Here is a 56,510-nt window from a genome sequence, read left to right as displayed (position 1 = left end):
TCCGGTGCCGGCGGGAAGTACTGATACAACCAGGTTTCACTCAAGGTGCGGTCCTGCGTGCGGATAAACAGGCGCAGTTCCACTGGCTCCACGCTGTCGCTGGTCGGATACCAGTCGAAGAGGATGCGATAGCCCTTGATGCTGTCGAGCACCAGCACGCTGAAGTCTTTCACCTCGCCGTGGGAACAGGTCACCACCGGCTCGATCCCGGTGCCGGCTGCCAGGCGATCCAGGCCGCCGCCCTTGAAGTCCACGGCAAACCGCCGCGCCCAGACTGGCGGGTAATGTTCGCCCGGTGCCCAGCCTTCGGTGAAGCCGCCCATGCCTGAACGCGTGGCGTCGACTTGCGCCAACGGCGTGCTCACCGGTGGCAGGGCGCTCCAGTACAACTTGTAGCCATAGTTGAGCGAGTCACCGGCGGCCACGGGTTTTTTCGGGGTCCAGAAGGCCACGATATTGTCCAGGGTCTCGCCGGTGGTCGGGATCTCCAGCAGGTCGATCGAGCCTTCGCCCCACGCGGTGGTCGGTTCGACCCACAGGCTTGGGCGCTTGCTGTACCAGTCGACGGTGTCCTGGTAGCTGGCGAACTCATGGTCGGTCTGCACCAGGCCGAAGCCTTTCGGGTCGGTGTCGGCGAATGCATTGAATTGCAGCTTGGCCGGGTTGTTCAGCGGGCGGCAGATCCACTCGCCGTTGCCGCGCCACATCGCCAGGCGGTCCGAGTCGTGGATCTGCGGGTGGATGGTGTCGCACATGCGCCGCTCGTGGGTGCCGCAGCTGAACATGCTGGTCATCGGCGCGATGCCCAGTTGTTCGATGGCGGTGCGCGCATTGATATGGGCGTCGATTGCCATGACCACCTGGTTGGCCTGGCAGTCGATATCGAAACGGTAGGCGCCGGTGGCGCTCGGCGAGTCGAGCAGGGCGTAGACCACAAAGCGCGTGGCATTTTTATCCGGGGTTTCGAACCAGAACTGCGTGAAGTCGGGGAATTCCTCGCGCTTTTTCGCGTAGGTATCGATCGCCAGGCCGCGTGCGGAAAGGCCATATTGCCCCGTGGAATCCACCGCGCGGAAGTAACTGGCGCCGAGAAACGACAGCACGTCATGGCGATCCAGTTCCGGCGCCTTGAACAGCTTGAAGCCGGAGAAACCCAGGTCGCCGGTCAGTTGTTGGGTGTCGACCGTGGTTTTTTCATAGTTGAACAGCGAAGGGCGGAAATGCACTTCGCGGGCCTCACGGGTCGTGGGGTCGACGGCGTGCATGCGAACGGGCGTCTTGAAGCCCATGCCGACGTGGAAAAACTGCACGTCCAACTGGCCGTTCACTTCCTTCCACAGCGAGTGTTTGCCGTCGTAGCCGATGGCGTTGAAATTTTGCGGGGTCATGGTCGCCAGGGTGGGCGGCAGCACCTGTTTGGTGTCTTTATACGCGGTCCCGGCGAGTTGCCTGGCCTGGGTCTTCAGCGTTTCGAAATCGAACGCCACGGCCTTGCCGTCGGCGGCGCGGTTCCCGGCCCAGGCTTGCGCAGCCAACAGGCCGCTGGCCGATAAGCCGGTGTAAGCCGCAATGGCCATGGACGCTTTAAGCAAATTCCTGCGGTGCATAGAGACAACCTGTCGTGAGCAAATCCCGCGCCGGCCCTGGCGCGTGCTGGATCAAAGATAACGGTTCGGACATGCCTTCGGCCAAACGCAACGGACATTAAACAGACGCCGCATAGCTTAAGCGGTTCGATGGCGTAGGAAAAATGATTGATGGCGGGATGATGGCTTGGCAAATGAGACAAGACATTTCCGGGCTTTAAGTGAGCACATTACCCAGGAATTATGAAGATCCAATGTGGGCGGGGGCTTGCTCGCGACAGGTGCCAGGACACCGCGTTTAATCGGATGCCCCGCATTATCGTTGGCGTTCTTCGCGAGCAAGCTTGCTCCTACAGTCAAGGCATCAGGGCGAGGTTCAGTGCTTGAACATCACATGGCGCACGGTGGTGTAGTCCTCCAGCCCGTACATGGACATGTCCTTGCCATACCCCGACAGTTTCTGACCGCCGTGAGGCATTTCGCTGACGAGCATGAAGTGGGTGTTCACCCAGGTGCAGCCATACTGCAAGCGCGCAGCCAAGCGATGGGCGCGTCCCACGTCGGCGGTCCATACGGATGACGCCAGACCGTAGTCCGAATCGTTGGCCCAGCCCAGCACCTGTGCTTCATCGGCGAACTTGGTCACCGACACCACCGGCCCGAACACCTCGCGACGCACGATCTCGTCGTCCTGCTGCGCATCGGCCAAAACCGTCGGCTCAAAGAAGAAGCCGTTGCCTTCCACCGCCTTGCCGCCGGTGACCAGGCGGATATGCGGCTGCGCCACGGCACGTTCGACGAAACCGGCCACGCGGTCGCGGTGTTGCGCGGTGATCAGCGGGCCCAGTTCGGTGGTCGGGTCGTCCTGCAAGCCGTACTTGATACTGGCGACTGCCGCGCCGAGCTTCTCGACGAACGCGTCGTAGATTTCCGCCTGGGCATAGATGCGGCACGCCGCAGTGCAATCCTGGCCGGCGTTGTAGAAACCGAAGGTGCGGATGCCTTCCACCGCCGCGTCGATGTCCGCGTCGTTGAAGATGATCACTGGCGCCTTGCCGCCCAGTTCCATGTGCATGCGCTTCACGCGGTCGGCGGTGTTGGAAATGATGTTGGCGCCCGTGGCGATGGAGCCGGTCAGCGACACCATGCGTACTTTCGGGTGGTTCACCAACGGGCTGCCCACGGTGGGCCCACGGCCGAAGACCAGGTTGAGCACGCCGGCCGGGAAGATCTCCGACGCCAGTTCGACCATGCGCAACGCGGTCAGCGGGGTTTGTTCCGACGGCTTGAGCACCACGGTATTACCGGCGGCCAGGGCTGGGGCGATTTTCCAGGCGACCATCATCAGCGGGTAGTTCCACGGGGCGATGGAGGCGATCACGCCCACCGGATCGCGGCGGATCATCGAGGTGTGGCCCGGCAGGTATTCACCGCCGGCCGAGCCGCTCATGCAGCGGCTGGCACCGGCAAAAAAGCGGAACACGTCGGCAATCGCCGGGATCTCGTCGTTCAGTGCCGCACTGTAGGGTTTGCCGCAGTTGTCCGATTCCAGCTTGGCCAGTTCTTCGCCGTGGGCTTCGATCACGTCCGCCAGTTTCAGCAGCAACAGCGAGCGATCCTTGGGCGTGGTCTGTGACCAGCTTTCAAACGCTGCATCGGCGGCCCGCACGGCGGCGTCGACCTGGGCTTCGCTGGCTTCGTTGATTTCCACCAGCACACGGCCCAACGCCGGGTTGAATACGGCCTGCGCCGGGCCTTCGCCTTTGACCAGTTGGCCGTTGATCAAGAGTTTGGTTTGCATGGTTCACTCCTCCAAAAAACTGTTGTTATTGCCCTGAAGAAACCGGCTCTGAGTGTGGGGGGGCACTTCTCCAATACCCACATTATTTACCGCCACTGCCTGCCACGCTTTCACCGCCGCGGGTCAGGTAATAGGCGCCCAGAATCGGGAACATCGTCACGATCATCACCAGCATCGCCACCACGTTGGTCACCGGCACATCCCGTGGGCGACTCAACTGGTTGAGCAGCCACAGCGGCAAGGTGCGCTCATGCCCGGCGGTGAAGGTGGTGACGATGATTTCGTCGAATGACAGCGCAAACGCCAGCATGCCGCCGGCCAGCAGCGCCGAGCCGAGGTTGGGCATGATGATGTAGCGGAAGGTCTGCCAGCCGTCGGCGCCCAGGTCCATCGAGGCTTCGATCAGGCTGTGGGAGGTGCGGCGCAAGCGGGCGATGACGTTGTTGTAGACGATCACCACGCAGAAGGTCGCGTGGCCGACGATGATGGTGAACATCCCCGGCTCGATGCCCAGCGTCTTGAACGTCGCCAGCAGGGCGATACCGGTGATGATCCCCGGCAGCGCGATCGGCAGGATCAGCATCAGCGACACGCCTTGCTTGCCGAAGAACTCGCGGCGATACAGCGCGGCTGAAGCGAGGGTACCGAGGACCATGGCGATCAGGGTAGCGATCGCCGCGATCTGCAGCGACAGCTTGATCGCTTCGAGTACATCGGGGCGGGCGAAGGCCACGCTGAACCACCTCAGGGTGAAGCCCTGGGGTGGAAAGCTGAATGCCGCCTCTTCGGTGTTGAAGGCGTAAAGGAAGATGATCAGGATCGGGAAGTGCAGAAACACCAAGCCGCCCCAGGCCGCGATCTTCAGGCCGATGGATGATTTCTCAGAGTGCATCGAAGGCCCCCAGACGTTTGACGATGGACAGGTAAACCGCGATCAGCACGATTGGCACTAGGGTGAACGCCGCGGCCATGGGCATGTTGCCGATGGCGCCTTGCTGGGCGTACACCATGCCGCCGACGAAGTAACCCGGCGGCCCGACCAACTGCGGCACGATGAAGTCGCCCAGGGTCAGCGAAAACGTGAAGATCGAACCGGCGGCAATCCCCGGCACCGACAGCGGCAGGATCACCTGCATGAAGGTCTGGCGCGGCTTGGCGCCCAGGTCGGCCGAGGCTTGCAGCAACGACGGCGGCAAACGCTCCAGCGACGCCTGGATCGGTAGGATCATGAATGGCAGCCAGATGTAGACGAACACCATGAACCGCCCCAGGTGCGAGGTGCTCAAGGTGCTGCCGCCCACGCCGGGGATCCCCAGCACGAACTGCAACAGCGGCCCCAGGCCCAGGTGTTGCACAAACCATTGCGCCACGCCGCCCTTGGCCAGCAGCAGGGTCCAGGCATATGCCTTGACGATATAGCTGGCCCACATCGGCATCATCACCGCGATATAGAAGAACGCCTTGGTCTTGCCCGTGGTGTAGCGCGCCATGTAATAGGCGATGGGGAAGGCGACGATGGCGCTGGCGAGCGACACCACGATCGCCATGCTCAGGGTGCGCAGGATGATGTCGAAGTTCGATGGCTGGAACAGTGCGGCAAAGTTGGCCAGGGTCAGGTCCGGCGTGACCGCCATGGTGAAGTCATCGAACGTGTAGAAGCCTTGCCACAGCAAGGTCAGCAACGAGCCCAGGTAGATCGCGCCGAACCAGATCAGCGGCGGTATCAGCAGCATTGCCAGGTAGAGGTTGGGTCTGCGATACAGCAGGTTGGAAAACCTGCGCATCGGCGCTTGGGTCAGGCTCATGTCACACCTCGCCTGCGTGGTCGGTCAGGGTGGTCATGGCGGCCCGCGCCCAGCGTGCGGTGATGGGCTGGCCGACCTGATAGCCGTTGCTGATGTCCAGCCACTGGTTATTCGCCTGGCTGATGTTCAACGCCTGGCCGTTCGCCAGTTTCAGTTCGTAGCGGGTGGCGCTGCCCTGGTACTGGATGTCATGCAACAGGCCGCTGATTTCCACTTCGTCGGCCGCCAGCGGGCCTTCGGCAAAGCGCACGTGCTCCGGGCGGATCGAGAACGGCTGCGGGCTGCCGCTGAGGCGCTGGGCCAAATCGCCGCGAATCACATTGGAGGTGCCGACGAATTCGGCGACGAACGCGGTGGCCGGTTTCATATAGAGGTTGCGCGGAGTGTCGACCTGTTCGATGCGGCCCTTGTTGAACACGGCCACGCGGTCGGACATCGACAGCGCTTCGGTCTGGTCGTGGGTCACGAAGATAAACGTGATGCCGAGCTGGCGTTGCAGCTTTTTCAGCTCGCTTTGCATCTGTTCGCGCAGCTTGAGGTCGAGGGCACCCAGCGGTTCATCCAGCAGCAACACGCGCGGGCGATTGACTAGCGCGCGGGCCAGGGCGACCCGTTGGCGCTGGCCGCCGGAGAGCTGCACCGGCTTGCGCTCGCCGTAGCCGCCGAGGGCGACCATGGTCAGGGCTTCTTCGGCGCGGTCGAGGCGTTCGGTCTTGCCCACGCCTTTGACTTTCAGGCCGTAGGCCACGTTGTCGCGCACATTCATGTGGGGGAACAGCGCGTAATCCTGGAATACCGTGTTGACGTCACGCTGATACGGCGGCAAGCCGGCGGCTTCCTCGCCATGAATCCGGATCGAGCCTGCGCTCGGTTGCTCGAACCCGGCGATCAGGCGCAGGCAGGTGGTCTTGCCCGAGCCGGAAGGGCCGAGCATGGAAAAGAACTCGCCGTCCTGGATATCGATGGAAACCCGGTCAACGGCTTTCACTTCGCCGAACTGACGGGAAACGTGGGTGAATTGGACTGCAAGCGTCATGGTGCGGTGCTCCCAAAAGGCGCGGGTCGTCGCAGCGGCCCGGCCTGGACTTCTGAAAAAACAGAACATCGGTGAATGTGCTCAATGTGGGAGGGAGCAAGCCCCCTCCCACAGGGGGGATTAGCGCCCGCCCATGATCGCAATGTAATCCTGGGTCCAGCGGCTGTACGGCACGAACTTGCCGCCCTCAGCCTGCGGGGTTTTCCAGAAGGCGATCTTGTCGAACTGGTCGAAGCCGTTGGTCTTGCAGCCCTCGGCGCCGAGCAATTCGCTGCCGGTGCAGGCCGCCGGCACCGCCGGCAGGGAGCCGAACCAGGCGGCGACATCGCCCTGGACCTTCGGCTGCAGCGACCAGTCCATCCATTTATAGGCGCAGTTCGGGTGCTTGGCCTCGCTGTGCAGCATGGTGGTGTCGGCCCAGCCGGTGGCGCCTTCCTTGGGAATGGTCGAGGCAATCGGCTGCTTCTCGTTGATCAGGCCGTTGACCTGATACGGCCAGGCGCTGGAGGCGACCACGCCTTCGTTCTTGAAGTCACTCATCTGTACGGTGGTGTCGTGCCAGTAGCGGTGGATCAACGGTTGCTGTGCGCGCAACAGGTCGAGCACGGCTTTGTACTGGGTTTCGGTCAGTTCGTAGGGGCTCTGGATACCCAGCTCCGGCTTGGTCGACTTGAGGTACAGCGCCGCATCGGCGATGTAGATCGGGCCGTCGTAGGCTTGCACGCGGCCTTTGTTCGGCTTGCCGTCCGGCAGGTTTTGCGCCTCGAACAACACATTCCAGCTGGTGGGCGCGGTCTTGAACACGTTGGTGTTGTACATCAGCACGTTCGGCCCCCACTGGTACGGAGTACCGTAGGTTTGCTGGCCGACCACGTACCATGGCGCGTCTTTCAGGCGCGGGTCGATAGTCTTCCAGTTGGGAATCAACGCGGTATTGATCGGCTGCACCCGCTTGCCGACGATCAACCGCAGCGACGCATCGCCTGACGCGGTGACCAGGTCGTAACCGCCCTTGGCCATCAAGCTGACCATTTCGTCAGAGGTAGCGGCGGTTTTCACATTGACCTTGCAGCCGGTTTCCTTCTCGAAACCTGTGACCCAGTCGTAAGCCTTGTCGCTTTCGCCCCGTTCGATATAGCCGGGCCAGGCGACGATATCCAGCTGGCCTTCGCCGGCGTCTACCGCTTTGAGCGGTTCGGCGGCCTGCAGGCTGGCGCTGGCCAGCAGCGCGGTGGTCAGGGCACTGAGCAGTGCGGTCTTATGCGCGGACATGGGGAATCCCTCTTCTTTAATTATGGTCGGGGCAGTTTTTTGCAGCCGGTGACGCTTGAGCTTAGTTGTTGTTTTAAAGGTGCTGGCCGTGGCGGGCCATGATGTGCCGCACCACGCTGTAGTCCTGTAGCGAATCGCTGGACAGATCTTTGCCGTACCCGGAGCGCTTCAAGCCGCCGTGGGGCATTTCGCTGACCAGCATGAAATGACTGTTGATCCAGGTGCAGCCGTATTGCAGGCGCGCCGCGACCTGCATGGCCTTGTCCAGGTTCTGCGTCCATACCGACGAGGCCAGACCGTATTCGGAGTCGTTGGCCCAGTCCACCGCTTGTTCCAGTTCGTCGAAGCGGGTCACGGTGACCACCGGGCCGAACACTTCGCGCTGGACGATTTCATCACTTTGTTTACAGCCGGCGAGCAAGGTCGGCTGATAAAAGAAGCCCGCGCCGGAATGCACGGCGGCGCCGGTGACGCGTTCGATATGCGGCTGGCCGAGGGCGCGTTCGACAAAGCTGGCGACGCGGTCGCGCTGGCGCGTGCTGATCAGCGGGCCGAGTTCGTTGTCGGCATCGCGCTTGCCGGCAAAGCGCAGGCTGCTGACCGCCGCGCCCAGGTCGGCGACCAATTTGTCGTGAATCCCCGCCTGGGCGTAGATGCGGCACGCGGCGGTGCAGTCCTGGCCGGCGTTGTAGTAACCGTAGGCGCGCACGCCTTCGACCACGGCTTGCAGGTCGGCGTCGTTGCACACAATCACTGGCGCCTTGCCGCCCAGTTCCAGGTGCGTGCGTTTAAGGGTTTTCGACGCGGCTTGCAGGATCTTTTGTCCGGTGACGATATCGCCGGTCAACGACACCATCCGCACCTTCGGGTGGCTGACCAGATGGCTGCCGACGCCTTCGCCGCCGCCGCACACAATGTTGATCACCCCGCGCGGCAACAACTGGTTGAGCGCTGGAGCGAGGGCGAGGATCGACAGCGGCGTGTGTTCCGACGGCTTGAACACCAGGGTATTACCGGCGGCCAGGGCGGGGGCGATCTTCCACGCGGCCATCATCAGCGGGTAATTCCACGGCGCAATCGAGGCCACCACGCCAATCGGGTCACGCCGCACCATGCTGGTGTAGCCCGGCAGGTATTCGCCGCTGAGCTGGCCGGTCTGGCAGCGCACGGCGCCGGCAAAGAAGCGGAACACATCGACGGTGGCGCTCAAGTCATCCTGGCGGGCCAGGTGCAACGGTTTGCCGCAGTTCAGGGATTCGAGGCGGGCCAGGTAGTCGGCTTGGTGCTCGATGGCATCGGCGATGCCCAGCAGAATGTTCGAACGTTGCTGCGGCGTGGTGCGGGACCAGCCGGCAAATGCGCGGTGGGCGGCGAGGATCGCGGCTTCGACCTGTTCGATGCTGGCTTCGGCGATCTGGGTCAGCACTTCGCCCGTGGCTGGGTTGAGAATCGGTTCGACAAAGCCCTGGCCCTGGACCAGTTCGCCGTCGATCAGCAACGCAGTGAGCAGCGGGGTGGGCGCAGCGGACATTTTTCGCGATCTCTTTTCTTGTGTGGCCATGGGCGTTCTCTTACAAGGCGCCCGACTTTCTCTTATGGATGCACAGAGACTAGAGGTCAGGCGCGAGGTCAACAAATACTAAATACTGAATGCAGCATTCGATTAAATAGATGGCTTACGTGGGTGCGGCTGTTCCCGCGCCACGGTCAGGAACGGGTCGACCAGCGCCGGGCGCGCGGTGCCACGGCGCCAGGCGAGGCCGACGTCGAGGGTCTGGCTGAGGTCGGCGATGGGGCGCGCTTCGATAATGTCGCCCTCCAGGGACCAGGGGCGGTAGGTCATGTCCGGCTGGATCGACACGCCCAGGCCGGCGGCCACCAGGCTGCGCACGGCTTCGGTGGAGGCGGTGCGCAAAGTGACGTGTGGTTGCAGGCAGGCAGAGGCCCACATGCGTTGAGCGTTGTGGCCCATTTCGTCGACGTTCAGCTGAATCAACGGCTCACGCGCCACATCGGCCAGGTTGATGCTGTCGTGCTCCAGCAGCGGATGTTGCGCCGGCAGCCACAGGCGGTGGGGCGAGTGGGTGAGTACTTCGGTCTGCAGGGCGTGGCGGTCTTCGAGGTTGGAGAGGATCAACACGCCCACATCGATCTCGCCGCTGACCAGCAAATGCTCGATGTACGGGCGCTCATCCTCCATCACGCGGATTTCCACATTGGGGTAGGCGCGTTGGAAGCGGGTGAGCAGGTCGGCCAGGTAATAACCGGCCACCAGGCTGGTCACGCCGACGATCAATTGCCCGGCCACCTGGTCGGTGCTCTGCTGCAGGCTGCGCTTGGCGTTGTCGACGGTGGCCAGGATCAAGTGCGCCTGGCGCAGGAACTGATGGCCCTGGTGGGTCAGGGTCATGCCCTTGGCGTGGCGGTTGAACAGGTTGACGCCGATTTCCTGCTCCAGTTGCTGGATCGCCAGGGTCAGGGTCGACTGCGAAATAAACGCGGTTTGCGCAGCGGCGGAGATCGAACCGGTCTCGGCCACGGCGATGAAGTGGCGGATCTGACGCAAGGTCATCATGCTGGAGTTACCAGTGGGGTGTTTTTATCGATTTGTTCGAGTGTATATCGATTTAACCGAAGGATAGCCGCGTTACATCTGGAAGCACTCTAGATCGGGGTTTTTTGGCGCTTAGTTTTACGCTGGGAGTCTATTGGTCTTATGAACCCTGGTGTCTGGAGGCTACGCATGAATACCCGTGGATTACTCGAACAACTGCTCAAGTCTGGTCAGGACATGTTGCAGAACAAGGCCGGCGGCCAGCGCAAATCCGACGACAAAGGCGCGCTCGGCGGCCTGCTCGGCAGTGGCGGGCTCGGCAGTTTGCTCGGCGGCGCTGGTGGCGGGGCCCTGGCCGCTGGGGCCATGGGCCTGCTGCTGGGCAATAAAAAAGCGCGCAAATTCGGCGGCAAGGCCCTGACCTATGGTGGGTTGGCGGCATTGGGCGTGATCGCCTACAAAGCCTATGGCAACTGGCAGGCGCAACAGGCCAGCGCGCCCCAAGGCGAACCGCAGACCATCGACCGCTTGCCACCGGCTCAGGTCGAGCAACACAGCCAGGGCATCCTCAAGGCATTGGTGGCGGCGGCCAAGGCCGACGGGCATGTGGATGAGCGCGAGCGCGCGCTGATCGAAGGTGAATTCAACAAGCTGGATAACGACCGTGAATTGCAAAGCTGGCTACACGGCGAGCTGAACAAACCCCTCGACCCGGCCGACGTGGCGCAGGCCGCCGGCACCCCGGAAATGGCCGCCGAAATGTACATCGCCAGTGTGATGCTGGTGGATGAGGAGAACTTTATGGAGAAGGCGTACCTGGATGAGCTGGCGCGACAGCTCAAGTTGGAGCCCGGTTTGAAGGTTGAATTGGAGAAACAGGTGCGCCAGGCGACGCTTTAGGGATCGTTCCTCCTCATAAATGTTCTGGCGCGACCGCAAGCAGGTCTCAAGCAACCCCAACCCCCGGTCCTTACCTTCAAGGGCGATGTCCACTTGAGTGATGCAAAAGCCCCTCAAACCGCCGCCGACGGTCCCGCCAGCGGTGGTCTTGGCCTCTCAGGTAATGAAATAGCGGCGCATGCCAGCGGTGTCCTTTTGTTAGCTGGGACCAGCACGCTAGGCTCGGCGAGAAAAGCCTGGTAGTCGGACGTTGTAGGTTGGTTCTGGGAAAAGGGTGCCTCAGGCCACCCTCTAGGCATGCCCGCGCACGATGAAGATCGTTCTCACGTTCTGTGGAAACGATTTAACAAATCTATTTATGGCAGCCCCCACGGCCTGGATAATTCCAGTGTAATGAGGTACCGCTCTTCTGTGGGATGCCGATAGTCCTTGAAGCGCCCAACTACCAACATGACTTGGTATTTGTTTTCTGCCCGCCAGTAAGACTTGCCACCCCGGTTCACATTTCGCAATCGAGCACGCCATTCAGGTGTGTCGGCGAATGGAGGGTTGGAGGCGACTCGGATGGGCAGCCAGCCGGCATTGCTCCATTGTTTTTGCAAATACAGCACGACGTTGAGGGTGTCATCGAGCAATAGCGGTTCGATTTGGGGGGACATGCGGATACTACCAACGCGCTCCTTGTCGAAACTTACCGCGAGGAAGCGGGCAGGCGGGGTAACGAATCCATATTGAGGGTCTATAAAGCGTAGGCGCGCATCGGACTTTGGTAGCCTCCCCCATATTTCTCCGGGAATAGCAGGGGCGATTGCTGCACTGGAGCGCTGACGCATGTCTTCCCAAGGCTCCCCAAGCATCAGTGCGATTTCTGGCGTACTGGTGAAGAAACGTATCATCCCTACCAGTAGTGCGGCAGCGAACAATACAAGTGCGGCATGTCGCCAGTTTACTTGTGAGGGCAGGTTCATCGCATGCCCCGACCTGCAGCGACGTCATCCAGCGCTTGTTCGATTCGATGCCGCTCACCGCTATTTAACAGCTTGTCAAATTGCGCGGCGGCCTTGAGCACGAAGGTCATGCGTTGATCGATGTAAGGGTCTGAAACCGCTCGAACTGGTCGGCCAGCAGGCGCGGGGGCGGGTCGCATTGGCAGCGGCAGAGATCGTCCGAGAGCGCCACCCGTCGCCCTCGTGCCCACTGCTCCAGGCGCGGGCCAACACAGACTATGACTCCGGTGGTTTTGCACACCGGGCAAAGCACCTCATGACCTTCAAGGGCGATGTCCACTTGGGTGATGCAAAAGCCCGTCAAACCGCCGACGACGGTCCCGCCAGCGGTGGTTTTGGCTCCTCGGGTAATGAAATAGCGGCGCATGCCAGCCGTGTCCTTTTGTTAGCAGGGACCAGCACGCTAGGCTCGGCGAGAAAAGCCCGGTAGTCGGACGCTTCGCGGGTTTTTGTAGGTTGGTTCTGTAATTACCTTCAGGGATGTTTTTGCATTCTGTGGGCACCACGTCGAAACCCATTGATAAATGAAGGCTTGTGCTCAGCTATACTCCCCCCCATTTGAATGGCTCTTCGAGGAAACACTGTGAAGAATTGGACCTTGCGCCAGCGGATTTTGGCGAGCTTTGCGGTCATTGTCGCGATCATGCTGCTGATGGTTGTGGTGTCCTACTCGCGGTTGCTGAAGATCGAAGTCAGCCAGGAATCGGTCCGGGACGATGCGGTACCGGGGGTTTACCTCAGTTCGATGATCCGCAGCGCATGGGTCGACAGCTATCTGCTGACCATCGATATCATCGGCCTGCGCGCAGATAAAACCCTCACCAGTGCCGATAAGACGGACTTCAAGTCTTTCGAAGCGCGTATTGAACAGCAGATCGCCAATTACGAAAAAACCGTCAACAGCCAGGCTGATCGCATGGAGTTCGATAACTTCAAGGCGGCGCATATCAACTATAACAAGGCCCTCGCCGAGGTGCTGGCGCGCATTGAAGCCAATGATTTGCCGGGCGCGAGCGTCCTGGTCGAAGAGCAATTGACGCCGATCTGGATCGAAGGGCGCATGAAGCTCAATGACATCATCACCGAAAACAAGAGCATGTCTGACCGCGCCACTTCGGCCATCGACGAGTCGGTGCTGTCGGCCAAGCTCAGCATGGCGGTTTCGCTGATTATCGCCATCTTCGCCGCCGGCCTGTGCGGTCTGCTGTTGATGCGCGCAATCATGGCGCCGATGCAGCGTATCGTCGAGATCCTCGACGTCATGCGTACCGGTGACCTGAGCAAGCGCTTGAACCTGGAGCGCAAGGACGAATTCGGCGCGGTCGAAACCGGCTTCAACGACATGATGACCGAACTGACCGCCCTGGTGTCCCAGGCTCAGCGTTCGTCGGTGCAGGTGACTACCTCGGTCACCGAGATTGCCGCCACCTCCAAGCAACAACAGGCCACGGCCACGGAAACCGCGGCGACCACCACCGAGATCGGCGCTACTTCGCGGGAGATCGCCGCCACTTCCAAGGACCTGGTCCGCACCATGACCGAAGTTTCCACCGCCGCCGACCAGGCCTCGGTCGCCGCCGGTTCCGGCCAGCAAGGCCTGGCGCGCATGGAAGAAACCATGCACTCGGTGATGGGCGCGGCTGAGCTGGTCAACGCCAAGCTGGCGATCCTTAACGAGAAGGCCGGCAACATCAACCAGGTGGTGGTGACCATCGTCAAGGTTGCCGACCAGACCAACCTGTTGTCCCTCAATGCTGCCATCGAGGCCGAGAAGGCCGGTGAGTACGGCCGCGGTTTTGCCGTGGTGGCCACTGAAGTGCGCCGCCTGGCCGACCAGACCGCCGTAGCCACCTACGACATCGAGCAGATGGTGCGCGAGATCCAGTCGGCGGTGTCCGCCGGGGTGATGGGCATGGACAAGTTCTCCGAAGAAGTGCGCCGGGGCATGTTCGAAGTGCAGCAAGTGGGCGAGCAACTGTCGCAGATCATCCACCAGGTCCAGGCCCTGGCGCCGCGGGTGTTGATGGTCAACGAAGGCATGCAGGCCCAGGCCACCGGGGCCGAGCAGATCAACCACGCGCTGGTGCAATTGGGCGATGCCAGCAGCCAGACCGTGGAGTCCCTGCGCCAGGCCAGCTTTGCCATTGATGAACTGAGCCAGGTTGCGGTCGGTCTGCGCAGCGGCGTGTCGCGTTTCAAAGTCTGATGAGCGACCTCGCGGCTAAACTCGGCGTCGTCCCGGCAGTGAAAAAGGCGTTGTTCCTGGTGTTCCACATCGGCCACGAACGGTATGCCCTCAAGGCCACCGAAGTGGCCGAAGTGCTGCCGCGCCTGCCGCTCAAACCCATCGCCCATGCACCGCTGTGGGTGGCGGGTATCTTTGCCCACCGCGGCGCGATGGTGCCGGTCATCGACCTCAGTGCCTTGACCTTCGGCGAGCCGGCCCAGGCGCGGACCAGCACGCGGCTGGTGCTGGTCAACTATAAACCTGAGCCCTGGCTCGAGGCGCGTTGGCTGGGACTGATTCTGGAGCAGGCCACCGAAACCCTGCGTTGCGACCCGGCGGAGTTCAAGCCCTACGGCCTGGACAATCCCCAGGCGCCCTACCTGGGACCGGTGCGCGAAGATGCCTTGGGCTTGATGCAATGGATCGGCGTCGCAGATATGCTCACCGATGACGTGCGCGCCTTGCTGTTTTCTGCCGAGCCGAGCCTATGAGCAACGATCCGCGCTTCTTTGCCTTCTTGAAGGAACGCATTGGCCTGGACGTGGCCTCGGTGGGCGAAGCCATCATCGAACGCGCCGTGCGCCAGCGCAGCCAGGCCGTCGCGGCCCACACGGCGGATGAGTACTGGCAGCACCTGCAGCACTCCCAGGACGAACAGCAAGCGCTGATCGAAGCGGTGATCGTGCCCGAGACCTGGTTTTTCCGTTACCCCGAATCCTTCGCGACCCTGGCCCGTCTGGCCAAGGCGCGCCTGGCCGAGATCAACCAGTTGCGCGCGCTGCGCATCCTCAGCCTGCCCTGTTCCACCGGCGAAGAACCCTATTCGATCGCCATGGCCTTGCTCGATGCCGGCCTGGCGCCGCACCAGTTCAAGGTGCAGGGCATGGACGTCAGCCCGCTGTCGGTGGAGCGTGCCCAGCGCGGCGTGTATGGCCGCAACTCGTTTCGCGGCGGCGACCTTGAGTTTCGCGACCGCCACTTCACCGAGCAGGCCGATGGTTATCGCATTGAAGACCGCGTGCGCGAACAGGTGCGCCTGCAAGTCGGCAACCTGCTGGACCCGGGGTTGCTCGCCAATGAACCGAGCTACGACTTTGTGTTTTGCCGCAACCTGCTGATCTATTTCGACCAACCCACGCAAAAACAAGTGTTCGACGTGCTCAAGAACCTGACCCACGTGGACGGCGTGCTGTTTATCGGCCCGGCCGAAGGCAGCCTGTTGGGGCGTCATGGCATGCGTTCGATCGGCGTGCCGCAGTCGTTTGCATTCAGCCGGCACACCGAGCCGGTCAAGCCTGAGCCGGTATTCGTGCCGATACCCGCGCCCGCGCCTCGGCGCAGCATCGCAGCGATCCCGCCCAAGCCACGACCGTTCAGCACGCTCAACGCCCAGGTGGTGCCGATCAAGGCGCCGGCGTCGGAGGCCGGCGACCTGCTCAGCCAGATCGCGACCCTGGCCAACGAAGGCAAAAGCGCCGAGGCCCGTGCCGCCTGCGAGCGTTATTTAAGTCAACACCCGCCGGCCGCCCAGGTGTTTTACTGGTTGGGGCTGCTCAGCGATGTGGCCGGCAACGCCCTGGACGCCCAGGGGTTTTATCGAAAAGCCTTGTACCTGGAACCGCAGCACCCGCAGGCCCTGATGCAACTGGCCGCGTTGCTCGAAGCCCAGGGCGACATTGCGGCGGCGCGTCGGTTGCAGGCGCGGGCCGCGCGTAGCGAGCTGACAGTGAGCAAAAACCATGAGTAGCCCCAACGCGCTCGACACTGCGGGCCTGGCCCTGACGATGGACGACACCCAGGCCATCGACGATTGCTGGAACCGGATCGGCATTCACGGCGACAAGTCCTGCCCGTTGCTGGCGGACCATATCCACTGCCGCAACTGCTCGGTGTACTCCGCCGCCGCTACCCGCTTGCTGGATCGCTATGCGTTGCAGCAGGACGATCATCGCCCGGTCGCCGATACCCAGGCGAACGAAGACATCGTCACCCGGTCCCTGCTGATATTCCGCCTCGGCGAAGAATGGCTGGGGATCGCCACCCGATGCCTGGTGGAAGTGGCAACCCTGCACCCGATCCATTCCCTGCCGCACCAACGTTCCCGCGCATTGCTTGGCGTGGCGAACGTGCGCGGCGCGCTGGTGGCGTGCCTGTCGCTGGTCGAGCTGTTGGGCCTGGACGCCATCAGCCACGGCACGCCGGGCGGGCGCATCATGCCGCGCATGTTGATCATCGCCGCGCAGGATGGCCCGGTGGTGGTGCCGGTGGATGAAGTCGACGGTATCCATGCCATCGACGAGCGTACTTTGACGGCGGCATCAGCCTCCGGCACCCAGGCCAGCGGCCGCTTCACTCAGGGCGTGTTGCAGTGGAAGGGCCGTAGCCTGCGTTGGCTGGACGAGGCTCAGTTGCTGTCTGCCGTGACCCGGAGCCTCACATGACCCCCGACCAGATGCGCGATGCCTCGCTGCTGGAATTGTTCAGCCTGGAAGCCGATGCCCAGACCCAGATACTGAGCGCGGGCCTGCTGGCCCTGGAGCGCAACCCGACCCAGGCCGACCAGCTCGAAGCCTGCATGCGCGCCGCGCACTCGCTCAAAGGCGCGGCGCGGATTGTCGGGGTGGACGCCGGGGTCAGCGTGTCCCATGTCATGGAAGATTGCCTGGTCAGCGCCCAGGAAAGTCGCCTGTATCTGCAGCCGGAACACATCGACGCGCTGTTGCAAGGTACCGACCTGCTGATGCGTATCGCCACGCCGGGCAATACCGTGGGGCCGGCGGATGTCGAGGCGTATGTGGCCTTGATGGAGCGCCTGCTCGACCCGTCGCAGCCCACCGCCAAGGTGGCGCCGCCGCCAACTGCGCCTGCTCCAGCGCCCACTCCGCTGATTGAAGCACTGCCCGCCGAACCCGAGCCTGCGCCGTCCCTCGGCAGCGAACCGCTGCGTCAGAACAAGCGCATGACCGAAGGCGGCGAGCGCGTACTGCGTGTGACCGCCGAGCGTTTGAACAGCCTGCTGGACCTGTCGAGCAAATCCCTGGTCGAAACCCAGCGACTCAAGCCATACCTGGCCAGCCTGCAACGCCTCAAGCGTGTGCAGGGTAACGGTGTGCGTGCGCTGGACCACCTCGATGGTCACCTCAAGACCCTCGACTTGAGCCTGGAAGCCCAGGAGTCCCTGGCCGATGCCCGCCGCTTGCTGAGCGAAGCCCAAGCCCTGCTGGCAGAAAAAACCGCTGAGCTCGATGAGTTCGGCTGGCAGGCCGGGCAACGCGCCCAGGTGCTTTACGACACCGCGCTGGCCTGCCGCATGCGCCCGTTTGCCGATGTGCTCGCCGGCCAGGTCCGCATGGTGCGCGACCTCGGCCGCAGCCTGGGCAAGCAGGTGCGCCTGGAGATCGAGGGCGAAAAGACCCAGGTCGACCGTGATGTGCTGGAGAAGCTCGAAGCGCCGCTCACCCACTTATTGCGCAATGCCGTCGACCACGGCATCGAAACGCCGGAACAACGCCTGCTGGCGGGCAAGCCGGCCGAAGGCTTGATCCGCTTGCGGGCCTCCCACCAGGCCGGCTTGCTGGTGCTGGAGCTGAGCGACGACGGGAATGGCGTCGACCTCGAACGCCTGCGTGGCACGATCGTTGATCGGCATCTGTCGACGGTGGAAACCGCCTTGAACCTCAGCGAGGAGGAGTTGCTGACGTTCCTGTTCCTGCCGGGCTTCAGCCTGCGCGACAAGGTCACCGAAGTCTCCGGGCGCGGCGTCGGCCTGGATGCGGTGCAGCATATGGTCCGCCAACTGCGCGGCGCGGTGGTGCTGGAGCAAGCGGCGGGGCAGGGCAGTCGTTTCCATCTGGAAGTGCCGTTGACCCTGTCGGTGGTGCGCAGCCTGGTGGTGGAAGTCGGCGAAGAAGCCTATGCGTTCCCGCTGGCGCATATCGAGCGCATGTGCGACCTGGCGCCCGACGACATTGTGCAGCTCGAAGGCCGCCAGCATTTCTGGCACGAAGGCCGGCATGTCGGCCTGGTCGCCGCCAGCCAACTGTTGCAGCGCCCGCCGGGGCAAGGTAATGACGAGACGTTGAAGGTGGTGGTGATCCGCGAGCGCGATGCGGTGTATGGCATTGCCGTGGAGCGTTTTATCGGCGAACGCACGTTGGTGGTGCTGCCGCTGGATGATCGGTTGGGCAAGGTCCAGGATATTTCCGCCGGGGCGTTGCTGGACGATGGCTCGGTGGTGTTGATCGTCGACGTCGAAGATATGCTGCGTTCGGTGGACAAGCTGCTCAATACCGGCCGCCTGGAGCGTATCGCCCGGCGTAGCCAGCAGGCCGCCGAAGCCCCGCGCAAACGCGTGCTGGTGGTGGACGATTCGCTCACCGTGCGTGAGTTGCAACGTAAATTGCTGCTTAACCGCGGTTATGAAGTGGCCGTCGCCGTCGATGGCATGGACGGCTGGAACGCCTTGCGTTCCGAGGACTTCGACCTGCTCATCACTGACATTGATATGCCTCGTATGGACGGGATCGAATTGGTCACACTCTTGCGCCGGGATGCTCGCCTGCAATCGTTGCCGGTGATGGTGGTGTCCTACAAGGACCGCGAAGAAGACCGACGCCGTGGACTCGACGCCGGCGCCGATTACTATCTGGCCAAAGCCAGTTTCCACGATGACGCCCTCCTTGATGCCGTGGTGGAACTGATCGGAGGCGCGCGGGCATGAGGATTGCAATCGTCAATGACATGCCCATGGCTGTGGAGGCGTTACGCCGCGCCGTGAGCTTCGAGCCCGCGCACCAAGTGGTGTGGGTAGCCAGTAATGGCCTGGAAGCGGTGCAACGTTGCGCCGAATTGACCCCGGACCTGATCCTGATGGACCTGATTATGCCGGTGATGGACGGCGTGGAAGCCACCCGGCGGATCATGGCTGAGAGCCCGTGCGCGATTGTGATCGTCACCGTCGACCGCCAGGCCAATGTCAGCCGGGTGTTCGAAGCCATGGGCCATGGCGCCCTGGATGTGGTGGATACGCCGGCCCTGGGCGTCGGTAATCCCAAGGATGCCGCCGCGCCGTTGTTGCGCAAGATCCTCAATATTGGCTGGCTGATCGGCCAGCGCGGCAGCCGTGTGCGCGCCGAAACCGCGCCGCCGCGCAGCACCGGCAAACGCCAGAGCCTGGTGGCGATCGGTTCTTCGGCTGGCGGCCCGGCGGCCCTGGAAGTCCTGCTCAAGGGCCTGCCCCGGGACTTTCCCGCCGCCATCGTGCTGGTGCAGCATGTGGACCAGGTGTTCGCCGCCGGCATGGCCGAGTGGCTGAGCAGCGCCTCCGGCCTGCCGGTGCGCCTGGCCCGCGAGGGGGAGCCGCCACAAAGCGGGGTCGTGCTGCTGGCTGGCACCAATCACCACATTCGTCTGTTGAAAAATGGCACGCTAGCCTATACAGCCGAGCCGGTGAACGAGATTTACCGGCCATCCATCGATGTGTTTTTCGAAAGTGTGGCCAGCCACTGGAATGGTGATGCCGTCGGCGTGCTGCTGACCGGCATGGGTCGCGACGGAGCCCAGGGGCTCAAATTAATGCGGGACCAAGGATATCTGACCATCGCCCAGGACCAGCAGAGTTCGGCGGTGTATGGCATGCCCAAAGCGGCGGCGGCGATTGACGCTGCTGTTGAAATTCGCCCACTGGACAGAATTGCGCCCCGACTGCTGGAGGTATTTGCAAAATGATCAATATCCCCGGCGGTGCTGGTTTGCGGGCAGTAATTCAGGTGATTGCAGATGAATGATTTACAGATCGACGGCATCAAGACCGACGAAAATGCCGCCATGGTGTTGCTGGTCGACGACCAGGCCATGATCGGCGAAGCCGTGCGTCGTGGCCTGGCCCATGAAGAAAACATCGACTTCCACTTTTGCGCCGACCCGCACCAGGCCATCGCCCAGGCGATCCGCATCAAACCCACGGTGATTCTGCAGGACCTGGTGATGCCCGGCCTGGATGGTCTGACGCTGGTGCGCGAATACCGCAACCACCCGGCCACGCAGAACATCCCGATCATCGTGCTCTCCACCAAGGAAGACCCTCTGATCAAAAGCGCGGCGTTCTCGGCCGGCGCCAATGATTATCTGGTCAAGCTGCCGGACAACATCGAACTGGTGGCGCGTATCCGCTATCACTCGCGCTCCTACATGACCCTGTTGCAGCGTGACGCGGCCTATCGCGCGCTGCGCGTCAGCCAGCAGCAACTGTTGGACACCAACCTGGTACTGCAACGGCTGATGAACTCCGACGGCCTCACCGGGCTGTCCAACCGCCGGCATTTCGACGAATACCTGGAACTGGAATGGCGCCGCGCCATGCGGGACCAGACCCAATTGTCGCTGCTGATGATCGACGTGGACTTCTTCAAGACCTACAACGACAGCTTCGGCCACGTTGAAGGCGACGAAGCCCTGCGCAAGGTTGCCGCCAGCATCCGCGAAGCCAGCAGCCGGCCTTCGGACCTGCCGGCGCGCTACGGCGGCGAAGAGTTCGCCCTGGTGCTGCCGAACACTTCGCCGGGTGGCGCACGGCTGGTCGCCGAAAAACTGCGCATGGCCGTCGCCGCCCTGAAAATCCCGCACATCGCCCCGGCCGAGGGTGCGAGCCTGACCATCAGCATCGGCCTGTCGACCATGACGCCGGTGCAAGGCACCGATTGCCGCCAGTTGATCATGGCGGCGGACAAGGGGCTGTATACGGCCAAGAACAACGGGCGCAATCAAGTCGGTATCGAGTGATCCGAGGCCAGTGCAGGTCCACATGTGCGAGGGGCGGCGCGACGACTCGACTTGCCCCCCCGATGGCGGTGTGACAGTCACCGGGTGTAGGGCTGACACACCGCCATCGGGGGCAAGCCCCCTCTCACAGTGGATTTTCATGGTTCTTGGGCCTGCCTTTTCGCCAAGCGGGCTGCCGTTTGCGCCTGTTTGTCGTTATACTCGTCGGCTTTCAAAAGTTCGCCAACGAGTGCTGCCCGCCATGGAAATCAACCCGATCCTTAACACCATCAAGGACCTGTCCGAGCGCTCCGAAACTATTCGGGGGTATCTTTGACTACGATCAAAAGCATGAGCGTCTGACCGAAGTCAATCGCGAGCTTGAAGATCCGAGTGTCTGGAACAAACCCGAATACGCCCAGGAACTGGGCCGCGAGCGCGCAGCGCTGGCGCAGATCGTCGACACCCTCGACGAACTGAACACCGGTCTGGCCGATTGCCGCGACCTGCTGGACATGGCTGTCGAAGAAAACGACGAAGGCGCGGTAGGCGATGTCGTCGCCGAGCTGGCCCGTCTCGAGGAAAACCTCGCCAAGCTTGAATTCCGCCGCATGTTCAGCCACGAAATGGACCCGAACAACGCCTACCTGGACATCCAGGCCGGTTCCGGCGGCACCGAAGCCCAGGACTGGGCCAACATCCTGCTGCGCATGTACCTGCGCTGGGCCGACAAACGCGGTTTCGACGCGACCATCATGGAGCTGTCGGCCGGTGAAGTCGCCGGCATCAAAGGCGCCACCGTTCACATCAAGGGTGAATACGCCTTCGGCTGGCTGCGTACCGAGATCGGCGTGCATCGCCTGGTGCGCAAGAGCCCGTTCGACTCCGGCAATCGCCGCCACACCTCGTTCTGCGCGGTGTTCGTCTCGCCCGAGATCGACGACAAGGTGGAAATCGAGATCAACCCGGCCGACCTGCGGATCGACACCTATCGCTCCTCCGGTGCCGGTGGCCAACACGTAAACACCACCGACTCGGCGGTACGTATCACCCACGTGCCGACCAACACCGTGGTCAGTTGCCAGAACGAACGTTCCCAGCACGCGAACAAGGACACCGCCATGAAAATGCTGCGGGCCAAGTTGTACGAGCAGGAAATGCAGAAGCGCAACGCCGCTTCCCAGGCGTTGGAAGACACCAAGTCGGATATCGGCTGGGGTCACCAGATCCGTTCCTATGTTCTGGACGCGTCGCGGATCAAGGATCTGCGCACTAACATCGAACGCAGCGACTGCGACAAGGTGCTCGACGGCGACATCGACGAATACCTGGAAGCCAGCCTGAAATCGGGGCTGTAAACCGCCAGCCCGACCTCAAGTCCCCCGTCAGTGGCGGGGGCAACGAACCTGTGATGGAAAATTTAAAGACATGAGCGACCAACAACTCGACCCGCAAGCCCTGCAACAGGAAGAAAACTCCCTGATCGCCCTGCGCAAGGAAAAGCTTGCTGCCGAGCGCGCCAAGGGCAATGCCTTCCCCAACGACTTCCGCCGCGATGCCTACTGCGAAGACTTGCAGAAACAGTACGCGGACAAGACCAAGGAAGAGCTGGCAGAGGCTGCGATCCCGGTCAAGGTGGCAGGTCGCATCATGCTCAACCGTGGCTCGTTCATGGTGATCCAGGACATGTCCGGGCGCATCCAGGTCTACGTCAACCGCAAGACCCTGCCGGAAGAAACCCTGGCCGCCGTGAAAACCTGGGACCTGGGCGACATCATCGCCGCCGAAGGCACCCTGGCCCGTTCCGGCAAGGGCGACCTGTACGTTGAAATGACCAGCGTGCGCCTGCTGACCAAATCCCTGCGCCCGCTGCCGGACAAGCACCACGGCCTGTCCGACACCGAGCAGCGTTATCGCCAGCGCTACGTTGACCTGATCGTCAACGAAGACGTGCGCCACACCTTCCGCGTGCGTTCGCAAGTGATTGCCCACACCCGCGCCTTCCTGATGAAGCGTGACTTCCTGGAAGTGGAAACGCCGATGCTGCAGACCATCCCCGGGGGTGCCGCAGCCAAGCCGTTCGAAACCCACCACAACGCGCTGGACATGGGCATGTACCTGCGTATCGCGCCGGAGCTGTACCTCAAGCGCCTCGTGGTCGGCGGCTTCGAAAAAGTCTTCGAGATCAACCGCAACTTCCGCAACGAAGGCGTCTCGACCCGGCACAACCCTGAATTCACCATGTTGGAGTTCTACCAGGCCTACGCCGACTACGAAGACAACATGGACCTGACCGAAGAACTGTTCCGCGAACTCGCGCAGCTTGTTCTGGGGACTACCGACGTGCCGTATGGCGACAAGGTATTCCACTTCGGCGAGCCGTTCGTGCGGCTGTCGGTCTTCGACTCGATCCTCAAGTACAACCCCGAGTTGACTGCCGACGACCTGACCGACATCGACAAGGCCCGCGCCATCGCCAAGAAAGCCGGCGCCAAGGTGCTGGGCTTCGAAGGCCTGGGCAAGCTGCAGGTGATGATTTTCGAAGAGCTGGTGGAACACAAACTGGAACAGCCGCACTTCATTACCCAGTACCCGTTCGAAGTGTCGCCGCTGGCCCGTCGCAACGATGACAACCCGAACGTCACCGACCGTTTCGAACTGTTCATCGGCGGCCGCGAAATCGCCAATGCCTACTCCGAGCTCAACGACGCGGAAGACCAGGCCGAGCGCTTCATGGCCCAGGTGGCCGACAAGGACGCCGGCGACGACGAAGCTATGCACTACGACGCCGACTTCGTGCGCGCCCTGGAGTACGGCATGCCGCCGACTGCGGGCGAAGGCATCGGCATCGACCGCCTGGTGATGTTGCTGACCAACTCGCCGTCGATCCGCGACGTGATCTTGTTCCCGCATATGCGGCCACAAGCGTAACCGTAGCGAAATCCGAAGCCGCCTTTTATAAGGCGGCTTTTTTATGTGGCGTAAATAAGCGTCAAGCAAACAGCGCCAGGTTTTGATCTTTTCAAGGATGTGTGTCGTGAACCGCGTAATCGCTCAGGAAGGAGCCGCTGGCATTGCCGCTGCCGTGGCTGAAAGTGTCCAGTACCAGGGCCGCAAGGCCAGTCGTCGGGGCAGCGAGCAACGCAGGCAAGATATTCTCGATGCCGCCATGCGGATCGTGGTGCGTGATGGCGTGCGAGCCGTGCGTCACCGTGCCGTGGCGGCGGAAGCTGGGGTGCCCCTGTCGGCGACCACCTATTACTTCAAGGACATCGATGACCTGCTCACCGATACCTTCGCCCAATACGTCGAGCGCAGCGCCGCATTCATGGGCAAGCTGTGGGTGCGTAACGAAGGCTTGTTGCGCGAGATGGTCGCGTATGGCGATGGCAGCCCGGAGTCGCGTTCGCAACTGGCCGATGACATTGCGCGGTTGACCGCCGATTACGTGCAGCGCCAATTGAGCAATCGTCGCGAGTACTTGATGGCCGAGCAGGCCTTTCGCCAGGAAGCCTTGCTCAACCCGCGCCTGGCCGAGCTGGTGCGTTCTCACCAGCAGATCCTGTTGCAGGGCACCGGGCAGTTTTTCCAGGTATTGGGCTCGCGCGAGCCGCAACAGGATGCCAAAGTGTTGACGGCGATTATCGGTCGGATGGAATATCAGGGCCTGCTGGACGGCGCGGAACCGCTGAGCGCTGACGACATGCTTGAGATCCTCAAGCGTTACATGCATTTGGTGTTGGCCTCGGTCTGACACCGGGAGTGTCCAATGAAAGCCTGGCGTGTCGCGGTCGTCGCCTTGTCGTTCCTCTTCCTCAGCGGTTGCCTGGTGACCTTCAAGGAACCGCTGCCGGCCAGCGAGGCGGCGCCCGCTGCGCTGGTGGGCCAATGGACGAGCAAGAATGCCTGGGGCGAGCCGCTCAACCTGCAGATCAGTCGCGCCGACAAACACCGCTACAAAGCCGTGAGCTACCCTCAGGCCAAGCCCGGCCAGCGTGATGAGTACGTGTTCAGCGTCTCGCGCCATGGCAATCGCTGGTATCTGTCGGCGCCGTTGCCGGGCAAACTCGGTGGGCATTACGTCCTGGCGGGGTTCGAACTCGACGAAACGCACGAATTGGTGGTCTATAACCTCGACTTCGAGCAAATTCACCAGGCCATCGGGCAGCGGTCGTTGCACGGCAGCACCGTGGACACCGTGGAAGGCCCCGGCGTACTGGTCGACAGCCCGATGGACCAGGTGTTTGCCTACCTGGATGACCCGGCCAATGCCGATGTGTTCGTTGAAGCTGCGCGCTACCGGCGTGCGGATAAATAACGTTTAAAGAGGAAGTACCGGGTGGACGATTACCAGCAGACGATACGCAGTTTGTCCGATCGCATTGTGCTGGCGCAAACACCGATCCGCGTCCTCGACGCAGTGAAATGGGACGACAACATTCGCCAAGGCTTCCTCAAGGCCAAGGGCAAGGCAATGCCCGCGGTAGACCGCGATTACTACCTGAACCGGCCGCTGTCGTTCGATTCGAGCGCGGTGAAGCTGGAGTTCCAGAACATCGAGCGCGACATCACCCGCCGCCTCGGCCAGTTCAGCCCCGTAGGGCAGATCATGCGCCGCATGTGCCGGGAGTACCGCATGGTGGTGCGTATGCTCGAAGCGCGCGGCACCGAGGATTTCGGCCTGATTTCCCAGGAACTCTACGGCGCCGCCTCCGATGCCTTCCATGCCGGCGACCCGACCCTGGCCGACCTCGGCCTGATGCTCTCCGACTACCTGAACAATATCGACGTGCGTGGCGACCTGAAGGACGAGGCCAAGACCCTCACCGCCAAGGACGCGGTCAGCCTGCTGCAAACCCGTCTGAACAAGGTGTTTGGCGAGGCCGAGGAAACCATCCGCGTGTTCGAGTCCGACGGCATCGTCGCCGACGCAGCGGCGGGGGCCGACTACATCAAGATCCGCGCCGATGCGATGTTCAACGAGCGCGACGTGCGCGCCCTCGAAGTGCATGAAGGCCTGGTGCATGTGGGCACCACCCTCAACGGCCTGAACCAGCCGATCTGCACCTTCCTGTCCAAGGGCCCGCCATCGTCGACCGTGACCCAGGAAGGCCTGGCGATCCTGATGGAAATCATCACCTTCGCCTCCTACCCGAGTCGCTTGCGCAAGCTGACCAACCGCACCCGTGCCATCCACATGGTGGAAGAGGGCGCCGATTTCCTGCAGGTGTTCGAGTTTTTCCGCGAGCAAGGTTTTGAAATGGCCGAGAGCTACGGCAACGCCAGCCGGGTGTTTCGCGGTTCGGTGCCGAATGGTCTGCCGTTTACCAAGGATTTGTCCTACCTCAAGGGCTTTATCATGGTCTACAACTACATCCAGCTGGCCGTGCGCAAAGGCAAGCTGGAACAAGTGCCGTTGCTGTTCTGCGGCAAGACCACCCTGGAAGACATGCGTACCCTGCGCCAACTGATCGACGAAGGCCTGGTGGTGCCGCCCAAATACCTGCCGGAGCAGTTCCGCGACATGAACGCCCTGGCGGCGTGGATGTGTTTCTCCAACTTCCTCAACCATTTGAGCCTGGATCGGATCGAGGCGGATTACTCCAACATCCTGTAAAGGCTGAACTGACCCAACCGGTTCAACAAGGTGGGACGGGGCGTGCTCCCACCTTGTTGGACCTGCACACGCCTGAACATTTCGACTATCAGCGAGGCTTCAACGGATGAGAATCCTCGGCATTCTTTGCCTGTTACTCACACTGAACGGCTGCAGCTCCCTGCTGTTCTACCCGGAGCCCGGCTTGCCGTTCACGCCGCAAAAGGCGCACCTGGCGTATCGCGACGTCACGCTCACCACCGCCGATGGCGTCAAGCTGCATGCCTGGTGGCTGCCGGCCAAACCGGGAGTGCCGCTCAAGGGCACGGTGCTGCACCTGCACGGCAACGGCGGCAACCTGGCCTGGCACCTGGGCGGCAGTTGGTGGTTGCCGGAGCAGGGCTATCAAGTGCTGTTGCTGGACTATCGCGGCTATGGGCTGTCGCAAGGCAAGCCGTCGCTGCCGGCGATCTATCAGGACGTCGACGCGGCTTTCAGCTGGATCGACAAGGCGCCCGAAACCCAGGGCCAGCCGTTGATCGTCCTCGGCCAAAGCCTGGGCGGCGCGCTGGCCGTGCATTACCTGGCGGCCCACCCCGAGCGGCAGGCCCACCTCAAGGCCCTGGTGCTGGACGGCGTGCCCGCCAGTTATCGTGATGTAGGACAATTCGCCCTGAGCACCTCCTGGTTAACATGGCCGTTTCAGGTGCCCTTGTCTTGGCTGGTGCCCGACGCCGACAGTGCGATCAATGGCATGCCCCAGTTGAGCGGAGTCCCGAAACTGCTGTTCCACAGCCTCGATGACCCGATCGTGCCGCTGTCCAATGGCATCCGCTTGTATCAGGCCGCGCCTGCACCCAGGGTGTTGCAACTGACCCGCGGCGGCCATGTGCAGACCTTTGCCGACAAGACCTGGCAAACTGTGATGCTGCGTTATCTGGACGACCCGCAACACTTCAACGGCCTGCGTCGCCTGGGCGAGATTCCGAATTACCCTATTCCTAAAGTTGACTCATCAGAGAGCCCGCAATGAGCGAAGAACGCAACATGATCCCGCTGATCCTCACCGGTATCGGCACCATCATCGGCACCGTCGGCTGCCTGTGGTTTTATGGCTACCTGCATTTCGCCAAACCGGAAGACGCGTTGCTGCTCAGCGACTTCACCATGCTCAAGACCGTGCCCGGCGAGGACTACAAGATCTCCCTGACCCCGGCGGCGCAAGTGGCGCAATGCGTCGATGGCGTGCTGGTGATGTTCGATACCGAGCAAAAAGGCCTCAGCGGTGTGCTGGTGAACAACAAAAAGCAGGCCGTGCGTTGCGTCGGTCAGGAAACCCCACAGTTGCAGCAATAAACCGCTGCGCGCAGTACCGCCCGGCCTGAAATTTCTGGAACCGTTTTGCGTAAGACGCCACTGATTGGCTTGTCAGCGTTGCTGATAACAATCCTTACGAAAAAATCCGGGAGAGCGGTATGGCTATCAGTGCACTCGATAGAGCAATGGGCATGGTCAATGGGCAGAACAGCCTTGATCAGGGGGGCTTGCAAGAGGTTGGGCAGCAGCCGGGTAAGATGGGGGCCGAGCTGATCAAGAAGCTTCTGGAGAAACTGGAAGGCAGCAACGGTGCTCAGGGCGGTGGCGGTGCTCAAGGCGGTGGCGGTGCTCAGGGCAGTGGCGGTGCTCAGGGCGGTGGCGATTCCTCGGGCTCTGGCGGTTCCGGCGATCAACTGGATATGGAGAAACTGAAGAAGATGATGGCCGGGCGCCAAGGCATGGAAGCGATGATGCCGGACAGCGACAACGGTCGTAAGATCGGCGGCTGACAGGCAAAAAAACCCACCGTTCAGGTGGGTTTTTTTCCAGCATCGATCAGTAAGCGACGGACGAACGTGGCTTGACCGGCTGGTTGTCGTTGGAGATGGTCACTTCAACGCGGCGGTTCATGGCGCGCCCGGAAACGCTGCCGTTATCGGCCACCGGGTATTCCTTGCCATAGCCCTGGGTCACGATGCGCGAAATGTCCACGCCTTGCTGGGCCAGTGCGCGCTGCACGGAGGCCGCACGGCGCTCGGACAGGCTCTGGTTGTACGAATCGGAACCGGTGCTGTCGGTGTAGCCTTCGACGATCACTTTACGGTCCGGGTTATCGCGCAGGAACTGCGCCAGCTTGGTGATGTTGACCAGGCCGTTGGACTTCAGGTCGGACTTGTTGGTGGCAAACAGCACGTCACCAAAGGTCACCAGGGTGCCACGCTCGGTCTGCTTGGCGTTCAGGCTGTCTTGCAGTTGCTTGATCTGCGCATCGCGGGCATCGAGCAGGGCGCGGGCGCGCTCGTCACCGGCGTTTTTCAGTTTGGCTTCGGATTCGCGCAGCGCGATGGTGTCTTTGGCCACTTCAACGCGCTGGTTGGTCAGGTAGGCCAATTGGTCGACTTTCTTCTGGTCTTCCTTGTCGCGGTAAGCCTTGTCAGCCTTGTCCAGCCATTCGCTGGCGTCCTTGGTTTCCAGGGCCGCCACTTTGGTGGCTTGCGGGTTGGACTGCAGGGCCGAGAAGTTGGTCCGTGCATTTTCCAGGTTCGCGTTCGGCGGAGTGGAGCATGCTGCCAGAGCAACGCTCATCGCCAGCAGGGCAGGGATCATCAATTGTTTGCGCATAGTCGTGTCGTCCTTTCAATTCGATATCAGGTGCGATGCAGCCAAGGGGCGGCGGCTTATTTCTGTTGGATAGCAGCCGGGCGCATGCCTTCCTTGCGCAGTTCATCAACCGCTTTCTGCGAGTCCTTCACCGCCTGCTCGGCCTTGGCGGCCTGGGCTTTACGCTCAGCGACGCGGGCGTCCCATTCGGCTTGCTCGGCCAGGCGACGGGCTTCGTCATAGTTTTTGTCGTGCATGGCAATTTCGGCTTGCTTGAGCTTGTCCTGGGCCGACTTCATTTCCACGGCGGCGAACTCGGTGCCGCCGGCGCTGACTGCGCTGTTGACCGCAGACTGAGTCACCGCGTATTGCTCGGTCGGTGGGTTGCCCGCGCAGCCCGCCAGGACGAAGCTAGTGCCGATGGCCAACGCGGCCAGTTTGAGCCCGCGCAGGTGGTTAAACGTGGATTTGGCAGTGCTGGTCTTCATCGTCTTCAACTCCATTGGATAACGCCTCAAAAACATCAAAATCCATCGCACTGGTCAGCGGCTGCGGGCCCGGCGGTAAAGCACGAAACGCCTATTCAAACGGCCGTTCCAAGTGATGGCTTACTGGTTGTGACCTGCGGCTTTTTTCAAAAGTTCAGAGAAGATGGCTATTGGCCTGAAAAAATACCTGACTGATCGGTCAGCGCTTTTTGGCTTGAACTTTTGCCGCGCGCAGAGGTATGCCGGGCCCTTGTGAGGCCCGGAAATACGCGGGATGGAGGGTGTTTAAGAACGGCTGATCAGTGCTTCGGTTCGTCGGCGCCGGCCGACATGTCGTGCAGATAGCGGCGCGACAATGTCAGGAACCGCGGGGTGGGGCCAACGTCTTCATACAACGGATCACCCTCTTCGTCGGTGGCAATCACATGCTGGCCCTTGATGTACGGAAAGCTGGTTTCCAGCTCTTCGAGGGCGGCGCCGATCAGCTCGCCGAGCAATTCTTCGGGGTGGCGCTTGGGGTACATCTCCGCGATGGCCGCCAGGCGGGCGGCGGATTCCACGTCCAGATGGATCGCGTACTCCGTCTTGGTCAGGCGACCCTTGGCGTTTTCTTCCCAATGTTGGGCCAGTTCTCGAATTTTCATGGCAACCTCAATAAAACCCTGGGTAACGGGCGGTGATGAGTGACCAGCCGCCAGCGTGGATAAACACGGCGACTCACTCATGAGACTAGCTGTAAGCCACAAGGTTTAAAGTGGTTTGTGCTTGGCCTTGTCAGAAAGTGACGCGGGCGGCACTCTGGAAGGCCTGCGCGTCCCGGATTTCTGGCTGGAGATTGGCTGATGAGTGATATCGATGCACGCTTGCGTGAGGATGTTCACCTGCTGGGTGAACTGTTGGGCAACACCATTCGAGAGCAGTACGGCGATGATTTTCTCGACAAGATCGAGCAGATCCGCAAAGGCGCCAAGGCTGACCGGCGTGGCGCGGTGGCCGATCAGGCGGCGGGCGAGGAACTCAGCGCCAGTCTGAACCAACTGCAGGAAAACGAACTGTTGCCGGTCGCCCGGGCCTTCAACCAGTTCCTCAACCTGGCCAACATCGCCGAGCAGTATCAGTTGATTCATCGGCGCGATGAGTCGCAACCGGCGCCTTTCGAATCGCGGGTGTTGCCGGAGTTGTTGGCGCGCCTGCAACGCGAAGGCCACAGCAATGAATCCCTGGCCCGTCAATTGGGGCGCCTGGAGATCGAACTGGTCCTCACCGCGCACCCCACCGAAGTGGCCCGTCGCACCCTGATCCAGAAATACGACGCGATTGCTGCGCAACTGGCGCTGAAGGATCACCGTGACCTCACCACCGCCGAGCGCGAACAGATCCGCGAGCGCCTGCAACGGCTGATCGCCGAGGCCTGGCACACCGAGGAAATCCGCCGTACCCGGCCCACGCCCGTGGATGAAGCCAAATGGGGCTTCGCGGTGATCGAACACTCGTTATGGCAGGCAATCCCGAATTACCTGCGCAAGGCCGACCATGCGTTGCAGGCCGCCACCGGCCTGCGCCTGCCTTTGGAAGCGGCGCCGATTCGCTTCGCCTCGTGGATGGGCGGCGACCGTGACGGCAACCCGAATGTCACCGCGCCGGTCACCCGCGAAGTCTTGCTGCTGGCGCGCTGGATGGCGGCCGATCTGTACTTGCGCGATATCGATCAGTTGGCCTCGGAGCTGTCGATGCAGCAGGCCAGCCCGGCGTTGCAGGCCAAGGTCGGCGACAGCGTCGAGCCGTATCGCGTGCTGCTCAAGCAACTGCGTGATCGCCTGCGGGCGACCCGCCAATGGGCCCAAGCCGCATTGAGCGCGGCCATCCCGGCACCGGCGGATGTGCTGCAACACAACCGCGACCTGCTGGACCCGCTGGAGCTGTGCTACCAGTCGCTGCATGAGTGCGGCATGGGCGTGATCGCCGATGGTCCGTTGCTCGATTGCCTGCGCCGCGCCGTCACCTTTGGCCTGTTCCTGGTGCGCCTGGATGTGCGCCAGGACGCCAGCCGCCACACCGCGGCGATGACCGAAATCACCGATTACCTCGGTCTGGGGCGTTACGAAGACTGGAACGAAGAGATGCGTATCGGCTTCCTGATGAAGGAACTGGTCAATCGTCGACCGCTGCTACCGGGCTATTTCAAGCCGTCGGCGGATACCGCCGAGGTGTTGAACACCTGCCGCGAAATCGCCGCCGCCCCGGCCGCGTCCCTGGGCTCGTATGTCATTTCCATGGCCGGCGCCGCGTCGGATGTGCTGGCGGTGCAACTGTTGCTCAAAGAGTCGGGCGTGCAACGGCCGATGCGCGTGGCGCCGCTGTTCGAAACCCTGGCCGACCTGGACAACGCCGGCCCGGTGATCGAAAAACTGTTGCTGCTGCCGGGTTACCGCGCACGGCTGCAAGGCCCGCAGGAAGTGATGATCGGCTACTCGGACTCGGCCAAGGACGCCGGCACCACCGCCGCCGCCTGGGCGCAGTATCGGGCGCAGGAACGTCTGGTGGATATCTGTCGCGAGCAACAGGTGGAACTGCTGTTGTTCCATGGTCGCGGCGGCACCGTCGGACGAGGCGGCGGCCCGGCCCACGCGGCGATTCTGTCGCAACCGCCGGGCTCGGTGGCGGGGCGGTTCCGCACCACTGAACAAGGCGAAATGATCCGCTTCAAATTCGGCCTGCCGGACATCGCCGAGCAGAACCTCAATCTGTACCTGGCGGCGGTGTTGGAAGCGACGTTGTTGCCGCCGCCACCACCGCAGCCGGACTGGCGCCATTTGATGGATGAATTGGCAGCGGACGGCGTCAGCGCCTACCGCGCGGTGGTGCGGGAAAATCCGCAATTCGTCGAGTATTTCCGCCAGTCCACCCCGGAGCAGGAGCTGGGGCGCCTGCCCTTGGGCAGTCGCCCGGCCAAACGCCGTGCCGGTGGTATTGAAAGCCTGCGGGCGATCCCGTGGATCTTCGGCTGGACCCAGACCCGCCTGATGCTGCCCGCCTGGCTCGGCTGGGAAGCGGCGTTGAGCAAGGCGCTGGAGCGCGGGGAAGGCGAGTTGCTGGGGCAGATGCGCGAGCAATGGCCGTTCTTCCGTACCCGCATCGATATGCTGGAAATGGTGCTGGCCAAGGCCGATGCCGATATCGCGCGGCTCTATGACGAGCGCCTGGTGCAGCCCGAGCTGTTGCCGTTGGGCGCGCATTTACGCGACCTATTGTCGCAGGCCTGCCAGGTGGTGCTTGGCCTGACTGGCCAGTCTCAACTGCTGGCCCATAGCCCGGACACCCTGGAGTTCATCCGCCTGCGCAACACCTACCTCGACCCCTTGCACCTGTTGCAGGCCGAATTGCTGGCGCGCTCGCGTCGCCAGGAAGCGGCACAAGACAGCCCTCTGGAACAGGCGTTGCTGGTGTCCGTGGCCGGTATCGCCGCCGGCTTGCGCAATACAGGCTGAGGTTTTTTGCGTGTGCTCAACGGCTTGCAGATAACCCACGACGGCCGCCCTTAACAGGGCGGTCGGCGTTTAGGGGGGCGGGTTGCACTCAGGCACACCTCTCCTATGACGCATGCGTGGTGCGGGTTTTTCCTACTTTTGGCGGCTTGTGTGGTTAAGGCCTGCTGTGTATCTTGATCAGCCTTTGGCCGTTTGGGCGGCCTGGACCCACATTTTTACGAGATTGGCCCCCGCGGCGAATCCGAGCGTCATCTCTATAAAAAATTGAGGAGCACATCGATGCGCGTCATTCTGCTGGGAGCTCCCGGGGCCGGTAAAGGTACTCAGGCAAAGTTCATCACTGAAAAATTTGGCATTCCACAAATCTCCACCGGTGACATGCTGCGCGCTGCGGTAAAAGCAGGCACCGAGCTGGGCATTAAAGCCAAAAGCATCATGGATGCTGGCGGTCTGGTTTCCGATGACCTGATCATCGCGCTGGTCAAGGACCGTATCGCGCAACCCGATTGCGCCAATGGTTTCCTGTTCGACGGCTTCCCACGCACCATTCCCCAGGCAGAAGCCCTGGTGACGGCGGGTGTCGAGTTGGACGCCGTGGTCGAAATCGCGGTTGAAGACGAAGAGATCGTGCAGCGTATCGCCGGTCGCCGCGTTCACGAGGCCTCGGGTCGCGTGTACCACACCATCTACAACCCGCCGAAAGTAGAAGGCAAGGACGATGTCACCGGTGAAGACCTGGTGCAGCGTAAAGACGACACCGAAGAAACCGTGCGTCATCGCCTGTCGGTCTACCATTCCCAGACCAAGCCGCTGGTGGATTTCTACCAGAAGCTGTCGGCTGCCCAAGGCAAGCCGAAGTACAGCCACATCCCTGGCGTCGGCTCGGTGGAAGCGATCACCGGCAAGGTGCTGCAAGCACTGAGCTGATCGAACGATCGGCTTTACGCACAACGGCCCGCTTGCGGGCCGTTGTTGTTTATACTGGCGCACTTTTTTTCGACTTGGACACCGACACCGATGAGCACCCTGCTGGCCCTGGACACTGCGACTGAAGCTTGCTCGGTTGCCTTGCTGCACGATGGCAAGGTCACCAGCCACTACGAGGTGATCCCGCGCCTGCACGCGCAGAAGCTGTTGCCGATGATCAAGCAACTGCTGGAGGACGCCGGCACGAGCCTGTCGGCCGTGGACGCCATCGCCTTCGGCCGTGGCCCAGGCGCCTTTACCGGTGTGCGTATCGCCATCGGCGTGGTCCAGGGCCTGGCCTTTGCGTTGGAGCGCCCGGTGTTGCCGGTGTCCAACCTCGCCGTGCTGGCCCAGCGTGCGTTGCGTGAACACGGCGCACGGCAAGTGGCGGCGGCGATCGATGCGCGGATGGATGAAGTCTATTGGGGCTGCTACCGCGAAACCGACGGCGAGATGCGCCTGGCCGGCGTTGAGGCCGTGCTGCCCCCCGAAGCGGCGGAGTTGCCGAGCGATGCCAGCGGTGATTGGTTTGGTGCCGGTACGGGCTGGGGTTATGGCGAGCGCATCGGTGTGCCGCTGGTTGGCCAGGACGCCACACTGTTGCCGCATGCCGAAGACCTGCTGACCCTGGCGCGCTTTGCGTTCGAGCGCGGCGAAGCGATTGCTGCGGACCAGGCGGCGCCGGTGTATCTGCGCGATAAAGTGGCGCAGACCAAGGCCGAACGCGGGATAATTTGACGTCAAAAGTACGGGTGTTTTTGGCCAAAGCGCGCCAATCGTCAGAATTTGCCCCGGCGTTTAAACCTTTTTCCATTTATGTGTTCTAGTTATCACCAGAGCATTTGCGCGCTACGGATTGCGCCACTAAAATGCCATTACTGATACCGAGTTCGCATCGATGCGTATAGACGGCTTTTCCTCACAGTCCTACCCCCTCAAGCGTAAGCCGCGCAAGGCAAACGTCACGGTAGACGAGTCCGTCGAGGATTCGCCGGACTTCATCGAGGTCCAGTCCGAAGCGTCCAGCCCCCAAGGCGCTGCAAACGCGCGTACCAGTGGTCTTCCTGCCCGCCAGCAAGACATGGTCTTCCCGCGCTCCATGAGCAAAAGCGTCGCCACCGCCCTGGCCAGCTACCTGACCACCGCCGGCTTTGTCGAATGGGATATGGAAGTGCTGGGTCTCGACATCCACATCTGATGCGCCTGCCTTATTTCATCGGTTGCCCGTCCTGGAGTGAAAACGCCTGGCGCGAGTACCTGTACCCTGTCGATGCCCGTTCCAGCGATTACCTCGCCCTCTACTCGCAAGTCTTCAACGCGGTGGAAGGCAACACCACGTTTTATGCGCGCCCGTCAGCCGCCACAGTGCAGCGCTGGGCCGAGATCATGCCCGCGGATTTTCGCTTCACTGCCAAGTTCCCCGGTGACATCAGTCACGGTGGCGACCTGCGTGAGCAACTGCCGGCGGCACACAGTTTCGTCGGCTTGATGAGCCCGTTGGGTGAGCGCGTTTCGCCGCTGTGGCTGCAATTGTCGGCCAGCTTTTCGCCGCAGCGCCTCGCTGAACTGGCCGGGTTTATCGACGGGCTGGAACGCCCCCTGGCCGTGGAAGTGCGCCACCCGCAATTCTTCGCCAAGGGCGATGCCGAGCGCATGCTCAACCGCCTGCTGCGCGACCGTGGCGTCGAACGGATCTGCCTCGACCCTCGCGCCCTGTTCAGTTGCACATCCACCTCGGCCGCGGTGCTGCATGCCCAGGCGAAAAAGCCCAAGGTACCGCCGCGTCCGGCGGCGTTGACCCTGTTTCCCCAGGTGCGCTTCATCGGCCACCCCGAGCTTGAGGCCAACGACCCCTTCCTGATCCCGTGGGTGGAAAAGATCGCCGGTTGGATCGAAGAGGGACGCACCCCCTACGTGTTCCTGCACACCTCGGATAACCGCCTCGCCGCGCAACTGGCGCTGCGTTTTCACGCCAAGCTGATGGCCCGTTTGCCCGGCTTGCCCGCGTTGCCGACCTTGCACCGCGAACCCGCAGCGCAGCAACTGGGGTTACTCTAAGGCTCCTTTTCCCGCCAGGAGTCAGTCATGGATGCCCAAACCCTTCGCGCCGAAACCTTCAAGGCCCTGCATGCACGCGATCGTGCGTTTGTGATGCCCAACCCGTGGGACGCAGGCTCGGCGATCATGCTCGCCAGCCTCGGCTTCGAAGCCCTGGCCACCACCAGCGCGGGCTACGCGTTCAGCCTGGGGCGCCCGGATGCCGAAGGGGCGCTGTCCCTGGAAGACACCCTGGTCAACGCCACGATGATCGCCAAGGCCACCGCGTTGCCGGTGGCCGCCGACCTGGAAAACGGCTTCAGCGACACCCCCGACGGTTGCGCCCGGACCATTTTGCGCGCGGCGGCCAGCGGTATCGTCGGTGGCTCCATCGAAGATGCCACGGGTATCGCCGTCGACCCGATCTATTCCTTTGACCTTTCCGTCGAGCGTGTGGAAGCTGCGGTCGTTGCTGCGCGCAGCCTGCCATTCCCGTTCATGCTGACGGCCCGTGCAGAAAACCTCCTGCATGGTCGCCTGGATTTGCCTGACACTATTCGCCGCCTGCAGGCCTACGCCGAAGCCGGTGCGGACGTGCTCTATGCGCCGGGGCTGCGCAGTGCCGAGGAGGTGCTGGCGGTGGTCAAGGCCGTGGCCCCAAAACCGGTGAATGTGTTGATGTCCGGCGGCCTGAAACTCAGTGTGGCGCAGTTGAGCGCGATGGGCGTCAAGCGCATCAGCGTGGGCTCGGCCATGGCGCTGGCGGCGTATGGCGAGTTTTACCGCGCGGCGCAGGAGGTGTACCAGTCCGGCACGTTTACTTTCACCGAGCGCTCGATGCCCTACAGCCAGGCCAGCCAATTCTTCAAGGATTAAGCGGCGTGTGTTCGCACTGCATGGGGCGCGGCGTTGAGGCTTATGCCGCCAGGCGCAGGTTGTTGACGATCAGCGGACGCGCCCAGTGGTAGTCGAAGTCCAGGGCCTTTTGTTGGGCGACCAGCTCTTCTTGCGGGAACGGCGTGGCGGCCGGTGGCAGCAGGTCCAGTTCGAACTCGGCGATCGGCAAATGTAATGGGCGCGGTTCCGGCGCAGCGCCGGGTTCCGGTAACGGTTGGCCGGCGCTCAGCACGATCGGGCGCACCCAAGTGCTTTCGAAATTCTGCTGGCGCTGCTGGGCGACGATCTCTTCTTGCGGGAATGGCGTGGCGGCCGGTGGCAACAACTCGGTTTCGAACTCGGCAATCGGCAGGAACAGCGGTTCAGGCGGGGCGATCTCGGTGTCTTTCACGTCGCACTCACGCTGGGTGAGGATCTGCGACAGCAGGTCAGCGCCAGCGCTGGGTTCCACCGCCGGGTCCAGCGGCGCTGGCGCCTTGGCCGCGAGCGCGTCCGGCGTTTCGCCGAGCTGCTCGGCCAACGCGCGGGCGAAGAAGTCCTGCCACACATGACTGACGCCGGCCAGCGCTTGAGTATTGCGCAGGCCGTAGTGGTTGTGGGTCGGCAGTACACCGATGGTTAGCGGAAGAATGTCTGACATTTTTCTCGGTCGACGCTCAGCTCTGGCAAAATACCTGATCCTTGTTTCTATCGGCCGTTGTTGGCCGATCCTTAATATTTTTGAGCGTAGCGATTCATGAGCGAACAACCAGCGGCCAGCCGCATCCAGGTCGAGGCCTTGGCCGACGGCTTCCAGGCCCGCGCCGAACAGTGGGCTGCGTTGCTGAGCTTGCCGCTACAGCTGGCGGATGCGGAGTTTTCCCTGCAAGTCGGGGAGCAGGGCCTGCAGTTGCAACAGCTCGGGCCTGACGCGCCAGGGCCGGTGCGCGTGGATTTCGTCGAAGGCGGCGCGGCGCATCGGCGGTTGTACGGCGGCGGCAGCGGGCAGATGATCGCCAAGGCCGTGGGCATCGCCCAGGGCGTGCGCCCACGGGTGCTGGACGCCACGGCCGGGTTGGGCAAGGACGCATTCGTGCTGGCCAGCCTGGGCTGCGAGATGAGCCTGATCGAACGTCAGCCGCTGATCGGCGCATTGCTCGAGGATGGCCTGGCACGCGCGGCGGAGGATTTTGAGGTGGCGCCGATCGTGGCGCGGATGACGCTGCTCAAGGGCAACTCCATCGAGGTGATGCTCAATTGGCAAGGCGAGCCGCCCCAGGTGATCTACCTCGATCCGATGTTCCCGCACCGTGAGAAAACCGCCCTGGTGAAGAAGGAAATGCGCCTGTTCCGCCCCTTGGTCGGCGACGATCCAGACGCACCGGCCCTGCTGGCGGCGGCGCTGGCCCTGGCCAGTCACCGCGTGGTGGTCAAGCGCCCGCGCAAGGCGCCGTGCATCGAGGGGCCCAAGCCGAGCCATGCGCTGGATGGTAAATCCAGCCGCTACGACATCTATCCGAAAAAGGCACTCAAGTCCTGAGCCTCGCGCTGCAAGCGATCACCCGTTGCCGCTTGCAGCGGGTTCTCGGCGATAGGCCCGCATAAACAATCCCACCACATCCTGCACGTGGGCTTCGGCCGCTTCCTCGCTCAATTGCCCGCCGCAGCCATACAACAAGCAGAAGTTCGCCGTGCCCTTGAGCAGGCAGAAGAAGTGTTCGGCTGCGGTAAGGGGCTTGTCGATACTCAGCGCGCCGCTCTGGTCGATGTGCCCGAGCAGACGCTCCATGCCTTGCAACATCCGCATCGGCCCGGCTTCGAAGAAGATCTGCGAGAGTTTCACGTCCTGATTGCCCGTGGTCATCATCAGGCGGTGCAGGTTCACCGATTCCTTGCTGTTGACCAGGCGATGGAAGCGGCGCCCGATATTCAGTAGCACCGTCTCCACAGGCACACCCTCGGGCAGCTCAAAGTACATCACCGGCAACTGTTCTTCGCACTTGGCCATCACGGCGGCGGTGAACAAGGTCTCTTTGTCGGTGAAGTGGCTGTAGACGGTCAGTTTTGATACGCCGGCCTCAAGGGCCACGGCATCCATGCTGGTATTTGCGTAACCGTTGCTCAAAAACAGGATTTTCGCTGCTTCGAGGATTGCCTGGCGTTTTGCCATGTCCTTGGGACGCCCGGGGCTACTGGTATTGACAAGATTGTCGGACATTTCCACCTTTAATACTGGACTGGTGAGTTTGGTATTAATAACATACTGCCCAGTATAATTATTCCTAGCACCATTTGCGAAAGGTCCTTCAGCATGCGCAGCATTCTCCTGCCCCTTGCGTTGCCTGCCAGCCTGGTCTTTCTACTCGCCGCCTGCGGCCATGAAGAATCGCCCCAGACTACCCTCCGCCCGGCCATGGTGGTGCAACCACAGCCTGCAGCGCAGATGATGGACAGTTATCCAGGCGAGGTGCGTGCCCGGTACGAGCCGGACCTGGCCTTTCGCATCGGCGGCAAGGTCAGCAAACGGCTGGTGGAGGAGGGCGAGCGGGTCAAGGCCAATCAACCGCTGGCGGAACTCGACCCTCAGGATGTGCGCCTGCAACTGGAAGCCACCCGCGCCCAGGTGGCCGCCGCCGAGGCCAACCTGCGGCTGGTGCGTGCCGAGCGTGACCGCTACAAGACCCTGATGGATCGTCAGTTGGTCAGCCGTTCCCAGTACGACAATGCTGAAAATCTGTACCGATCAGGTGAGGCGCGCCTCAAGCAGATCAAGGCCGAGTTCGATGTGTCCAGTAACCAGGCCGGTTATGCCGTACTCCGCGCTCCGCAGGACGGCGTGGTTGCCAAGCGCGCGGTGGAAGTCGGCCAGGTGGTGTCCGCCGGCCAGACCGTGTTCACCCTGGCCACCGATGGCGAGCGTGAAGTGCTGATCAGCCTGCCCGAGCAAGGTTTCGGCCGGTTCAAGATCGGCCAGCCGGTGTCGGTCGAGTTATGGAGCCAGCCGGGCCAGCGATTTGCCGGACGTATTCGCGAACTGTCGCCCGCAGCCGATCCGAAATCGCGCACCTTCGCTGCGCGCATCGCCTTCACCGGCGGCAAGGTTCCGGCCGAGCTGGGCCAGAGCGCCCGCGTTTTCATACAGGCAGACGGTGTTATTCCTCTGTCGGTGCCGCTGTCAGCCTTGAGCGCGGAGAACGGCGTGTCCTACGTCTGGCGCGTGCAGCCGGATGACACCCTTGTGCGTACCCCGGTGCGTATCGGCGCCTTTGGCGAAAAAACCGTACCCGTGCTCGAAGGCTTGAGCCCTACCGACTGGGTGATTGCCGCCGGCGTTCATGTGCTCCATGAGGGGCAGCAAGTGCGCCCGGTGGATCGCTCCAACCGGGTGGTGAATCTGGCGGTCAAGGAGTAGTCCCCGATGGGTTTCAATCTTTCCGAATGGGCGTTGCGTAATCGCCAGATCGTACTGTTCCTGATGATCCTGCTGGCGGTGGTCGGCACTTTGTCCTACACCAAGCTTGGGCAAAGCGAAGACCCGCCGTTCACCTTCAAGGCCATGGTGATCAAGACCAATTGGCCCGGTGCCACGGCCCAGGACGTGTCGCGCCAGGTCACCGAACGCATCGAGAAAAAGCTCATGGAGACCGGTGAGTACGAGCGCATTGTGTCTTTCTCGCGCCCCGGCGAATCCCAGGTCACCTTCATCGCCCGCGATGCCATGCGCTCGGCGCAGATTCCCGAGCTGTGGTACCAGGTGCGCAAGAAGATCAGCGATATTCGCCAGACCTTGCCGCCGGATATCCAGGGACCGTTTTTCAACGATGAATTCGGCACCACCTTCGGTAATATCTACGCCCTGACCGGCGACGGCTTTGACTATGCCGTGCTCAAGGACTACGCCGACCGCATCCAGATTCAACTGCAGCGCGTGCCGGATGTGGGCAAGGTCGAACTGCTCGGCCTGCAGGATGAGAAGATCTGGATCGAGCTGTCCAACCTCAAACTCGCCACGCTCGGCTTACCGCTGGCCGCTGTTCAACAAGCGCTGCAGGAGCAGAACGCGGTCTCCACTGCCGGCTTCTTTGAAACCCCGACTGAGCGCGTGCAACTGCGGGTGTCGGGTAACTTCAAGAGTGTGGAAGAGATTCGCAGCTTCCCGATTCGTGTAGGCGACCGAACCTTCCGTATTGGCGATGTGGCCGACATCCACCGTGGCTTCAATGATCCGCCGGCGCCGCGCATGCGCTTTATGGGCGAAGACGCGATCGGTCTGGCCGTCGCCATGCACGAGGGCGGCGACATTCTGGTGTTGGGCAAAGCCCTCGAAGGCGAGTTCGCACGCCTGCAGAAGAACCTTCCGGCGGGCATGCAACTGCGCAAGGTGTCGGACCAACCGGCGGCGGTGAAAACCGGTGTCGGAGAATTCGTCCGGGTGTTGGCCGAGGCGCTGGGCATTGTCTTGCTGGTGAGTTTTTTCTCCCTCGGTATACGCACTGGCATGGTCGTGGCCCTGGCGATTCCTCTGGTGCTGGCGATGACCTTTGCCTGCATGTACTACCTCGGCATCGGCTTGCATAAGATCTCCCTCGGCGCGCTGGTGCTGGCCCTGGGCTTGCTGGTGGATGACGCGATCATCGCCGTGGAAATGATGGCGATCAAAATGGAGCAGGGGTACGACCGCCTTAAAGCGGCCAGTTTTGCCTGGACCAGTACCGCGTTCCCGATGCTGACCGGTACGCTGATCACGGCGGCCGGCTTCCTGCCGATTGCCACCGCGCAGTCGAGTACCGGTGAATACACCCGTTCGATCTTCCAGGTAGTGACCATCGCGTTGCTCGCCTCGTGGGTTGCGGCCGTGGTGTTCGTGCCGTACCTGGGCGAAAAACTCCTGCCGGACTTGGCGAAAATTCATGCGGCTAAACACGGCGCTGACGGTCCCGATCCCTACGGCACACCGTTCTACCGGCGTGTCAGACGTTTGCTGGAGTGGTGTGTCAGTCGGCGCAAGACCGTGATCGTGCTGACGCTGCTGCTGTTTGTCGGCTCGGTCGCACTGTTTCGTTTTGTGCCGCAACAGTTCTTCCCGGCTTCCGGCCGCCTGGAGTTGATGGTCGACCTGAAACTCGCCGAGGGCGCGTCCCTTAGCAACACCGCTGGCCAGGTCAAGCGCCTGGAAGCCCTGCTCAAGGAACACGCTGGCATCGACAACTACGTGGCCTATGTCGGCACCGGTTCGCCGCGCTTCTATCTGCCCCTCGACCAGCAACTGCCGGCCGCCAGCTTTGCGCAGTTCGTGGTGTTGGCCAAGTCCATCGAAGAGCGCGAAAGCCTGCGCATCTGGTTGATCGAAACCCTCAACGAGCAGTTCCCCGACCTGCGTTCACGGGTCACACGCCTGGAAAACGGCCCGCCCGTGGGTTACCCGGTGCAGTTTCGCGTGACCGGCGAGCATATCGACGAAGTCCGTGCCCTGGCGCGCAAAGTGGCGGCCAAGGTGCGCGAAAATACCCACGTAGCTAACGTGCATCTGGACTGGGAGGAACCGAGCAAGATCGTCTACCTCAATATCGACCAGGACCGTGCGCGCGCCCTCGGTGTGAGTACCGCCAACCTGTCGAAATTCCTGCAGAGTTCTCTGACCGGCGCCAGCGTCAGCCAGTACCGGGAAGACAACGAGTTGATCGAAATCCTCCTGCGCGGCACTGTCCATGAGCGCACTGAACTGTCGCTGCTGCCGAGCCTGGCCGTGCCGACCGACAACGGCAAAAGCGTCGCGCTGTCGCAGATCGCCACCCTCGAATACGGTTTCGAGGAAGGCATCATCTGGCACCGTAACCGCCTGCCCACCGTAACCGTGCGCGCCGACATCTACGGCAAGGAACAACCGGCGACCCTGGTTCAGCAGATCCTGCCGACCCTCGAAGGCGTGCGTGCCGAACTGCCGGACGGCTACCTGCTGGACGTCGGCGGTACCGTCGAGGACTCGGCCCGCGGGCAGAATTCGGTCAAGGCCGGTGTGCCGCTGTTTATCGTGGTGGTGCTGACGCTGCTGATGCTGCAACTGCGCAGCTTCTCACGCACGGTAATGGTATTTCTCACGGCGCCCCTGGGGCTGATCGGGGTCACGCTGTTCCTGCTGGTGTTCCGCCAACCCTTCGGCTTCGTGGCCATGCTCGGCACCATCGCCCTGTCAGGAATGATCATGCGCAACTCGGTGATTCTGGTGGACCAGATCGAACAGGACATCAAGGCAGGGCTGGCGCCGTGGCAGGCGATTATCGAAGCCACTGTCCGACGCTTCCGGCCGATTGTTCTCACAGCCCTCGCGGCGGTACTCGCGATGATCCCGCTGTCACGCAGTGTGTTCTTCGGGCCGATGGCAGTGGCGATCATGGGCGGGTTGATTGTGGCGACGGCATTGACGTTGCTGTTCCTGCCCGCGCTTTATGCTGCATGGTTTCGTGTCAGGAAAACGGGTGACCAAGAGTAAGGAGAACAGGCGTATGTATATAAGTGCCTACGCCTGATGCGCGCTGAAGAAAGTGTAAGGTGAGTGGGGAATGCCTGAAGCCGCGACAGCGGCTAATAGCGCCTGGATATCTCCCACAGGACTAATCAGAGGGCCGGCAGTTTCTTCTCGACGGTTTTTATAATCGATGTATTAGTGTCGGCCAGGGGTGCGATCTTTTGAAGGGTCAGGTCCAGGTGGGCAACTGAGTCGATATAAAGATGGCAGACAAAACTGTCGTCCCCGGTGATTTTGTAGCACACCACACATTCAGCCATTTGCGCGAGCAACTGTTCAACCTGTTGGAATTTTCCAGTCAGGGGTTTAACCCTGACCAGCGCTTGCAATGCAAAGCCCAGGGCCTGGGCGTCCAACTCGACGCTGAACCCGCTGATGACCCCCGACCCTTCCAGACGCTTGAGGCGTTCGCTGCAGCCGGGGGCCGATAACCCCACCTGTCGGCCGAGGGCGCGAATAGACGCGCGGGCGTTCTGGTGGAGGGCGACAATCAGCGCGCGATCAATAGGGTCAAGTGTCTGGTCGCCCTTTGTAAGCTTTTTCATTAGATGGACCTTACGAATTTTGATGAAAACGCGTGAAAATCTTACATACCATACACGGATAAAAAAAGAATAGACCTTTTCAAGGTGCCCACCTATTGTTTGACCCGCGGGCCCTGCAATATTGCGCCGCTCACTTAACGCTGTGTTGTGATGTTTCTATTGAAACTTTATCTATATTTTCGAGGGCGCGAGATGAACTACATACTTGATGCAAGCTCGCTTGCAATCACTTCACAATAATAACTTCTCTGCCGAAAAAGTATTTTCGCTGCGTCATGAGTTTGCCCGACATAAGAGGATCCAATGGCGTGATCGACTTTATGAAAAACCACAGAACCGTCTACTACTGCCATGAACACGGGCTGCCTCGCTAAGCCGTCACGAATGTTCTTCAAGGGGGAAGCGTATGCCCGACATTGCACTGTCCGTTTACCAGGCGGTATTTACCTTCGCCGTCGCCGCCATCGCGCTGCTTGCCAGTCCAGGCCCGGCGACCCTGGCGCTGGCGGCGAGTGGGGCTGCTTATGGCATGAGGCGTTCAACTCGGTTTTTCGTGGGGATCACGTTGGGCCTGGTGATCGCGATGGCATTGGTTGCTTCCGGCCTCTATGTGGTTCTGCACAGTTTTCCGATGCTGGCGACGGCGCTGACGGTCATCTCCATTGTTTATATTGTGTGGCTGGCCTACCAGATTGCTACCGCGCCGCCCATCAGGGATGAGCAGTCCGTGATCACGCCGGGCTGGGGCGCCGGGTTTGTGCTGGGTGTGGCGAATATCAAGGCCTATGCCGCATTCGCCGCGTTGCTGGGCAGTTTCACCCTGGGCGCCGCACCTGCCTGGGAGCAAGGTGCGAAAGCCTTGATCTGTCTGCTGGTGTGTGTGGTATTCGACGTTCTGTGGCTCTTTGCCGGCAGTCGAATGCGCAAGTTATTCATCCACCCCACTTGGAGCCGACGACTTAACGTAAGCTTCGCGATTTTGATGGTCGCGACGGTTGCCTGGTCAATCACGCTGACGCAATAGCGCTTTCGCTGGGAAGACCATTGAATAGTTCCGCCCGAGGATAGTTTTCATGTTTGGGGCCGTGTCTGCACTGCTGTTGACCCTGGCGCGGACTGCTTCTGCGGGTGGTACTTCTTCTGGCTGACGGTGATGAATCCCAATGGCCTGCTGACTGTTTCGTTTATTGCGCCGATCAACGCATTTGCCACGCTGCTACTGAGGCGCCTGGCCGATTCTATTTTCAACTGACGCGAGGCAGTATTTCACACGCAGGACGGAACCATTTTTGCCCTTGCTTCCACACAGGATTAGTCGACCGAGCGGTTCCCGCGTATGAGATGCGGGGCAGTGAGTTGGCGCTAATCTGAATAGGAAGGAGTGTGTATGCTTTTACTACCTTTGCTGGCGTTACCGATGCAAGTCGCGGGCTCGATGCTTGGGCTGGGAAATATGTTTGGACAGAATCAGCCAAACGCCAATCGCGATATCAATATTAATATCAACAACGATAGCCATAACTTCAATGCGTCGTCGTCCAGCTCTCATCACTCACACATGTCTCACGGTGGCGCCCGACGAGCGTCGCACATCCACTATTGAGCCTACTCATCGACGCTGCCGGGTGTGAGCGTGCGGCGCCTGGTTCGGGGGCCTGATAGACGGTTCGGCGAAAAAAAGGCCCTGACGATGTCAGGGCCTTTTTTTCAGCTCAGGTCGCGTGGCGTTACAGCGCGCCAAACACCTTCTTTGCCAGACTGGTCGCCGCTGCCGCCGGGTTTTTGCGAATGGTCTCTTCCTGCTGCGCAATCATCTTGAACAAACCATCCAGCGCTTGTTCGGTTACATAGTTTTCGACGTTGGCACTTTTGGCATCGACCGCGCCAAACGCCGCGGCCTTGCCGGCCAGGGCGTTGTACTGCTGCGCCACGCCGACCTTGTCGGTGGCGGCCTTGACGATCGGCAGGAACTTGGCGCGGATGGCTTCGCGGCTGCTTTTGTTCAGGTACTGGGTGGCCGAATCCTGGCCGCCGGTGAGAATGCCCTTGGCATCGCTCACGCTCATGTTTTTCACCGCGTTGACCAGGATTGGCTGGGCCTGGGTCACGGCGGTTTCGGCGGCTTTGTTCATGCTGGTTTCCAGCTGCTCGACCTGGTCACCCATGCCGAACATCTTCAGCTTGTCGGCGACTTTGCCCAGTTTTCCCGGCAGGCCGATCTTGACGTCGGGGTTGTTGCTGAAACCACCCGGTACACCCAGTTGTTTCACGGCGATCTGTGCGCCTTGGGTCAATGCATCTTTGAGGCCGCCGGCGGCGTCGCCCTGGGACAGGCTGCCAAGATCCAGGGCCATGGCGTTGGCACCGAGCAGCAGGCCGGCGCACAGGGCGGTGAGACGAAGGGAATTACGGAGCATGGGCGCTTCCTTATGATCTGCAAATAATCAGTGTGCGACCGCATCAACCCGCAGGCGCAGCGGTTGAACGTCTTGGCCATTGAGTTGCACAGGGTGCCGCTCGGTGGTGATGAACAGTAGCTTGCCCTCCACTTCGATGCGAGCGCTGACCGAGTAACTGTGGCCTGGCTTGACCTGGGCCGGGTCATAGCTCAAGTGGAACGGCAATGGCACCTGGCCTTTGACCGGGCCTTTCTGTTCGGCCAGGGTCACGGCCGGCGCGTCCATCAGCGATACGTCCTGCAGGCTGACGCTCAAGATGGCTGTCGGCGGCAGCGCGATGCGTTGCAGGTAGAACACTTCGCCATCGAGGCTGGCCTTGGGCGCGGGATTCATGGAATGGCAGGCGCCGAGCAGGGCGGTCAGGCCCAGGAGGATGATCTTTTTCATGGTGCAGCTCCTTTTCAACGGCGCCGTAACCCGGCGACGCCTTATTCAATCTAGCGGCTTTCTTCCGGTTTGCGGGCTTCGGCTTCGACCGGCGCTTCGGCCGCGCCGTCGACGCGGTGCAGGGCAACCTGGCGGATCGACAGGCGAATCTCAGCCGGCAGCACCCGTTTCGCCGCGCCTTCAGCCAGTTCGCCGAGCAGGTTGTGATAGCTCAACTTACCGGCTTCGTCGCGGCGCAGCACATCTTGCTCCAGCAACGTCTGAATAAAATGTCGGAAAAGGCTCTTGTCGAAGAACTCCGGGGCATTGAGGCCATGCAGGATCGATAGGCGCTGGGCCATGATCGTACACAGGTCTTCCAGCTCTTCGGCGCTGATGCTGTTCTGGCCGCTGTTGAGCAGCAGCGAAATCGCCATGTAGAAGCGTTGCAGGGTCTGGGCGATGCTCTTGGACAGCAGTGTCAGCAGCACAAAGTGCCGCGAACTCGGCGCCGGGCGCAGGTACACGTTGTTCTCGAAACGCAGCAGGCCTTGTTCGACAAACGCCTCCAGCCACTGGTCGATCACCGTGTCCAGTTCCTCCAGCGACCAGCGGATAAACAGCTCTGACTGCAGGTATGGGTACAGCGCACGGGTGTAGCGCAGAATCTGCTCGTGGCTCATCCGCGAGCTGCTCTGGAAGAAGCTCGCCAGCAGCGCCGGCAAGGCAAAGATATGCAGCACGTTGTTGCGGTAGTAGGTCATCAGGACGGCGTTCTGCTCGTCCAGGTACAGAATCTTGCCGAGGGCATCGCTCTGCTCCGACAGCAGGTTCATGTCCTTGACGTGCTTGATCAACGCCATGCCATCCCCTTCGGGCAGGGTGGTATGCGGCGAGTAGGGCACCCGGCGCAGCAGCGCCAGGTACAGGTCCAACTGGCGGGCCATGGCCTGTTCGTCCAGGGCCAGGCGCGTGGTCGACAGCAGCGCCAGGGCCACCAGGTTCACCGGGTTGATCGCCGCCGCTTCGTTCAAATGGCGCGCCACCCGCTCGCCGAGGCGGTTGGTGGTTTGGTTGAGCCACGCCGGTTTGTAGTGCGGGCCCAGTTCCTGGGCGCGCCAGCCCGGTTGTTCGGCGTCGAGGAATTGCGCCAGTTTGATCGGTTCGCCGAAGTTGACCGCGACCTGGCCAAAGCGCTGCTTGAGCGCACCGATCACCTTGAAAATATCGAAAATCGACTCTTTTTTCTTGCTCGCGCCGCGCAGCTCACCGAGGTAGGTACGGCCTTCGAGCACACGCTCGTAACCGATATACACCGGCACGAACACGATCGGCATGCGCGAGGAGCGCAGGAAGCTGCGCAACGTGATCGCCAGCATGCCGGTTTTCGGTTGCAGCATGCGCCCGGTGCGCGAGCGTCCGCCTTCGACGAAGTACTCCACCGGGAAACCCTTGGTGAACAGGGTGTGCAGGTATTCGTTGAACACCGAGGTGTACAGCGGGTTGCCCTTGAAGGTGCGGCGCATGAAAAACGCACCGCCGCGGCGCAGCAGGCTGCCGATCACCGGCATGTTCAGGTTGATGCCGGCGGCGATGTGCGGTGGGGTCAGGCCGTTTTTGAACAGCAGGTAGGACAGCAGCAGGTAGTCGATATGGCTGCGGTGGCAGGGGACGTAGATCACCTCGTAACCCTGGGCAACCTGTTGCACACCCTCGATGTTATTGACCTTGATGCCGTCGTAGATCTTGTTCCAGAACCAGCTCAGCACCACTTCCAGGAAGCGGATCGCGGTGTAGGTGTAGTCCGAGGCGATTTCGTTGCCGTAGCGCAGGGCCAGGGCCTTGGCTTTTTCCGGGCTGATCTTCTCGCGTTCGGCTTCATCAAGGATGGCCTGGCGTACCAGCGGCATATTCACCAAGCCCTTCACCAGGTTGCGGCGGTGGGACAGGTCGGGGCCGATCACTGCGGTTTTCAGGTTGCGAAAGTGTACGCGCAGGATGCGTTGGGCCATGCGAACGGTGCGTTCGTGGCCTTTATTGTGCTCGATCAATTCACGCAGGTTGATAGGCGCGGAGAATTGTACGCGGGTCTTGCGCCCCAGGATCAGGATGCTCAGCAGCCGGCGCAGGCGCCCGGTGACGGCCCAGCTGTCGGCGAACAGCAGTTTCCATGGGCTGGACTCGCTGTCGGGCGACTGCCCCCAGAACACGCTGACCGGAATGATTTGTGCATTCTCTTGTGCGTGTGCGCTGAGGGTATTGACCAGGCGGGTCAGGGTCGGCGGCGCGCCGCGTTTGTCCTGGCGGCCGAGCCAGTCCGGTTCTGGCGTGAGGTAGAAGAACGCCGCGGGTTCCAGCAACGGCCCGACCGCTACCGGCAGCACCGGGCGCGGCAGGCCGGCCTTGGTGCACTCGGTATCGACCACGGCCAATTCGGTGAGGGAGGGTGATTGCAGGACGTAGAACACCGGCCGGCTGCGGTCGAGGTTAAGGGTAAGGGACGACTGGTTGATCGTCTCTGAGCGAACCCAGAGGTACAACAGTCGGCGCAAGGTGCCAAACACCAGACGGCGGAACGGGGAGCGGGTCATAGGCGAGCTGCTTCAAGTGGAAAAAACCGAGCAGGTGCTCGGGTGGGTAGTGTGCCGTATTCACCGAAAATCGGCAAAAAAGCAGCGATGTAAAGTTGGGTTGATCGTTTTTGAGCCTGTCTTATACTCGGCAGTTCAACGCGACCGACTCGACAATAACAATCATGTGGGAGTGAACAGATGACAACGCGCGAAACCGGTAATGTGAAGTGGTTCAACGATGCCAAGGGATATGGCTTTATTCAGCGTGAAGACGGCAAGGATGTGTTCGTACACTACCGCGCCATCCGCGGTGAAGGGCACCGTTCCCTGGCCGAAGGCCAGCAGGTGGAATACGCCGTGGTGAGCGGCGAGAAGGGCTTGCAGGCAGAGGATGTGGTGGGTTTGTAATGCGGGTTTTTGTTACACCGTAGAACCCATGTGGGAGGGGGCAAGCCCCCTCCCACATTTGATTGGGTTCGCAATTGCGGATCAGGTGGTTTTCCAGGTGATCTGTTCTTCACCGTCTTCGCTGATGCGAATCCAGGTGTCGGCGCTTTCCTCGCCTTCTTCCTCAACCCAGCTGCCCGGTGCGCAACGCACTTCGACGTTCAGCGCGGCAAAGGCGGCGCGGGCGCAGGCGATGTCGTCTTCCCACGGGGTCTGATCGCTTTCCAGGTACAGGCTGTTCCATTTGCCTACCGCCTTGGGCAACCAAGTGACAGGCACGTCGCCGGCCGTGCACTTGTAGGTCTGGCCGCGCTGGACCCAGGCGGTGCAAGGGCCAAGGGCGGCGCCCAGCCAGGCGGCGATGGCCTTGTGGTCGACGTCGGCGTCCTTCAGGTAAATCTCGATATCAGGTTGGCGCATGGATGTTCCTCGTTGCGGGATTCGAAAATCCATTCGCGGATTCAGGGTGGGCGGAGTGCCCGAAAAGTCGGTTATTGAAGCACGAAATAATCGTAGCGCATTGATACGCTGACCCGCAGCGGCTCGGCATGCTCGATCACCTCGGTGCGGCGCTCGGCGCTGGCGCGCCAGCCGTGAGGGGTCATGGCCAGCAGGTTGGCACGGTCTTTCGGGTCCGCCAGGCTCAGCGTGAACTCGAGGGTTTCGCTGTGCGCAAGGCTCATGCCGTCCGGCACCAGGGCCAGGTGTTTGTCGTCGGTGTACTCGCGCACTTCGTCGTACAGGCGCTCGCGCAGCTCCATCAGGTGACCGCGGGTCGGGCCGACTTTCATCAAGCCGCCGCCGGGGCTGAGCAGGCGTTTGGCCTCTTGCCAGTCCAACGGGCTGAACACGCTGGCGAGAAACTGGCAGCTGGCATCGGCCAACGGTACGCGGGCCATGCTGGCGATCAACCAGGTCAGCGCCGGGTTGCGCTTGCACGCACGCTTGACCGCTTCCTTGGAGATATCCAGGGCATAGCCATCGGCGTGGGGCAGGGCGTCGGCGATTTGTGCGGTGTAGTAACCCTCGCCACAACCGATGTCCACCCAGCGCTGCGGTGCTTGTTGCGCGGCCAGTTGCGCTAGGCGCTTGGCCACCGGGGCGTAGTGGCCGGCGTTGAGGAAGTCGCGGCGCGCCTCGACCATGGCGAGGTTGTCGCCCGGGTCGCGGCTGTTTTTGTGCTGCACCGGCAACAGGTTCAGGTAACCCTGGCGCGCGCGGTCGAAACGGTGTCCGACCGGGCACGCCACGCCATTGTCCACCACGTGGAGCGGTGCGCTGCAAATGGGACAGGCCAGCATCAGGCGAGCAACTTGATCAGGGTCTGGTAGTAGATCTCGGTCAGCACGTCGAGGTCGCTGGCCAGAATGCGCTCGTTGACCTGATGGATCGTCGCGTTGACCGGGCCCAACTCGACCACCTGGGTGCCGAGGGTTGCGATGAAGCGCCCGTCGGACGTACCGCCGCTGGTGGACGCCTGGGTCTCGCGACCGGTGACCGCCTTGATGCTGGCGGACACCGCATCGAGCAAGGCCCCCGGTTCGGTGAGGAACGGCAGGCCGGACAGCGCCCAGTCTACGTGCCAGTCCAGGGCGTGTTTGTCGAGGATCGCGGCAACGCGCTGTTGCAGGCCTTCCACGGTGGATTCGGTAGAGAAGCGGAAGTTGAACACCGCTGTCAGGTCACCGGGGATCACGTTGGTCGCGCCGGTGCCGGCGTTGAGGTTGGAGATCTGGAAGCTGGTCGGCGGGAAGAAGGTGTTGCCGTCGTCCCAATGCTCGGCGGCGAGTTCCGCCAGTGCCGGGGCAGCCAGGTGGATCGGGTTCTTGGCCAGGTGCGGGTAGGCCACGTGACCTTGCACGCCGCGCACGGTCAGGGTGGCGCCGAGGGAGCCGCGACGGCCGTTCTTGACCACATCGCCGACCAGGCTGGTGCTGGATGGTTCGCCGACGATGCACCAGTCCAGACGCTCCTTGCGCGCGGCCAGGCGTTCGATCACGGCCTTGGTGCCGTGGTGCGCCGGGCCTTCTTCATCGCTGGTGATCAGAAAGGCCACCGAGCCCTTGTGGTCCGGGTAGTCCTGCACGAAGCGCTCCGACGCCACCAGCATCGCCGCCAGGCTGCCTTTCATGTCCGCCGCGCCGCGGCCGCAGAGCATGCCGTGGTCGTCGATCAGCGCGTCGAACGGATCGTTCTGCCAGGCCTGCACCGGCCCGGTCGGGACCACGTCGGTGTGGCCTGCAAAGCACAGCACCGGGCCGTCGTGCTTGCCGTGGGTGGCCCAGAAGTTATCTACGTTTTCGATACGCATCGGCTCAAGCTGGAAACCGGCGTCGCCCAGGCGCTGCATCATCAGCTTCTGGCAATCGGCGTCGATCGGCGTCACCGAGGGACGGCGGATCAGGTCGATGGCAAGTTGAAGGGTCGGCGAAAGGTCGGCATGAGCCGTCATGGGAAACTCCGGAAATCGAGGCGGCGACGTTCTAATTGACTGTAGGAGCGAGCTTGCTCGCGAAAAACGCAAGAGCACCGCGTTCATTCAAGATGTTCGCGTGATCGTTGACGATTTTCGCGAGCAAGCTCGCTCCTACAGTGATATGTGCAAGGCTTACAAAACGGCCGTTATCTTATAGCAAAACGGCGGCCAGAGGCCGCCGTTTAGTGCATTGCACACGTTTTTACAGCGCGGTGGCCGGCTCTGCCTTCGGCGCCGGTTTCGGCAGCGACGACAGGAACGCCATGATCAACGCCGCCACATACGGCAGCGACTGCACCAGCAGCATCACCACCCAGAAGCGCATGTCGGCGCTCGGCAGGCCCTGCACCAGGTAGATCCCCAGCGCCGCGCCCCACAACAGCAGCATGATGAACATCTCTTCGCGGGCTTCGGAAATCGCTACCCAGAAGCCGTGGTTATCCGCGTTTTTCGGTGTGCGAAAGAACGGAATGCTGGTGGTGAAGAAGCCATACAGCACCGCTTTGGCGATGGTGTGGGACAACGCCAGGCCGGCCAGCGCCGCACAGAACGCATCCTTGAGGTTAACCCCCACGGCACGACGGTACAGGAAGATGATCTTGCCCACCTTGAACACGAACAACGCCAACGGCGGGATCGCGAAAATCAGCAACGGCGGGTCGACCCGGGTCGGCACGATGATCATCGCCGCCGACCACAACAGCGCGCCGACGGTGAAGAAGATGTTCATGCCATCCGCCACCCACGGCAACCAGCCCGCGAGGAAGTGGTAGCGCTGGCCACGGGTCAGCTCGGTGTCCTTGCCGCGCAGCAGGCTGGCGGTGTGACGCTTGATGATCTGGATCGCGCCATAGGCCCAGCGGAAACGCTGTTTCTTGAAGTCGATGAAGGTGTCGGGCATCAGGCCCTTGCCGTAGCTTTCGTGGTAATACGCGGCCGACAGGCCTTTCTCGAACACGCGCAGGCCGAGTTCGGCGTCTTCGCAGATGCACCAGTCGGCCCAGCCCAGCTCTTCGAGCACCGAGCGACGGGTCATGGTCATGGTGCCGTGCTGGATGATCGCGTCGCGGTCGTTGCGGGTGACCATGCCGATATGGAAGAAGCCTTTGTATTCGGCGTAGCAGAGCTTCTTGAAGGTGCTTTCGTTCTGGTCGCGATAATCCTGCGGCGACTGCACTACGGCGATTTTCGGGTCGGCGAAGTGCGGCACCATGTGCTTGAGCCAGTTCGGCGACACGCAGTAGTCCGAGTCGATCACCGCGATCACTTCGGCATCCTTGGCGGTGTGGGGGATCAGGTAGTTCAACGCGCCGCCCTTGAAACCGGCCAGGGGCGCGACGTGGAAGAACTTGAAGCGCGGGCCCAGGGTTGCGCAGTAGTCGCGCACCGGTTCCCACACCGCCGGGTCCTTGGTGTTGTTGTCGATGATCAGGACTTCGTAGTCCGGGTAGTCGAGGGCGGCCAGGGCATCGAGGGTCTGTTTGACCATCTCTGGCGGCTCGTTGTAGCACGGCACATGGATCGACACTTTCGGGCGGTAGTCCGAGTCCCCCACGACCGGCAGGAATTCACGCCGACGCTTGTGGGTCCAGACCGCTTCCGCCAGTTCATGGGCTTCGGCCAGCAGCACGATAAACACGCCCAGGGCGCCGAGCGCCAGGAGGAAGCCGACCGTCAGGCTGAACCAGGTGCTGTATTGCTGGCTGTAGTCGTAGCCGATCCACACCAGCACCGAACCGCACAGGAACGCGATAAAGGTCAGGAAGGTCCGGCCGCGTTGGCGCAGGGCCGAGCCGTCGATCATCAGCAGGGTCAATGACAGCAGTGCAAGCACCACCGAACCGATGGCCAGCACGCGCCATTGCGGGATCGCGACCACCGGTCCTTCGAAGTTGAATTTCTGCTGACGCGCGGCGTTGTACACGCCCCAGTAGGCGCCGACCGAGCCTTCGTCGCTGGCTTTCCACGGTTGGTCGAAGGCCTCGATCACGAAGTAGTTGAAGCCCTGGCGGTTCAGCTTGTTCACCAGCGTGCGCAGGTAAATTGCCTGGTCGGCGGGAGACGCATCAGCACCGCCACGCATGCGGCCGTTGCTCGGCCAGCCGACTTCCGACAGCAGCAGCGGCTTTTTCGGGAAGGTCTTCTTCAGATCCCGTGCGCGGTCGAGTACGAATTGGCCCGCCTGGTCCACCGGAATATGTTCCCAGTACGGCAGGATGTGCGCGGCGATCAAGTCGACGTGCTTGGCCAGTTGTGGGTTGTGCTCCCAGATGTGCCATTGCTCGGAGGTGGTCACCGGCACCTTGACGGCCGCGCGCACGCGATCCAGCAACACGATCAGTGCTTCGGGGGTGATCTCTTTACGGAACAACGCTTCGTTGCCGACCACCACGCGCACGACGCTGCGCGAGCTGTTGGCGATCTCGATGGCGCGCTGGATCTCGCGTTCGTTGCGTTCCAGGTCCGGGCTGATCCAGATCCCCAGGGTGACGCGCAGGCCGAACTCTTCCGCCAGCTTGGGGATGTCTTCCAGAGTGCCGTCGACCGAGTAGGTCCGGATGTTGTCCGTCAACTTGCTCATGATCTCCAGATCGCGACGCATCTGGTCGTCGGTTGGGTACTGGTCCTTCTGTGGGTACTGGCCTTGTTGAAACGGCGAGTAGGAAAAACCGGAGATCTGTTCAGGCCAGTTGGGGGCAGTGACCGGGCGGTTGATCAGCGCCCAGAAGCCGGTGAACAGCGCGGCAATTGCCAGCACCACCACCAGGTTGAGTCCAAATTTACGCGATGACATGGCTATTTCGGGTTCCAAAAGGTGTGGAACGAAAAGAGGTGTCGGCCTACGCCGAACGGCGCGCATCCTACACCGGCCCTTCCCTGAGCGTACAGCAGACTGAGAAAAGCCGGACGTTAGTCCGCGAATCTCCAGCTAAGTTCTTTACGTGTATCGCGAAGTTTCGAACTTGTCCTGGCAAAGCCCTATAATGCGCGCCGGTTTTTGGGGTAATGGTCATGAGTACAGAAGATCCGCGGTTTGCAGGCGTCGCCCGCTTGTATGGCATTGAAGGCCTGGAGCGCTTGAAAGCGGCCCATGTGGCGATCGTCGGCGTCGGCGGCGTAGGCTCATGGGCGGCGGAAGCCATCGCCCGTTGTGGGGTGGGCGAGATCTCGTTGTTTGATTTGGATGATGTCTGCGTCAGCAACAGCAACCGTCAGTTGCATGCCCTCGACAGCACCGTGGGCAAACCCAAGGTCGAGGTGATGGCTGAGCGCCTGCGCGGCATCAACCCGGACTGCACGGTGCATGCCGTGGCGGATTTCGTGACCCGCGAGACCATGGCCGAGTACATCACCCCCAACATCGACTGCGTGATCGACTGCATCGACGCCGTCAACGCCAAGGCGGCACTGATCGCCTGGTGCAAGCGCCGCAAGATCCAGATCATCACCACTGGCGGCGCTGGCGGGCAGATCGACCCGACGTTGATCCAGGTCTGCGATCTGAACCGCACCTTCAACGATCCGCTGGCCTCGAAAGTGCGCTCCACCCTGCGCCGTGACTATGGCTTCTCGCGCACGATGACCCGCCATTACAGCGTGCCGTGTGTGTTTTCCACCGAGCAACTGCGCTATCCGAAGCCGGACGGCAGCATCTGCTTGCAGAAGAGTTTTGTCGGCGACGGCGTGAAGCTGGACTGCGCCGGCGGGTTTGGCGCGGTGATGATGGTCACTGCAACCTTCGGCATGGTGGCGGCGACCAAGGCGGTGGACAAGATCGTGGCCGGGGTGCGCCGGCCTTCCGATCGGGTCAAACCTTCTTGAATCTCAAGGCCTTGCACCATTCAAATGTGGGAGGGGGTTTGCTCCCGATAGCAGAGTGCCTGTCACTGAATACATTGACTGAACCACCGCTATCGGGGGCAAGCCCCCTCCCACATTGGGTTTTATGTACGGCTTAGTTCGCGCATGCGCTGCAGCACGGCGTTCAGGCCATTGCTGCGCGACGGCGACAACTGGCGGGACAGCCCCAGTTGATTGAACCAGTCCGGCAAGTCGACCGCCTGCAACTCGGCGGCCGACAGC

Annotated in this window: 52 protein-coding genes (2 of these 52 only partly in view); 28 read left to right on the top strand and 24 right to left on the bottom strand. The window is 61.8% G+C overall.

Annotation, left to right across the window (positions count from 1 at the left end; all coding sequences use genetic code 11):
- From AC07W0_RS11530 to AC07W0_RS11495, 8 genes are all read right to left on the bottom strand, one after another.
- Window positions 1-1,607: the 5' portion of a glucan biosynthesis protein D gene (locus AC07W0_RS11530; protein ID WP_026139759.1), read on the bottom strand. Its footprint begins 19 nt before the window's first position; 1,607 of the gene's 1,626 nt are visible here — the first part of the coding sequence; its start codon is at window positions 1,605-1,607; its stop codon lies off the left edge, out of view.
- Between the two features lie 355 nt (window positions 1,608-1,962).
- Window positions 1,963-3,387, bottom strand: a complete 1,425-nt coding sequence (locus tag AC07W0_RS11525; RefSeq protein ID WP_017844679.1) for a gamma-aminobutyraldehyde dehydrogenase — start codon at window positions 3,385-3,387, stop codon at window positions 1,963-1,965.
- 82 nt (window positions 3,388-3,469) lie between these two features.
- Entirely contained in the window at window positions 3,470-4,279 is an 810-nt protein-coding gene (locus tag AC07W0_RS11520; RefSeq protein WP_010563467.1) for an ABC transporter permease, read from the bottom strand.
- Window positions 4,269-5,192 carry an ABC transporter permease gene (locus AC07W0_RS11515; protein WP_046484936.1) on the bottom strand — a complete coding sequence of 308 codons (924 nt, stop codon included), beginning with the start codon at window positions 5,190-5,192 and terminating at the stop codon, window positions 4,269-4,271. Before AC07W0_RS11515 ends, AC07W0_RS11520 begins: the two co-directional genes overlap by 11 nt.
- A gap of 1 nt (window position 5,193) precedes the next feature.
- Window positions 5,194-6,228: an ABC transporter ATP-binding protein gene (locus AC07W0_RS11510; RefSeq protein ID WP_017844681.1), complete on the bottom strand. Its 1,035-nt coding sequence runs from the start codon at window positions 6,226-6,228 to the stop codon at window positions 5,194-5,196.
- A gap of 120 nt (window positions 6,229-6,348) precedes the next feature.
- Complete coding sequence (gene ydcS, locus AC07W0_RS11505; RefSeq protein WP_102617360.1) at window positions 6,349-7,500, bottom strand: putative ABC transporter substrate-binding protein YdcS; 1,152 nt, start codon at window positions 7,498-7,500, stop codon at window positions 6,349-6,351.
- A 73-nt stretch (window positions 7,501-7,573) separates the two neighbouring features.
- A complete protein-coding gene (locus AC07W0_RS11500) occupies window positions 7,574-9,031 on the bottom strand; it encodes a gamma-aminobutyraldehyde dehydrogenase (protein ID WP_017844683.1) in 1,458 nt (485 codons plus the stop codon).
- A gap of 132 nt (window positions 9,032-9,163) precedes the next feature.
- Entirely contained in the window at window positions 9,164-10,075 is a 912-nt protein-coding gene (locus AC07W0_RS11495; protein ID WP_017844684.1) for a LysR family transcriptional regulator, read from the bottom strand.
- 168 nt (window positions 10,076-10,243) lie between these two features.
- Here AC07W0_RS11495 and AC07W0_RS11490 point away from each other — a divergent pair, with 168 nt between their 5' ends.
- Window positions 10,244-10,954 carry a tellurite resistance TerB family protein gene (locus AC07W0_RS11490; RefSeq protein WP_102617361.1) on the top strand — a complete coding sequence of 237 codons (711 nt, stop codon included), beginning with the start codon at window positions 10,244-10,246 and terminating at the stop codon, window positions 10,952-10,954.
- Window positions 10,955-11,310: 356 nt separating this feature from the next.
- Here AC07W0_RS11490 and AC07W0_RS11485 read toward each other — a convergent pair whose 3' ends face one another.
- The gene (locus AC07W0_RS11485; protein WP_102617362.1) at window positions 11,311-11,922 is read right to left on the bottom strand and encodes a hypothetical protein; all 612 of its coding nucleotides are present in this window, start codon (window positions 11,920-11,922) and stop codon (window positions 11,311-11,313) included.
- A 106-nt stretch (window positions 11,923-12,028) separates the two neighbouring features.
- Window positions 12,029-12,328 carry a PAAR domain-containing protein gene (locus tag AC07W0_RS11480; RefSeq protein WP_102617363.1) on the bottom strand — a complete coding sequence of 100 codons (300 nt, stop codon included), beginning with the start codon at window positions 12,326-12,328 and terminating at the stop codon, window positions 12,029-12,031.
- 216 nt (window positions 12,329-12,544) lie between these two features.
- Between AC07W0_RS11480 and AC07W0_RS11475 the strand changes: the two genes are divergently transcribed.
- The 15 genes from AC07W0_RS11475 to AC07W0_RS11405 all read left to right on the top strand — a co-directional run bounded on the left by AC07W0_RS11475 (window position 12,545) and on the right by AC07W0_RS11405 (window position 28,369).
- The gene (locus AC07W0_RS11475) at window positions 12,545-14,167 is read left to right on the top strand and encodes a methyl-accepting chemotaxis protein (RefSeq protein ID WP_017844689.1); all 1,623 of its coding nucleotides are present in this window, start codon (window positions 12,545-12,547) and stop codon (window positions 14,165-14,167) included.
- Window positions 14,167-14,679, top strand: a complete 513-nt coding sequence (locus tag AC07W0_RS11470; protein WP_102617364.1) for a chemotaxis protein CheW — start codon at window positions 14,167-14,169, stop codon at window positions 14,677-14,679. The genes AC07W0_RS11475 and AC07W0_RS11470 overlap by 1 nt, the downstream gene beginning before the upstream one ends.
- Window positions 14,676-15,935, top strand: coding sequence for a CheR family methyltransferase (locus AC07W0_RS11465; RefSeq protein ID WP_102617365.1), 1,260 nt, complete (start codon window positions 14,676-14,678; stop codon window positions 15,933-15,935). The genes AC07W0_RS11470 and AC07W0_RS11465 overlap by 4 nt, the downstream gene beginning before the upstream one ends.
- Window positions 15,928-16,629, top strand: a complete 702-nt coding sequence (locus AC07W0_RS11460; RefSeq protein WP_017844692.1) for a chemotaxis protein CheW — start codon at window positions 15,928-15,930, stop codon at window positions 16,627-16,629. The genes AC07W0_RS11465 and AC07W0_RS11460 overlap by 8 nt, the downstream gene beginning before the upstream one ends.
- Window positions 16,626-18,908, top strand: a complete 2,283-nt coding sequence (locus AC07W0_RS11455) for a hybrid sensor histidine kinase/response regulator (protein ID WP_102617366.1) — start codon at window positions 16,626-16,628, stop codon at window positions 18,906-18,908. The genes AC07W0_RS11460 and AC07W0_RS11455 overlap by 4 nt, the downstream gene beginning before the upstream one ends.
- Window positions 18,905-19,915, top strand: coding sequence for a chemotaxis response regulator protein-glutamate methylesterase (locus tag AC07W0_RS11450; RefSeq protein WP_026139760.1), 1,011 nt, complete (start codon window positions 18,905-18,907; stop codon window positions 19,913-19,915). The genes AC07W0_RS11455 and AC07W0_RS11450 overlap by 4 nt, the downstream gene beginning before the upstream one ends.
- A 51-nt stretch (window positions 19,916-19,966) precedes the next feature.
- The gene (locus tag AC07W0_RS11445) at window positions 19,967-20,968 is read left to right on the top strand and encodes a response regulator (protein ID WP_017844695.1); all 1,002 of its coding nucleotides are present in this window, start codon (window positions 19,967-19,969) and stop codon (window positions 20,966-20,968) included.
- A gap of 241 nt (window positions 20,969-21,209) precedes the next feature.
- Window positions 21,210-22,305, top strand: a protein-coding gene (gene prfB / locus AC07W0_RS11440; RefSeq protein ID WP_098100956.1) for a peptide chain release factor 2 whose coding sequence is annotated in 2 segments (ribosomal slippage) — window positions 21,210-21,281 and window positions 21,283-22,305 — 1,095 coding nt in all. Because the reading frame shifts where the segments join, the coding sequence is not laid out codon by codon here.
- 70 nt (window positions 22,306-22,375) lie between these two features.
- Window positions 22,376-23,878, top strand: a complete 1,503-nt coding sequence (gene lysS, locus AC07W0_RS11435) for a lysine--tRNA ligase (RefSeq protein WP_017844697.1) — start codon at window positions 22,376-22,378, stop codon at window positions 23,876-23,878.
- Between the two features lie 106 nt (window positions 23,879-23,984).
- On the top strand, window positions 23,985-24,701 hold the full coding sequence (locus AC07W0_RS11430; RefSeq protein ID WP_017844698.1) for a TetR/AcrR family transcriptional regulator: 717 nt from the start codon (window positions 23,985-23,987) through the stop codon (window positions 24,699-24,701).
- 15 nt (window positions 24,702-24,716) lie between these two features.
- On the top strand, window positions 24,717-25,265 hold the full coding sequence (locus AC07W0_RS11425; RefSeq protein ID WP_102617367.1) for a hypothetical protein: 549 nt from the start codon (window positions 24,717-24,719) through the stop codon (window positions 25,263-25,265).
- Between the two features lie 21 nt (window positions 25,266-25,286).
- On the top strand, window positions 25,287-26,564 hold the full coding sequence (locus tag AC07W0_RS11420) for a flavohemoglobin expression-modulating QEGLA motif protein (protein ID WP_017844700.1): 1,278 nt from the start codon (window positions 25,287-25,289) through the stop codon (window positions 26,562-26,564).
- 106 nt (window positions 26,565-26,670) lie between these two features.
- Window positions 26,671-27,576 (top strand): alpha/beta hydrolase, encoded by a 906-nt coding sequence (locus AC07W0_RS11415; RefSeq protein WP_046490139.1) that lies wholly within the window; start codon window positions 26,671-26,673, stop codon window positions 27,574-27,576.
- A complete protein-coding gene (locus AC07W0_RS11410) occupies window positions 27,573-27,899 on the top strand; it encodes a PA3694 family proteiin (protein WP_017844702.1) in 327 nt (108 codons plus the stop codon). Before AC07W0_RS11415 ends, AC07W0_RS11410 begins: the two co-directional genes overlap by 4 nt.
- 119 nt (window positions 27,900-28,018) lie before the next feature.
- Window positions 28,019-28,369, top strand: a complete 351-nt coding sequence (locus AC07W0_RS11405) for a hypothetical protein (RefSeq protein ID WP_046490141.1) — start codon at window positions 28,019-28,021, stop codon at window positions 28,367-28,369.
- A 46-nt stretch (window positions 28,370-28,415) separates the two neighbouring features.
- On the opposite strand, the gene lptF is transcribed toward AC07W0_RS11405, so the two are convergent.
- The 3 genes from lptF to AC07W0_RS11390 all read right to left on the bottom strand — a co-directional run bounded on the left by lptF (window position 28,416) and on the right by AC07W0_RS11390 (window position 30,312).
- Complete coding sequence (gene lptF, locus AC07W0_RS11400; RefSeq protein WP_017844704.1) at window positions 28,416-29,201, bottom strand: lipotoxin F family OmpA-related lipoprotein LptF; 786 nt, start codon at window positions 29,199-29,201, stop codon at window positions 28,416-28,418.
- Between the two features lie 56 nt (window positions 29,202-29,257).
- Window positions 29,258-29,683: a DUF4398 domain-containing protein gene (locus AC07W0_RS11395; RefSeq protein WP_026139763.1), complete on the bottom strand. Its 426-nt coding sequence runs from the start codon at window positions 29,681-29,683 to the stop codon at window positions 29,258-29,260.
- Window positions 29,684-29,967: 284 nt separating this feature from the next.
- Entirely contained in the window at window positions 29,968-30,312 is a 345-nt protein-coding gene (locus tag AC07W0_RS11390) for a hypothetical protein (RefSeq protein ID WP_017844706.1), read from the bottom strand.
- A gap of 198 nt (window positions 30,313-30,510) precedes the next feature.
- Between AC07W0_RS11390 and ppc the strand changes: the two genes are divergently transcribed.
- The 6 genes from ppc to AC07W0_RS11360 all read left to right on the top strand — a co-directional run bounded on the left by ppc (window position 30,511) and on the right by AC07W0_RS11360 (window position 37,035).
- On the top strand, window positions 30,511-33,156 hold the full coding sequence (gene ppc, locus AC07W0_RS11385) for a phosphoenolpyruvate carboxylase (RefSeq protein WP_046490144.1): 2,646 nt from the start codon (window positions 30,511-30,513) through the stop codon (window positions 33,154-33,156).
- 279 nt (window positions 33,157-33,435) lie between these two features.
- Window positions 33,436-34,083, top strand: coding sequence for an adenylate kinase (gene adk / locus AC07W0_RS11380; RefSeq protein ID WP_046384484.1), 648 nt, complete (start codon window positions 33,436-33,438; stop codon window positions 34,081-34,083).
- 90 nt (window positions 34,084-34,173) lie between these two features.
- The gene (gene tsaB, locus AC07W0_RS11375) at window positions 34,174-34,860 is read left to right on the top strand and encodes a tRNA (adenosine(37)-N6)-threonylcarbamoyltransferase complex dimerization subunit type 1 TsaB (RefSeq protein WP_046384483.1); all 687 of its coding nucleotides are present in this window, start codon (window positions 34,174-34,176) and stop codon (window positions 34,858-34,860) included.
- 160 nt (window positions 34,861-35,020) lie between these two features.
- On the top strand, window positions 35,021-35,320 hold the full coding sequence (locus AC07W0_RS11370) for a hypothetical protein (RefSeq protein WP_017844710.1): 300 nt from the start codon (window positions 35,021-35,023) through the stop codon (window positions 35,318-35,320).
- Complete coding sequence (locus tag AC07W0_RS11365) at window positions 35,320-36,180, top strand: DUF72 domain-containing protein (protein WP_017844711.1); 861 nt, start codon at window positions 35,320-35,322, stop codon at window positions 36,178-36,180. Before AC07W0_RS11370 ends, AC07W0_RS11365 begins: the two co-directional genes overlap by 1 nt.
- A gap of 27 nt (window positions 36,181-36,207) precedes the next feature.
- Window positions 36,208-37,035 (top strand): isocitrate lyase/PEP mutase family protein, encoded by an 828-nt coding sequence (locus AC07W0_RS11360; RefSeq protein ID WP_017844712.1) that lies wholly within the window; start codon window positions 36,208-36,210, stop codon window positions 37,033-37,035.
- A gap of 40 nt (window positions 37,036-37,075) precedes the next feature.
- Here AC07W0_RS11360 and AC07W0_RS11355 read toward each other — a convergent pair whose 3' ends face one another.
- Window positions 37,076-37,696 carry a hypothetical protein gene (locus tag AC07W0_RS11355; protein WP_017844713.1) on the bottom strand — a complete coding sequence of 207 codons (621 nt, stop codon included), beginning with the start codon at window positions 37,694-37,696 and terminating at the stop codon, window positions 37,076-37,078.
- Between the two features lie 96 nt (window positions 37,697-37,792).
- On the opposite strand from AC07W0_RS11355, the gene AC07W0_RS11350 reads away from it, so the two are divergent.
- Window positions 37,793-38,575 carry a class I SAM-dependent methyltransferase gene (locus AC07W0_RS11350; protein ID WP_102617368.1) on the top strand — a complete coding sequence of 261 codons (783 nt, stop codon included), beginning with the start codon at window positions 37,793-37,795 and terminating at the stop codon, window positions 38,573-38,575.
- Between the two features lie 18 nt (window positions 38,576-38,593).
- Here AC07W0_RS11350 and AC07W0_RS11345 read toward each other — a convergent pair whose 3' ends face one another.
- On the bottom strand, window positions 38,594-39,253 hold the full coding sequence (locus tag AC07W0_RS11345; protein ID WP_046490153.1) for a TetR/AcrR family transcriptional regulator: 660 nt from the start codon (window positions 39,251-39,253) through the stop codon (window positions 38,594-38,596).
- 93 nt (window positions 39,254-39,346) lie between these two features.
- Between AC07W0_RS11345 and AC07W0_RS11340 the strand changes: the two genes are divergently transcribed.
- Window positions 39,347-40,447, top strand: a complete 1,101-nt coding sequence (locus AC07W0_RS11340) for an efflux RND transporter periplasmic adaptor subunit (RefSeq protein ID WP_017844716.1) — start codon at window positions 39,347-39,349, stop codon at window positions 40,445-40,447.
- Window positions 40,448-40,453: 6 nt separating this feature from the next.
- Window positions 40,454-43,525: an efflux RND transporter permease subunit gene (locus AC07W0_RS11335; RefSeq protein WP_102617369.1), complete on the top strand. Its 3,072-nt coding sequence runs from the start codon at window positions 40,454-40,456 to the stop codon at window positions 43,523-43,525.
- A 125-nt stretch (window positions 43,526-43,650) separates the two neighbouring features.
- Here the strand turns inward: AC07W0_RS11335 and AC07W0_RS11330 are convergent, their stop codons facing one another.
- Complete coding sequence (locus AC07W0_RS11330) at window positions 43,651-44,106, bottom strand: Lrp/AsnC family transcriptional regulator (RefSeq protein WP_046490157.1); 456 nt, start codon at window positions 44,104-44,106, stop codon at window positions 43,651-43,653.
- 406 nt (window positions 44,107-44,512) lie between these two features.
- Between AC07W0_RS11330 and AC07W0_RS11325 the strand changes: the two genes are divergently transcribed.
- Window positions 44,513-45,130 (top strand): LysE family translocator, encoded by a 618-nt coding sequence (locus tag AC07W0_RS11325; RefSeq protein ID WP_082118899.1) that lies wholly within the window; start codon window positions 44,513-44,515, stop codon window positions 45,128-45,130.
- Window positions 45,131-45,833: 703 nt separating this feature from the next.
- Here the strand turns inward: AC07W0_RS11325 and AC07W0_RS11320 are convergent.
- From AC07W0_RS11320 to plsB, 3 genes are read right to left on the bottom strand one after another with little or no spacing between them, the layout of a single operon-like run.
- Window positions 45,834-46,523, bottom strand: coding sequence for a DUF4197 domain-containing protein (locus AC07W0_RS11320; RefSeq protein WP_017844721.1), 690 nt, complete (start codon window positions 46,521-46,523; stop codon window positions 45,834-45,836).
- A 27-nt stretch (window positions 46,524-46,550) separates the two neighbouring features.
- Window positions 46,551-46,952 (bottom strand): YbaY family lipoprotein, encoded by a 402-nt coding sequence (locus tag AC07W0_RS11315; RefSeq protein WP_046384477.1) that lies wholly within the window; start codon window positions 46,950-46,952, stop codon window positions 46,551-46,553.
- Between the two features lie 50 nt (window positions 46,953-47,002).
- Complete coding sequence (gene plsB / locus AC07W0_RS11310; RefSeq protein ID WP_102617370.1) at window positions 47,003-49,522, bottom strand: glycerol-3-phosphate 1-O-acyltransferase PlsB; 2,520 nt, start codon at window positions 49,520-49,522, stop codon at window positions 47,003-47,005.
- A 180-nt stretch (window positions 49,523-49,702) separates the two neighbouring features.
- On the opposite strand from plsB, the gene AC07W0_RS11305 reads away from it, so the two are divergent.
- Window positions 49,703-49,912: a cold-shock protein gene (locus AC07W0_RS11305; protein ID WP_017844724.1), complete on the top strand. Its 210-nt coding sequence runs from the start codon at window positions 49,703-49,705 to the stop codon at window positions 49,910-49,912.
- A gap of 81 nt (window positions 49,913-49,993) precedes the next feature.
- Here the strand turns inward: AC07W0_RS11305 and AC07W0_RS11300 are convergent, their stop codons facing one another.
- The 4 genes from AC07W0_RS11300 to AC07W0_RS11285 form a co-directional block, all read right to left on the bottom strand.
- A complete protein-coding gene (locus AC07W0_RS11300; protein WP_046490163.1) occupies window positions 49,994-50,371 on the bottom strand; it encodes a hypothetical protein in 378 nt (125 codons plus the stop codon).
- A gap of 71 nt (window positions 50,372-50,442) precedes the next feature.
- On the bottom strand, window positions 50,443-51,252 hold the full coding sequence (locus tag AC07W0_RS11295) for a putative RNA methyltransferase (protein ID WP_102617371.1): 810 nt from the start codon (window positions 51,250-51,252) through the stop codon (window positions 50,443-50,445).
- Entirely contained in the window at window positions 51,252-52,403 is a 1,152-nt protein-coding gene (dapE, locus tag AC07W0_RS11290) for a succinyl-diaminopimelate desuccinylase (RefSeq protein ID WP_017844727.1), read from the bottom strand. The genes AC07W0_RS11295 and dapE overlap by 1 nt, the downstream gene beginning before the upstream one ends.
- Before the next feature lie 226 nt (window positions 52,404-52,629).
- Window positions 52,630-55,221, bottom strand: a complete 2,592-nt coding sequence (locus tag AC07W0_RS11285) for a glycosyltransferase (RefSeq protein ID WP_046384473.1) — start codon at window positions 55,219-55,221, stop codon at window positions 52,630-52,632.
- Window positions 55,222-55,439: 218 nt separating this feature from the next.
- Between AC07W0_RS11285 and tcdA the strand changes: the two genes are divergently transcribed.
- Entirely contained in the window at window positions 55,440-56,249 is an 810-nt protein-coding gene (gene tcdA / locus AC07W0_RS11280; RefSeq protein ID WP_371918412.1) for a tRNA cyclic N6-threonylcarbamoyladenosine(37) synthase TcdA, read from the top strand.
- Window positions 56,250-56,371: 122 nt separating this feature from the next.
- Here the strand turns inward: tcdA and AC07W0_RS11275 are convergent, their stop codons facing one another.
- Window positions 56,372-56,510: the final stretch of a SufE family protein gene (locus AC07W0_RS11275; protein WP_017844731.1), read on the bottom strand. Its footprint extends 269 nt past the window's final position; 139 of the gene's 408 nt are visible here — the last part of the coding sequence; its start codon lies off the right edge, out of view; the stop codon is at window positions 56,372-56,374.

It is taken from the genome of Pseudomonas sp. GW704-F2 (genome assembly GCF_059423025.1).
The sequence above is the reverse complement of the archived record's forward strand: the minus strand, read 5'-3'. Positions and strand labels throughout refer to the sequence as shown.

Excerpts from the sequence above, each read along its gene's own strand:
- AC07W0_RS11525 (WP_017844679.1), bottom strand. The coding sequence starts at position 3,387 with ATGCAAACCAAACTCTTGATCAACGGCCAACTGGTCAAAGGCGAAGGC.
- AC07W0_RS11520 (WP_010563467.1), bottom strand. The coding sequence starts at position 4,279 with ATGCACTCTGAGAAATCATCCATCGGCCTGAAGATCGCGGCCTGGGGC.
- AC07W0_RS11515 (WP_046484936.1), bottom strand. The coding sequence starts at position 5,192 with ATGAGCCTGACCCAAGCGCCGATGCGCAGGTTTTCCAACCTGCTGTAT.
- AC07W0_RS11510 (WP_017844681.1), bottom strand. The coding sequence starts at position 6,228 with ATGACGCTTGCAGTCCAATTCACCCACGTTTCCCGTCAGTTCGGCGAA.
- ydcS (WP_102617360.1), bottom strand. The coding sequence starts at position 7,500 with ATGTCCGCGCATAAGACCGCACTGCTCAGTGCCCTGACCACCGCGCTG.
- AC07W0_RS11500 (WP_017844683.1), bottom strand. The coding sequence starts at position 9,031 with ATGTCCGCTGCGCCCACCCCGCTGCTCACTGCGTTGCTGATCGACGGC.
- AC07W0_RS11495 (WP_017844684.1), bottom strand. The coding sequence starts at position 10,075 with ATGATGACCTTGCGTCAGATCCGCCACTTCATCGCCGTGGCCGAGACC.
- AC07W0_RS11490 (WP_102617361.1), top strand. The coding sequence starts at position 10,244 with ATGAATACCCGTGGATTACTCGAACAACTGCTCAAGTCTGGTCAGGAC.
- AC07W0_RS11485 (WP_102617362.1), bottom strand. The coding sequence starts at position 11,922 with ATGAACCTGCCCTCACAAGTAAACTGGCGACATGCCGCACTTGTATTG.
- AC07W0_RS11480 (WP_102617363.1), bottom strand. The coding sequence starts at position 12,328 with ATGCGCCGCTATTTCATTACCCGAGGAGCCAAAACCACCGCTGGCGGG.
- AC07W0_RS11470 (WP_102617364.1), top strand. The coding sequence starts at position 14,167 with ATGAGCGACCTCGCGGCTAAACTCGGCGTCGTCCCGGCAGTGAAAAAG.
- AC07W0_RS11465 (WP_102617365.1), top strand. The coding sequence starts at position 14,676 with ATGAGCAACGATCCGCGCTTCTTTGCCTTCTTGAAGGAACGCATTGGC.
- AC07W0_RS11460 (WP_017844692.1), top strand. The coding sequence starts at position 15,928 with ATGAGTAGCCCCAACGCGCTCGACACTGCGGGCCTGGCCCTGACGATG.
- AC07W0_RS11455 (WP_102617366.1), top strand. The coding sequence starts at position 16,626 with ATGACCCCCGACCAGATGCGCGATGCCTCGCTGCTGGAATTGTTCAGC.
- AC07W0_RS11450 (WP_026139760.1), top strand. The coding sequence starts at position 18,905 with ATGAGGATTGCAATCGTCAATGACATGCCCATGGCTGTGGAGGCGTTA.
- AC07W0_RS11445 (WP_017844695.1), top strand. The coding sequence starts at position 19,967 with ATGAATGATTTACAGATCGACGGCATCAAGACCGACGAAAATGCCGCC.
- lysS (WP_017844697.1), top strand. The coding sequence starts at position 22,376 with ATGAGCGACCAACAACTCGACCCGCAAGCCCTGCAACAGGAAGAAAAC.
- AC07W0_RS11425 (WP_102617367.1), top strand. The coding sequence starts at position 24,717 with ATGAAAGCCTGGCGTGTCGCGGTCGTCGCCTTGTCGTTCCTCTTCCTC.
- AC07W0_RS11415 (WP_046490139.1), top strand. The coding sequence starts at position 26,671 with ATGAGAATCCTCGGCATTCTTTGCCTGTTACTCACACTGAACGGCTGC.
- AC07W0_RS11410 (WP_017844702.1), top strand. The coding sequence starts at position 27,573 with ATGAGCGAAGAACGCAACATGATCCCGCTGATCCTCACCGGTATCGGC.
- AC07W0_RS11405 (WP_046490141.1), top strand. The coding sequence starts at position 28,019 with ATGGCTATCAGTGCACTCGATAGAGCAATGGGCATGGTCAATGGGCAG.
- lptF (WP_017844704.1), bottom strand. The coding sequence starts at position 29,201 with ATGCGCAAACAATTGATGATCCCTGCCCTGCTGGCGATGAGCGTTGCT.
- AC07W0_RS11395 (WP_026139763.1), bottom strand. The coding sequence starts at position 29,683 with ATGGAGTTGAAGACGATGAAGACCAGCACTGCCAAATCCACGTTTAAC.
- AC07W0_RS11390 (WP_017844706.1), bottom strand. The coding sequence starts at position 30,312 with ATGAAAATTCGAGAACTGGCCCAACATTGGGAAGAAAACGCCAAGGGT.
- ppc (WP_046490144.1), top strand. The coding sequence starts at position 30,511 with ATGAGTGATATCGATGCACGCTTGCGTGAGGATGTTCACCTGCTGGGT.
- adk (WP_046384484.1), top strand. The coding sequence starts at position 33,436 with ATGCGCGTCATTCTGCTGGGAGCTCCCGGGGCCGGTAAAGGTACTCAG.
- tsaB (WP_046384483.1), top strand. The coding sequence starts at position 34,174 with ATGAGCACCCTGCTGGCCCTGGACACTGCGACTGAAGCTTGCTCGGTT.
- AC07W0_RS11370 (WP_017844710.1), top strand. The coding sequence starts at position 35,021 with ATGCGTATAGACGGCTTTTCCTCACAGTCCTACCCCCTCAAGCGTAAG.
- AC07W0_RS11365 (WP_017844711.1), top strand. The coding sequence starts at position 35,320 with ATGCGCCTGCCTTATTTCATCGGTTGCCCGTCCTGGAGTGAAAACGCC.
- AC07W0_RS11360 (WP_017844712.1), top strand. The coding sequence starts at position 36,208 with ATGGATGCCCAAACCCTTCGCGCCGAAACCTTCAAGGCCCTGCATGCA.
- AC07W0_RS11355 (WP_017844713.1), bottom strand. The coding sequence starts at position 37,696 with ATGTCAGACATTCTTCCGCTAACCATCGGTGTACTGCCGACCCACAAC.
- AC07W0_RS11350 (WP_102617368.1), top strand. The coding sequence starts at position 37,793 with ATGAGCGAACAACCAGCGGCCAGCCGCATCCAGGTCGAGGCCTTGGCC.
- AC07W0_RS11345 (WP_046490153.1), bottom strand. The coding sequence starts at position 39,253 with ATGTCCGACAATCTTGTCAATACCAGTAGCCCCGGGCGTCCCAAGGAC.
- AC07W0_RS11340 (WP_017844716.1), top strand. The coding sequence starts at position 39,347 with ATGCGCAGCATTCTCCTGCCCCTTGCGTTGCCTGCCAGCCTGGTCTTT.
- AC07W0_RS11335 (WP_102617369.1), top strand. The coding sequence starts at position 40,454 with ATGGGTTTCAATCTTTCCGAATGGGCGTTGCGTAATCGCCAGATCGTA.
- AC07W0_RS11330 (WP_046490157.1), bottom strand. The coding sequence starts at position 44,106 with ATGAAAAAGCTTACAAAGGGCGACCAGACACTTGACCCTATTGATCGC.
- AC07W0_RS11325 (WP_082118899.1), top strand. The coding sequence starts at position 44,513 with ATGCCCGACATTGCACTGTCCGTTTACCAGGCGGTATTTACCTTCGCC.
- AC07W0_RS11320 (WP_017844721.1), bottom strand. The coding sequence starts at position 46,523 with ATGCTCCGTAATTCCCTTCGTCTCACCGCCCTGTGCGCCGGCCTGCTG.
- AC07W0_RS11315 (WP_046384477.1), bottom strand. The coding sequence starts at position 46,952 with ATGAAAAAGATCATCCTCCTGGGCCTGACCGCCCTGCTCGGCGCCTGC.
- plsB (WP_102617370.1), bottom strand. The coding sequence starts at position 49,522 with ATGACCCGCTCCCCGTTCCGCCGTCTGGTGTTTGGCACCTTGCGCCGA.
- AC07W0_RS11305 (WP_017844724.1), top strand. The coding sequence starts at position 49,703 with ATGACAACGCGCGAAACCGGTAATGTGAAGTGGTTCAACGATGCCAAG.
- AC07W0_RS11300 (WP_046490163.1), bottom strand. The coding sequence starts at position 50,371 with ATGCGCCAACCTGATATCGAGATTTACCTGAAGGACGCCGACGTCGAC.
- AC07W0_RS11295 (WP_102617371.1), bottom strand. The coding sequence starts at position 51,252 with ATGCTGGCCTGTCCCATTTGCAGCGCACCGCTCCACGTGGTGGACAAT.
- dapE (WP_017844727.1), bottom strand. The coding sequence starts at position 52,403 with ATGACGGCTCATGCCGACCTTTCGCCGACCCTTCAACTTGCCATCGAC.
- AC07W0_RS11285 (WP_046384473.1), bottom strand. The coding sequence starts at position 55,221 with ATGTCATCGCGTAAATTTGGACTCAACCTGGTGGTGGTGCTGGCAATT.
- tcdA (WP_371918412.1), top strand. The coding sequence starts at position 55,440 with ATGAGTACAGAAGATCCGCGGTTTGCAGGCGTCGCCCGCTTGTATGGC.